53 protein-coding genes and 1 other annotated feature (1 of these 54 running past the window's edge) are annotated in these 57,671 nt (G+C 36.7%); of the genes, 38 read left to right on the forward strand and 15 right to left on the reverse strand.

Annotation, left to right across the window (positions count from 1 at the left end):
- Positions 1-158: 158 nt before the first annotated feature.
- Both ACY9Z2_RS10945 and ACY9Z2_RS10950 read right to left on the reverse strand, forming a co-directional pair.
- Entirely contained in the window at positions 159-323 is a 165-nt protein-coding gene (locus ACY9Z2_RS10945; protein ID WP_463609676.1) for a hypothetical protein, read from the reverse strand.
- 90 nt (positions 324-413) lie between these two features.
- Entirely contained in the window at positions 414-1,688 is a 1,275-nt protein-coding gene (locus ACY9Z2_RS10950; protein ID WP_463609677.1) for a BaiN/RdsA family NAD(P)/FAD-dependent oxidoreductase, read from the reverse strand.
- A 260-nt stretch (positions 1,689-1,948) separates the two neighbouring features.
- Between ACY9Z2_RS10950 and ACY9Z2_RS10955 the strand changes: the two genes are divergently transcribed.
- The gene (locus tag ACY9Z2_RS10955) at positions 1,949-3,565 is read left to right on the forward strand and encodes a putative polysaccharide biosynthesis protein (protein ID WP_463609678.1); all 1,617 of its coding nucleotides are present in this window, start codon (positions 1,949-1,951) and stop codon (positions 3,563-3,565) included.
- 18 nt (positions 3,566-3,583) lie between these two features.
- The gene (locus tag ACY9Z2_RS10960) at positions 3,584-4,288 is read left to right on the forward strand and encodes a pseudouridine synthase (RefSeq protein ID WP_463609679.1); all 705 of its coding nucleotides are present in this window, start codon (positions 3,584-3,586) and stop codon (positions 4,286-4,288) included.
- A 41-nt stretch (positions 4,289-4,329) separates the two neighbouring features.
- Here ACY9Z2_RS10960 and ACY9Z2_RS10965 read toward each other — a convergent pair whose 3' ends face one another.
- Complete coding sequence (locus ACY9Z2_RS10965) at positions 4,330-4,548, reverse strand: DeoR family transcriptional regulator (RefSeq protein WP_463609680.1); 219 nt, start codon at positions 4,546-4,548, stop codon at positions 4,330-4,332.
- A gap of 171 nt (positions 4,549-4,719) precedes the next feature.
- On the opposite strand from ACY9Z2_RS10965, the gene thpR reads away from it, so the two are divergent.
- The 3 genes from thpR to ACY9Z2_RS10980 all read left to right on the forward strand — a co-directional run bounded on the left by thpR (position 4,720) and on the right by ACY9Z2_RS10980 (position 7,412).
- A complete protein-coding gene (thpR, locus tag ACY9Z2_RS10970; RefSeq protein ID WP_463609681.1) occupies positions 4,720-5,307 on the forward strand; it encodes an RNA 2',3'-cyclic phosphodiesterase in 588 nt (195 codons plus the stop codon).
- On the forward strand, positions 5,300-6,199 hold the full coding sequence (locus ACY9Z2_RS10975) for an NERD domain-containing protein (RefSeq protein WP_463609682.1): 900 nt from the start codon (positions 5,300-5,302) through the stop codon (positions 6,197-6,199). The genes thpR and ACY9Z2_RS10975 overlap by 8 nt, the downstream gene beginning before the upstream one ends.
- Before the next feature lie 397 nt (positions 6,200-6,596).
- Complete coding sequence (locus ACY9Z2_RS10980; protein WP_463609683.1) at positions 6,597-7,412, forward strand: phosphotransferase family protein; 816 nt, start codon at positions 6,597-6,599, stop codon at positions 7,410-7,412.
- On the opposite strand, the gene ACY9Z2_RS10985 is transcribed toward ACY9Z2_RS10980, so the two are convergent.
- Positions 7,404-7,688, reverse strand: coding sequence for a YtzH-like family protein (locus tag ACY9Z2_RS10985; protein ID WP_463609684.1), 285 nt, complete (start codon positions 7,686-7,688; stop codon positions 7,404-7,406). The two genes, ACY9Z2_RS10980 and ACY9Z2_RS10985, sit on opposite strands and share 9 nt — an antisense overlap.
- Positions 7,689-7,788: 100 nt before the next feature.
- On the opposite strand from ACY9Z2_RS10985, the gene trmB reads away from it, so the two are divergent.
- Both trmB and ACY9Z2_RS10995 read left to right on the forward strand, forming a co-directional pair.
- Positions 7,789-8,424 carry a tRNA (guanosine(46)-N7)-methyltransferase TrmB gene (gene trmB / locus ACY9Z2_RS10990; RefSeq protein WP_463609685.1) on the forward strand — a complete coding sequence of 212 codons (636 nt, stop codon included), beginning with the start codon at positions 7,789-7,791 and terminating at the stop codon, positions 8,422-8,424.
- 190 nt (positions 8,425-8,614) lie between these two features.
- Positions 8,615-9,469: a YtnP family quorum-quenching lactonase gene (locus ACY9Z2_RS10995; protein WP_463609686.1), complete on the forward strand. Its 855-nt coding sequence runs from the start codon at positions 8,615-8,617 to the stop codon at positions 9,467-9,469.
- A 194-nt stretch (positions 9,470-9,663) separates the two neighbouring features.
- Here ACY9Z2_RS10995 and ku read toward each other — a convergent pair whose 3' ends face one another.
- A complete protein-coding gene (gene ku / locus ACY9Z2_RS11000; protein WP_463609687.1) occupies positions 9,664-10,503 on the reverse strand; it encodes a non-homologous end joining protein Ku in 840 nt (279 codons plus the stop codon).
- 728 nt (positions 10,504-11,231) lie between these two features.
- Here ku and ACY9Z2_RS11005 point away from each other — a divergent pair.
- The gene (locus tag ACY9Z2_RS11005) at positions 11,232-13,046 is read left to right on the forward strand and encodes a DNA ligase D (RefSeq protein ID WP_463609688.1); all 1,815 of its coding nucleotides are present in this window, start codon (positions 11,232-11,234) and stop codon (positions 13,044-13,046) included.
- A gap of 41 nt (positions 13,047-13,087) precedes the next feature.
- Here ACY9Z2_RS11005 and ACY9Z2_RS11010 read toward each other — a convergent pair whose 3' ends face one another.
- Positions 13,088-13,402 (reverse strand): PepSY domain-containing protein, encoded by a 315-nt coding sequence (locus ACY9Z2_RS11010; protein WP_463609689.1) that lies wholly within the window; start codon positions 13,400-13,402, stop codon positions 13,088-13,090.
- A 174-nt stretch (positions 13,403-13,576) separates the two neighbouring features.
- Between ACY9Z2_RS11010 and ACY9Z2_RS11015 the strand changes: the two genes are divergently transcribed.
- Positions 13,577-14,641, forward strand: coding sequence for a M42 family metallopeptidase (locus tag ACY9Z2_RS11015; RefSeq protein ID WP_463609690.1), 1,065 nt, complete (start codon positions 13,577-13,579; stop codon positions 14,639-14,641).
- A gap of 89 nt (positions 14,642-14,730) precedes the next feature.
- Entirely contained in the window at positions 14,731-15,240 is a 510-nt protein-coding gene (locus ACY9Z2_RS11020; protein ID WP_463609691.1) for a DUF84 family protein, read from the forward strand.
- 29 nt (positions 15,241-15,269) lie between these two features.
- Here the strand turns inward: ACY9Z2_RS11020 and ACY9Z2_RS11025 are convergent, their stop codons facing one another.
- Positions 15,270-15,710 (reverse strand): YtoQ family protein, encoded by a 441-nt coding sequence (locus ACY9Z2_RS11025; RefSeq protein WP_463609692.1) that lies wholly within the window; start codon positions 15,708-15,710, stop codon positions 15,270-15,272.
- Between the two features lie 167 nt (positions 15,711-15,877).
- Between ACY9Z2_RS11025 and ACY9Z2_RS11030 the strand changes: the two genes are divergently transcribed.
- From ACY9Z2_RS11030 to ACY9Z2_RS11070, 9 genes are all read left to right on the forward strand, one after another.
- Positions 15,878-16,420 (forward strand): hypothetical protein, encoded by a 543-nt coding sequence (locus ACY9Z2_RS11030; protein ID WP_463609693.1) that lies wholly within the window; start codon positions 15,878-15,880, stop codon positions 16,418-16,420.
- Positions 16,421-16,471: 51 nt separating this feature from the next.
- Positions 16,472-16,789 carry a thioredoxin family protein gene (locus tag ACY9Z2_RS11035; protein ID WP_463609694.1) on the forward strand — a complete coding sequence of 106 codons (318 nt, stop codon included), beginning with the start codon at positions 16,472-16,474 and terminating at the stop codon, positions 16,787-16,789.
- A 24-nt stretch (positions 16,790-16,813) separates the two neighbouring features.
- Entirely contained in the window at positions 16,814-17,617 is an 804-nt protein-coding gene (locus ACY9Z2_RS11040) for a DUF1444 domain-containing protein (protein WP_463609695.1), read from the forward strand.
- 18 nt (positions 17,618-17,635) lie between these two features.
- Positions 17,636-18,238 (forward strand): YtpR family tRNA-binding protein, encoded by a 603-nt coding sequence (gene ytpR, locus ACY9Z2_RS11045; RefSeq protein WP_463609696.1) that lies wholly within the window; start codon positions 17,636-17,638, stop codon positions 18,236-18,238.
- 1,085 nt (positions 18,239-19,323) lie between these two features.
- Positions 19,324-21,504 (forward strand): DNA translocase FtsK, encoded by a 2,181-nt coding sequence (locus ACY9Z2_RS11050; protein WP_463609697.1) that lies wholly within the window; start codon positions 19,324-19,326, stop codon positions 21,502-21,504.
- A gap of 103 nt (positions 21,505-21,607) precedes the next feature.
- Positions 21,608-22,726 (forward strand): nicotinate phosphoribosyltransferase, encoded by a 1,119-nt coding sequence (locus tag ACY9Z2_RS11055; RefSeq protein WP_463609698.1) that lies wholly within the window; start codon positions 21,608-21,610, stop codon positions 22,724-22,726.
- A gap of 310 nt (positions 22,727-23,036) precedes the next feature.
- Entirely contained in the window at positions 23,037-24,362 is a 1,326-nt protein-coding gene (gene murC / locus ACY9Z2_RS11060; RefSeq protein ID WP_463609699.1) for a UDP-N-acetylmuramate--L-alanine ligase, read from the forward strand.
- A gap of 301 nt (positions 24,363-24,663) precedes the next feature.
- Positions 24,664-25,068, forward strand: coding sequence for a DUF948 domain-containing protein (locus tag ACY9Z2_RS11065; RefSeq protein WP_463609700.1), 405 nt, complete (start codon positions 24,664-24,666; stop codon positions 25,066-25,068).
- 23 nt (positions 25,069-25,091) lie between these two features.
- On the forward strand, positions 25,092-25,514 hold the full coding sequence (locus ACY9Z2_RS11070) for a YtxH domain-containing protein (protein WP_463609701.1): 423 nt from the start codon (positions 25,092-25,094) through the stop codon (positions 25,512-25,514).
- An 82-nt stretch (positions 25,515-25,596) separates the two neighbouring features.
- Here the strand turns inward: ACY9Z2_RS11070 and ACY9Z2_RS11075 are convergent, their stop codons facing one another.
- Positions 25,597-27,720: a cell division protein FtsA gene (locus tag ACY9Z2_RS11075; RefSeq protein WP_463609702.1), complete on the reverse strand. Its 2,124-nt coding sequence runs from the start codon at positions 27,718-27,720 to the stop codon at positions 25,597-25,599.
- A 415-nt stretch (positions 27,721-28,135) separates the two neighbouring features.
- Between ACY9Z2_RS11075 and ACY9Z2_RS11080 the strand changes: the two genes are divergently transcribed.
- The 4 genes from ACY9Z2_RS11080 to motS all read left to right on the forward strand — a co-directional run bounded on the left by ACY9Z2_RS11080 (position 28,136) and on the right by motS (position 32,134).
- Positions 28,136-29,212, forward strand: coding sequence for a bifunctional 3-deoxy-7-phosphoheptulonate synthase/chorismate mutase (locus tag ACY9Z2_RS11080; RefSeq protein ID WP_463609802.1), 1,077 nt, complete (start codon positions 28,136-28,138; stop codon positions 29,210-29,212).
- A 189-nt stretch (positions 29,213-29,401) separates the two neighbouring features.
- Positions 29,402-30,397 (forward strand): catabolite control protein A, encoded by a 996-nt coding sequence (gene ccpA, locus ACY9Z2_RS11085; protein WP_463609703.1) that lies wholly within the window; start codon positions 29,402-29,404, stop codon positions 30,395-30,397.
- Between the two features lie 134 nt (positions 30,398-30,531).
- Positions 30,532-31,359, forward strand: coding sequence for a flagellar motor protein MotP (motP, locus tag ACY9Z2_RS11090; RefSeq protein WP_463609704.1), 828 nt, complete (start codon positions 30,532-30,534; stop codon positions 31,357-31,359).
- Positions 31,349-32,134, forward strand: a complete 786-nt coding sequence (gene motS / locus ACY9Z2_RS11095; RefSeq protein ID WP_463609705.1) for a flagellar motor protein MotS — start codon at positions 31,349-31,351, stop codon at positions 32,132-32,134. The genes motP and motS overlap by 11 nt, the downstream gene beginning before the upstream one ends.
- 22 nt (positions 32,135-32,156) lie before the next feature.
- Here the strand turns inward: motS and ACY9Z2_RS11100 are convergent, their stop codons facing one another.
- The 4 genes from ACY9Z2_RS11100 to ACY9Z2_RS11115 form a co-directional block, all read right to left on the reverse strand.
- A complete protein-coding gene (locus tag ACY9Z2_RS11100; RefSeq protein WP_463609706.1) occupies positions 32,157-33,317 on the reverse strand; it encodes an acetoin utilization protein AcuC in 1,161 nt (386 codons plus the stop codon).
- Positions 33,314-33,964, reverse strand: a complete 651-nt coding sequence (locus tag ACY9Z2_RS11105; RefSeq protein ID WP_463609707.1) for an acetoin utilization AcuB family protein — start codon at positions 33,962-33,964, stop codon at positions 33,314-33,316. Before ACY9Z2_RS11105 ends, ACY9Z2_RS11100 begins: the two co-directional genes overlap by 4 nt.
- A complete protein-coding gene (locus tag ACY9Z2_RS11110) occupies positions 33,965-34,618 on the reverse strand; it encodes a GNAT family N-acetyltransferase (protein ID WP_463609708.1) in 654 nt (217 codons plus the stop codon). It abuts the gene before it with no gap.
- Between the two features lie 143 nt (positions 34,619-34,761).
- Positions 34,762-37,731: a transglycosylase domain-containing protein gene (locus ACY9Z2_RS11115; RefSeq protein WP_463609709.1), complete on the reverse strand. Its 2,970-nt coding sequence runs from the start codon at positions 37,729-37,731 to the stop codon at positions 34,762-34,764.
- Between the two features lie 144 nt (positions 37,732-37,875).
- Here ACY9Z2_RS11115 and ACY9Z2_RS11120 point away from each other — a divergent pair, with 144 nt between their 5' ends.
- Together ACY9Z2_RS11120 and tyrS are read left to right on the forward strand one after the other, a co-directional pair.
- A complete protein-coding gene (locus tag ACY9Z2_RS11120; RefSeq protein ID WP_463609710.1) occupies positions 37,876-38,475 on the forward strand; it encodes a biotin transporter BioY in 600 nt (199 codons plus the stop codon).
- 11 nt (positions 38,476-38,486) lie between these two features.
- Positions 38,487-38,692, forward strand: a binding site (T-box leader).
- Positions 38,693-38,835: 143 nt separating this feature from the next.
- Positions 38,836-40,107: a tyrosine--tRNA ligase gene (gene tyrS / locus ACY9Z2_RS11125; RefSeq protein WP_463609711.1), complete on the forward strand. Its 1,272-nt coding sequence runs from the start codon at positions 38,836-38,838 to the stop codon at positions 40,105-40,107.
- Positions 40,108-40,337: 230 nt separating this feature from the next.
- Here the strand turns inward: tyrS and rpsD are convergent, their stop codons facing one another.
- Positions 40,338-40,940, reverse strand: coding sequence for a 30S ribosomal protein S4 (rpsD, locus tag ACY9Z2_RS11130; protein WP_463609712.1), 603 nt, complete (start codon positions 40,938-40,940; stop codon positions 40,338-40,340).
- A 375-nt stretch (positions 40,941-41,315) separates the two neighbouring features.
- Between rpsD and ACY9Z2_RS11135 the strand changes: the two genes are divergently transcribed.
- The gene (locus ACY9Z2_RS11135; RefSeq protein WP_463609713.1) at positions 41,316-43,154 is read left to right on the forward strand and encodes a sensor domain-containing diguanylate cyclase; all 1,839 of its coding nucleotides are present in this window, start codon (positions 41,316-41,318) and stop codon (positions 43,152-43,154) included.
- Between the two features lie 818 nt (positions 43,155-43,972).
- Here ACY9Z2_RS11135 and ACY9Z2_RS11140 read toward each other — a convergent pair.
- Positions 43,973-44,455 (reverse strand): GAF domain-containing protein, encoded by a 483-nt coding sequence (locus ACY9Z2_RS11140; RefSeq protein ID WP_463609714.1) that lies wholly within the window; start codon positions 44,453-44,455, stop codon positions 43,973-43,975.
- Positions 44,456-44,622: 167 nt separating this feature from the next.
- Between ACY9Z2_RS11140 and refZ the strand changes: the two genes are divergently transcribed.
- From refZ to ACY9Z2_RS11175, 7 genes are all read left to right on the forward strand, one after another.
- Positions 44,623-45,249, forward strand: a complete 627-nt coding sequence (refZ, locus tag ACY9Z2_RS11145) for a forespore capture DNA-binding protein RefZ (RefSeq protein ID WP_463609715.1) — start codon at positions 44,623-44,625, stop codon at positions 45,247-45,249.
- Positions 45,250-45,423: 174 nt separating this feature from the next.
- A complete protein-coding gene (gene ezrA, locus ACY9Z2_RS11150) occupies positions 45,424-47,115 on the forward strand; it encodes a septation ring formation regulator EzrA (protein ID WP_463609716.1) in 1,692 nt (563 codons plus the stop codon).
- Between the two features lies 1 nt (position 47,116).
- Positions 47,117-47,392 carry a hypothetical protein gene (locus ACY9Z2_RS11155; protein ID WP_463609717.1) on the forward strand — a complete coding sequence of 92 codons (276 nt, stop codon included), beginning with the start codon at positions 47,117-47,119 and terminating at the stop codon, positions 47,390-47,392.
- A 391-nt stretch (positions 47,393-47,783) separates the two neighbouring features.
- Complete coding sequence (locus ACY9Z2_RS11160) at positions 47,784-48,923, forward strand: cysteine desulfurase family protein (protein WP_463609718.1); 1,140 nt, start codon at positions 47,784-47,786, stop codon at positions 48,921-48,923.
- Positions 48,924-48,929: 6 nt separating this feature from the next.
- Positions 48,930-50,132, forward strand: coding sequence for a tRNA uracil 4-sulfurtransferase ThiI (gene thiI, locus ACY9Z2_RS11165; protein ID WP_463609719.1), 1,203 nt, complete (start codon positions 48,930-48,932; stop codon positions 50,130-50,132).
- Positions 50,133-50,238: 106 nt separating this feature from the next.
- On the forward strand, positions 50,239-50,433 hold the full coding sequence (locus ACY9Z2_RS11170; protein WP_463609720.1) for an alpha/beta-type small acid-soluble spore protein: 195 nt from the start codon (positions 50,239-50,241) through the stop codon (positions 50,431-50,433).
- Between the two features lie 124 nt (positions 50,434-50,557).
- Complete coding sequence (locus ACY9Z2_RS11175) at positions 50,558-52,159, forward strand: amidohydrolase (protein WP_463609721.1); 1,602 nt, start codon at positions 50,558-50,560, stop codon at positions 52,157-52,159.
- 602 nt (positions 52,160-52,761) lie between these two features.
- On the opposite strand, the gene ACY9Z2_RS11180 is transcribed toward ACY9Z2_RS11175, so the two are convergent.
- Positions 52,762-53,565 (reverse strand): NAD kinase, encoded by an 804-nt coding sequence (locus tag ACY9Z2_RS11180; protein ID WP_463609722.1) that lies wholly within the window; start codon positions 53,563-53,565, stop codon positions 52,762-52,764.
- Between the two features lie 149 nt (positions 53,566-53,714).
- Between ACY9Z2_RS11180 and ACY9Z2_RS11185 the strand changes: the two genes are divergently transcribed.
- From ACY9Z2_RS11185 to ACY9Z2_RS11205, 5 genes are all read left to right on the forward strand, one after another.
- Positions 53,715-54,317, forward strand: coding sequence for a DUF2953 domain-containing protein (locus tag ACY9Z2_RS11185; protein WP_463609803.1), 603 nt, complete (start codon positions 53,715-53,717; stop codon positions 54,315-54,317).
- A gap of 1 nt (position 54,318) precedes the next feature.
- Complete coding sequence (gene ytfJ, locus ACY9Z2_RS11190) at positions 54,319-54,855, forward strand: GerW family sporulation protein (RefSeq protein ID WP_463609723.1); 537 nt, start codon at positions 54,319-54,321, stop codon at positions 54,853-54,855.
- A 210-nt stretch (positions 54,856-55,065) separates the two neighbouring features.
- Positions 55,066-55,566 (forward strand): thiol peroxidase, encoded by a 501-nt coding sequence (gene tpx / locus ACY9Z2_RS11195; RefSeq protein ID WP_463609724.1) that lies wholly within the window; start codon positions 55,066-55,068, stop codon positions 55,564-55,566.
- 192 nt (positions 55,567-55,758) lie between these two features.
- The gene (locus ACY9Z2_RS11200) at positions 55,759-56,751 is read left to right on the forward strand and encodes a class I SAM-dependent methyltransferase (RefSeq protein ID WP_463609725.1); all 993 of its coding nucleotides are present in this window, start codon (positions 55,759-55,761) and stop codon (positions 56,749-56,751) included.
- 17 nt (positions 56,752-56,768) lie between these two features.
- Positions 56,769-57,671, forward strand: the 5' portion of a protein-coding gene (locus ACY9Z2_RS11205; RefSeq protein ID WP_463609726.1) for an acetate kinase. The gene runs 282 nt beyond the window's last position; the window shows 903 of its 1,185 coding nt (coding positions 1-903); its start codon is at positions 56,769-56,771; its stop codon lies off the right edge, out of view.

Below are 57,671 nucleotides of genomic sequence, written 5' to 3' on the forward strand. Positions count from 1 at the left end.
CCAGCGCCGATGGTAGTTGGGACTTTGTCCCTGCAAGAGTAGGACGCCGCCAGGCAAACATAAAGCGAAGATTCATTATAAATGGATCTTCGCTTTTTTATTTATACAAAAGGAAGGAGTCCCTAATATTGAGACTCCTTCTTTTCGTAGTATTCGTGTTAGCTCATTCCATATGGCCCGAGCGTTTGTTTATCTTTAGCACTTAGTTGTGTAACAAACGGAACCACTGATTGCATGGTTTGGCCAAGAGATTGGTTATTTTTTGTCATGGTGTAATACGTTGCTGCACCGACCCCAATTGATGCTAAAAGTGGTACCCACATATTGCTTCTGTCCATACAAATCTCAACCCTTCTATAATGTCATGAGACATTATTAGGTTTACTCGATGAATACAATTAATGCGCGGAAAGTCATTCCATTCGTGCTGTGTTTTTAGCTTCTATAGCGGCATTATTCCCTGCAAGCCTTCCGGTTACTAAAGCAGATGTTATGTTATATCCACCTGTATATCCGTGAATATCTAAGATTTCTCCACAAAAAAATAATCTATGCATGATTTTTGATTGCATTGTTTTTGGAATAATTTCTTTTATGGAAACTCCACCACCAGTGACAAATGCTTTCTCAAGCGGTAACGAACCATCAACATTGAATGTGAATTGTTTTATATCATTTACGATTGCTCGTACAACTTCTTTTGAAATTGATGCAGATTTTTGTTCCTCATTTATTTTATTTTTTACAAAAAGATAGGATAGTAATCGTTCAGGTATTAGTCCTTTAAAGCTATTCTTAATTGACTTTTTAGGGTTATCCTGCAAAATATCCCAAACGTCATCAATTAGAGAACTTTCATTTTTATGTGGTAGTACATCTAGTGTCATTGTTACCTCTGATCGGCCTTTCATAAGCTCTTTAACAACAAATTGGGAGCAACGTAATACTGCAGGTCCTGAAATGCCAAAATGAGTAAAAATCATATCCATTTGATGCGTAATGATAGGTTTGTTTTTTTTGTTTAAAACTGTAAGGGAAACGTCCCTAAGTGAGAGTCCTTGTAATTGTTTCTGTTTAATAAATGGTTCATTTGAGGTTAATGCTACCTCTGTTGGATAGAGTTCTGTAATTGTATGCCCAGCTTTTTTTGCCCATGCATACCCATCACCAGTTGATCCAGTATGCGGTACTGCCTTACCCCCGACAGCAATTACAACAGAGTTTGTTGTAACCTTTTCATTGTTAGCTAATATGATAGTGTGTTCGTGTTCAGCATAGTGAATTGCTTTTACTTCCGTTTGCATTCGAATGGTGACGTTTAACTCATTTAATTTATTTATAAGAGCATTTACGACTGTTTTTGCCGAGTTTGTAACAGGAAACATACGTCCATGGTCTTCTTCCTTTAACCTAACTCCCATTTCTTCAAAGAAATCAATAATGTCATAATTGTTGAATACAGAAAATGGGCTGTATAAAAACTTTCCATTACCAGGAATGTGTTTTATTACTTCATCTTCAGGGAGTCGATTAGTCACATTACATCGACCACCACCAGAAATGGCTAACTTTTTTCCTAGCTTCGTTCCTTTTTCGATTAAGAGGCATTTGGCACCATTTTCGGCAGCAGCAATCGATGCCATTAAACCAGAAGGGCCACCTCCAATTACGGTTACATCATATGTCAATTTGTTTCATTCCTTTCGCTAGTATCGTACCATTAATTTAAGCTAATTCCTATTTTTTAATTACGAAGGTAATGAATTGAAATGTGCACACGAATCGATTACTGAACACTGATAGAGCAAGTTTTTCGAAATAGAGAATAATGTATCAGGGGTTATTAACGTTCGTATATTTGACCTATTTTTATGTAATCTTTATCGTTGTACCTATCAGATATGATAAAATGAATTAAGTGTTATAAAAATGAGAATCAGGTGAATTTATGTCGAATATTGTCAAAGGTACCATGTTGCTTACAGGTGCCGCATTTTTATCGAAATTTTTAGGGATGATTTATGTTATCCCGTTTAACTATTTAGTAGGAGAAGAAGGTGGAACATTATTTACGTATGCCTATGTTCCTTATAATATATTAATCACAATATCAACTATTGGAGTACCGCTTGCGGTATCTAAATTCGTATCGAAATATAATGCCCTTGGGGATTATGAAACGGGTTTGAGAATATTTAAATCAGGTATTTCTTTAATGGCTGTAACTGGGTTTATGGCATTTTTAATTCTTTACTTTGGAGCTGAATACATAGCCGGCTTAACAACAAAAACAGAGGAAGGATTAGTCTCACTTGCTAACATTACAACCGTGATCAAAATGGTTAGTTTTGCACTTATTGTTATTCCGGCAATGAGTATAGTACGTGGTTTTTTCCAGGGATATCAGTCAATGGGGCCAACTGCAGTTTCGCAGGTAGTGGAACAGATAGTTCGAATAGTTTTCTTGCTAATTGCAGCATTTATTATTATTAAGGTACTTGGTGGTAGTAAAGCCACTGCCGTCGGGTTTGCAACATTTGCAGCATTTATTGGAGGGTTGGGTTCTTGTGTAGTGTTGTATCTTTACTGGCGGAGACGAAAGTCGTTTATATACCAAAACATTGAAAAACAAAGGATACGAAGTACTGTTCCAACTATGGAATTATTTAAGGAACTATTTCAGTACGCTGGACCATTTGTATTAGTCGGAATTGCTACACCACTTTATCAAGTAATTGACCAGTTTACATTTGATAGAGCGATGACTGCTATCGGTTTAAAAGACCTTGCAAAAGTAGCTTTAGGCGCAATCAATTTATACGGACATAAGTTAGTAATTATTCCTGTTACATTAGCAACGGGATTATCCCTAGCAATTTTACCTGCTCTTACAAAATCATTTAATGAAAAAAATAAGACACTTTTATTTAAACAAATCAATCAGGCCTTGCAAATCGTTATTGTACTGACTGTTCCAGCGGTAGTTGGACTTTCTATGCTTTCCGACGTAGCTTATGGATCATTGTATGGAATGTATCGTATTGATCTTACAGGATCGTTACTGGGCTGGTATGCACCGGTAGGTTTATTATTTGGGCTGTTTTTAGTATCAGCGTCTATACTACAAGGAATTAACCAACAACGTTTTGCACTAATTAGCTTGTCTGGTGGATTATTAATCAAAATTCTGTTCAACATACAGTTAATTCATATGTTTGGTGCAAAAGGTGCCATTTTTGGTACTGCGCTTGCTGTTACAACTGCGGTTGCACTCAACTTATGGCGAATTCATACAGCAATTAATTTTTCATTTAAGCAATTGTTTAAACGAACTTTATTAGTGTGTATCTTTTGTTTATTTATGGTTGTTGCTTTATGGTTATCTAAATTAGTATTAGGAACTTTTATTCCTTTCGAGGAAGACAGATGGGCAGCAATTATAATGCTTGTTGTTGGTGTTATATTTGGTGGCGGTGTTTACTTATGGTTAGGTTACCACTCTACATTGTTAGAACGTACATTGGGAAATAAGGTACGTGTGTTAGACCGTATATTTGGGCGTTAAAAGGAGGAGTTCCATCGTATGCGTCTTGATAAGTTACTTGCGAATATGGGATATGGAAGTCGTAAGGATGTTAAACAACTTTTGAAACAAAAAGTGGTTTCCATAAATGATAAGATTGTAAAAGATGGTAGTGTCCATGTCGATCCATCTACTGATACAATTCAAGTTGGCGATGAAACGGTTCATTATCAAAAACATATTTATGTAATGATGAATAAACCACCGGGAGTAATATCGGCCACTGTGGATGATAAGGAGAAAACAGTGGTTGATCTTTTATCCAATACGCTTCAACATTTTCAACCTTTTCCTGTTGGACGATTAGATAAAGATACGGAAGGTTTACTACTTTTAACGAACAATGGTGAGTTAGCACACAGGCTCACCTCACCAAAAAAGGATATATATAAAGTTTATTATGCAAAAATCGATGGTCAAGTTACACAGGAGGATATTGAGCGATTTTCAGAAGGTGTGACACTTGAAGACGGATATCATACAAAACCATCGAAGTTAACTATTTTATCAGCTAGCACTTCCTCGGAAATAGAAATAGCAATTACAGAAGGAAAATATCATCAAGTTAAACGGATGTTTGAAGCTATTGGGAAAAAAGTAACATATTTAAAAAGATTAAAGATGGGACCACTTATATTAGACCCTGCATTGGGATTAGGGGAGTATAGAGAGTTAACAGAAAAAGAACTAAATCTCATTGTATAAAAATAGCTGACGAGCAAGTCGTCAGCCTTATTATATCTATATTATGAGTTAACTACTTTTTTATCTGTGATTTTCCATTTGCCTCTAGTTGGGCTACTAACAAGACCATTATACACTAATACATGTAAATCTCGTTGTATCGTCCGGTTAGTCGTATCAAACTCTTCCGCTAACTCAAGTGTCGTTACCATTCCGCTTTCTTTAATGTAGAAATAAACGGCCTTCACTCTTGTTAGCTTTCGGGATGTTGAATAATCCAAATAACCACTCCTTAATGAAATCATTAAACATGTGGTGCAATGAATCTACGACGTTACTTATATTTTAAATGTTTTTCGTTTATTTTAAAAGCTATATTTCTAAAACTTTGGGAAAAATATATATAAAATTTCCTTATTTCATACGATGAAAGAAGAAAGAGGTATGTCTTTATGTCGAAAAACCCACATTATTTTATAGGAATTTCACTTCCGATGGAGTTAAAAGAAAAATTAGTCCAGTGGCAAATGATTTTGAAAAACAACCTTTCTTATAAACAATGGACACATAAAAAAGATTTTCATATTACCTTAAAGTTTCTAGGTCCAGTTTCAACTGACGAGATCATGAAATTGAAGAGATTGCTACATAAAACAGAAAAGCTCTCAGCCTTTTCACTTACAATAGATGGTATACATTATTTTGGAAACCCAGTTTCACCTCGTGTTTTATTTTCGTATGTTGAATCGTCAGACCAATTAAGCAAACTGGCGGAATTGGTAGATTCTTGCGCGTTTTCGAGTGGCTTTGATAAAGAAAATCGACCATTTCGTCCTCATATTACATTAGCAAAGAAATGGAAAGACGTTTCTCAAAAAGTTGATCTTTCAACTATTATAACCGAGTTTAAGCATGAAAAATTTACTATTACGGTCGACCGCATTAATCTTTTTCAAATCCATCCGATGAGTAGCCCGAAATATGAGACGGTTGAAACGTATATGTTAAAAGAAGGTGACGAAAATCGCACAATTGATTAAATTACAAGATTATATTTCACGTTATGAATGGAACGCATATCGTTATCCAAGTCAGTACATTCGTTTAAAACAGGAAAACTGGCAAAAGCTTTTTGATTTGTGGCGTACACCTCAGGAAGAAATTTATGAGCTAGAGTCAAATGAAAAGGAAACATTGTACTCGAGATGGAAATCCTTTATTAAAAGGGACCCTACACAAGAAGAAAACGAAGACCTTGAGGATGCTCTACCAAAAACCGAGGAACAGCTAAAGCAATATTTTTTAGATAAATTGTTTCCATTTCAGTTAAAGTGGGCCACGTCGACTGTGACGGATGTTTCATTTATCAATCAAATGTATGAAACTGATCATGTATTGAAGTATTTTTTGCAACGGTTTCCTGACACGTATTTAATCATGTACTATCCGATTTTTTCGATAAAAAATGCTCCAGTGGATGGAGAATTAATCATGATTAGCCCAATCGGGATGGAAATAATTTACCTGATTGAGGAGTCGCCTGATGTTAAAATCCATTCTGGAGACGACCGTACGTGGATAAAAGAGGTAAATGGAGTTCAATCGAATATTCTTAGTCCATTGATCGCCTTAAAGCGTACTGAAAAGATTATCAAGCGGATTCTAGCCACTGAACAAGTTGATTTTCCAATTAAGAAAATCGTGTTATCCAAAGAAAATCAAATTGTTTTCCATACGGAGCCATATAATACAAAAATTATAGGGAAAATGGAATATGAACAATGGTTTAATGAAAAAAGAAAACTAGTATCCCCGTTAAAAAACAGACAGCTAAAAGTAATCGATACCTTACTAAAGCATTGCCAAACAACATCGGTTAAACGTCCTGAATGGGAAGAAGAGACGTCATTTACCATGGATGAAGATAAGTAAGATGTATATTTTCATCGTAAACCCCTGTGCAGGAAATGGACGAGTGAAAAAGCTTTTCCCTATAGAGAAAAGTAGACTGTATCATGATATAGAAACAAAATACTTCTTTACGGAATATCCTGGACATGGTGAAAAAAGCTAGCGAACATAAGAGTTCTAGCCTTATTTTTAACGGTCTTTACTGGAAAACATATTCACTTTAAAGAAGTGGAGATATACACAATCGAAAAGCCCTATGATTTATCAAATCGATGGTCAAACAGGCACGTGTGTAAACTGTAAACGATCTAAGCAATAAAACTCGGTTGTTTTAGTGAAACCTAAAAAATAGGTGGTTGTATTTTTAACAAAATCAATTTAAAATTAATGATTGGACTAAATAATTCAGATTTGAGGTATGAATGTGAATTGGCTTAATGCTGTTTTAGGAAAAGAATGGGATATTAAATCTGCCGGGGGACTAACTGGTGAAGCTTATATTGCTAAAAAAGATGATCGAAAGCTTTTTTTAAAACGTAATTCTTCACCCTTTTTAGCAGTTTTATCTGCTGAGGGTATTGTACCCAAACTAGTTTGGACCAAGCGATTAGAAAATGGAGATGTGATTACAGCACAAGAATGGGTGGAGGGTCGTGAACTTAAAGCCGTTGAAATGCAGCATTACCATGTTGCTTCATTGCTAAAAAAGATTCATAACTCATCGGAACTACTTCACATGCTCATGCGTATGGGTAAAAAGCCATTCACACCAAAAGAAAGCTTGTTAAATATAAAAAAACAAATTATACAAAATAAATTAAGCGATTTGGATGAAGAAGTAGCATCTGCAATCTATTTCTTAGAGGTTCTTTTACCGTTGACAGAAAATCAAAAGCAAACAGTATGTCATGGTGATTTAAACCATAACAATCTTTTATTAACGAAGGATAGTCAGTTGTATTTAATCGATTGGGATAATGCATTGATTGCAGATCCAATTATTGATATTGGTCTTGTATTAAAATGGTACATTCCTCATGAAGAGTGGGATGAGTGGCTAGCGCATTACGGAATCGCTAGCAATCATCATTTAATAAAACGAATGTATTGGTATCTAATACTCGATGCTTTGTATTATTTGAACTGGCATAACCAGAGAAACGAATTTACAAAAAGGGATGAACGCTTAAAAGATATTCATGTATTAAACCTTCACGTTCGTGATTTACTCTAATGTAGAATGGTTTATATGCGAAGTCCAAGTATCAATGTTATCCTTGTTTGTTGTTATATGCTCTTCTAAGTTTTGAGCTTGCTCTCCTTGTATTCCATAATTATATATTTCTGGTAGCAAGGACAATAACTGTTCATCCGTTATACTGTCATTAGCCATTAATGTTTGGATGATCCGTTTAATTTGTTTATATTCATTAATATCAGCACAGCATTCCTCGGACTGCTCTGTTAATATATCATGTAAAACCATAAGTTGGTCATTAACCGTTAACATGTGCTCATTTCACCTCACTTATTAGCTTAACCAAGATTCGTATATAGTATACTTAACAAAAATGATTAAAATTATGTATTAACTGGAGGAACTAAGCATCATGCGACAACGTAATAAACCATGGGCTGATGATTTTCTGAGAGAACATTCAGGAATTGTCATCGCAGAGCCTAGAAAGAATAAAGGTACTTGGAAAGAATTTTTCGGAAACACAAATCCAATCCATGTTGAAATTGGAACTGGTAAAGGTCAATTCATCGTTGGAATGGCAAAGCAATTTCCAGACATTAATTTTATTGGTATTGAAATAGCTAAAAGCGTTATTGTTGCTGCTACACAAAAAGTGGTTGATTCAAGCCAGAAAAATATAGTACTACTCAATGTGGATGCGAATAATTTACTAGAATTTTTTGCTGAAGATGAGGTTTCAACAATATACTTAAATTTTTCCGATCCTTGGCCGAAAAATCGTCATGAAAAAAGACGGCTCACGTTTCATACGTTTTTATCTCAGTATGAAAAATTGTTAGCTGAAGACAGCGAATTAATCATGAAAACGGATAATCGAGGGTTATTTGAGTATTCACTCGTTAGCTTTTCCAAATATGGACTACAGCTTGAAGAGGTGAATCTTGATTTACACCAAATAGATGACCCAACGAACGTCATGACCGAGTATGAAGAAAAGTTCTCCAAAAAAGGTCAACAAATTTATCGATGTAAAGCAAGGCATTAGCCATACAAATGGTTAATACCTTTTTGGTTCCAACCGTATAGATTTTTGTTCAAAAACACATTCATTTTTAAAAGCAGCCTTTTTTAGAAGTAACAATTAAAATAAATCATACAATATCTGCGGGTGAGTTTTTCTAATTGCAGGTATCTTGTAATTTCGCTAGACTTACTATAAAGGGAGGCTGAATACAATGGAAACATTAGAAATAGGACGAGCAAAACTCACATGGTTAAATGGAGGCGTAAATTTTTTAGACGGTGGTGCCATGTTTGGTGTAGTCCCGAAAGCTTTATGGAGTAAAAAGTATCCTGTTAATGATAGAAACCAAGTCGAACTAAGAACGGATCCTATATTACTGCAATTGGATGGAAAAAATTATTTAATTGATTCCGGCATGGGAAACGGGAAACTGACAGATAAACAGCTTCGTAATTTTGGTGTATTAGAAGAATCTTCCATAGAACAATCACTAGCAGATTTAGGGTTAAGTCCAAATGATATCGATGCAATGCTAATGACTCATTTGCATTTTGACCATGCGTGTGGACTTACAAAGCCAGCAGGGGATAGTTTTATTCCAGTTTTTGAAGATGCCATGATATATACCTCTTCTGTGGAATGGAACGAAATGCGTAATCCGAATATTCGTTCGGTTAATACATATTGGGAAATGAATTGGAAACCGGTTCAAGAGCAGGTTAAAACCTTTGAAAATGAAATTCAGATTGCTGATGGATTAAAAATGTTTCATACAGGCGGGCATAGTGATGGGCACAGCATTATTGTTTTTGAAGATGATGAAGATATGTTTATTCATATGGCTGATATCATGCCAACACATGGACATCAAAATAAATTGTGGGCGTTAGCCTATGACGACTATCCTGTTACGTCTGTTCATCAAAAAGAAAAATGGATGAATATCGGCTATGAAAAAAAAGCATGGTATACGTTTTATCATGATGCATATTATCGTGCACTTAAGTTTGATCAAGAAGGTAAAAAAATTGATGCAGTGGAACGTGTGCGACACGAATATAAATAGATGCAAAAAAAGCTATCCCAATTGAACTGCCTCATGTTAAGTAGACATAGGACAGTGTAACTTGGGTAGCTTTTTTTGTATCGTCAGGAAGTATAAATTATGGTAGACCTTATAAGAAAAACTTCGCCATTCGAATGAAGAAGTTTTCTACTTAAATTAAATGATGCGTCATATTCATTAATGATTGTTTAGTTTTACTTTGCAACTTTCTTTTTCGTCGTAGCAGTTTTTGGTTTAGCGGGCTTCGGTTTAGGTTTGTTTTTCTTCGCTTTTTCAAGGGATGCTTGAAGCGCGTCCATTAGATTTGTCACATTATCTGGTTTTTGTTTCGTTTCCCCAATGACAACTTCCTCATTGTTCTTCTTCGCTTCGATTAATTCCAATAATGCTGTACGGTAATCATCCGTATATTTTTCTGGTTCAAAGGTTGATGTAAGTTGCTCGATAAGCATCTTAGCGGTATCAAGTTCTTGTTGGACGGTTTTTGACTCCTCGGGAACATTCGGTACATCCTTCACCTGACGAACTTCATCAGGATAGTGAATGGTTTCCACGACTAATGTATTTTCATAAACCCGAATAACTGCCAATTGCTCTTTTGAACGAATCATCATTTTCGCAATACCAATTTTCGATGTATCCTTCAGGGCTGAACGTAACAAACCATATGCTTTGCTACCGCCTTCGTTTGGTGATAAGTAATAGCTTTTCTCAAAGTAAATGGGATCAATCTCTTCTAGCTTAACAAAATCTACAATTTCTACAGCTTTGTCTGCTTGCTCTTTCCGCAGAGCTTCTAATTCTTCATTGTCTAAAATTACAAATTTGTCTTTTGCATATTCGTAAGCTTTCACGATTTCTTCTGAAGTAACTTCTTTGTCACAATTGGGACAAGTTTTTTCATACTTAATTGGAGTTTGGCATTCTTTATGCAACTGACGTAACTTGATATCTTTATTCTCTGTGGCAGCATGCATTTTTACAGGTATATTTACAAGGCCAAAGCTGATGGTCCCTTTCCACATCGTATGCATGGAAAAACCTCCTTTTATTTTAGCGGGTAAGAAAGTATAAATCTTATCTTACTGCATAAGTGCAACTAAGGATTTCGCCATAATGGCTTGGCGACAAGCCTAGTTTTCTAAAGAGCAAAGAAAGTATAAACGAAAAGCTGTCTAGCTCCAGCGCCCAGCAACTAGCAAACTTCACACACCTCCACTGCGATAAGTCAACATCGGCTCGTACCTCACCGTGTTTCCTTTATCTCATTTCGGAGTGCTCCAGTTTGTACGTTGCTAAACGGGCGCTTGCGCTTTTCTTATAGTTTGTGAAGAAAAGCTTTTTTTATGACGTCAGAAAATATAAATTATGATAGAACTTATAAAAAAAGATCGGCATTCGCTATTTAGGACGGGGTGAATGCAGAACTTTTTAAAAAGCGAAGAAAGTATAAACGAGAAGCTGTCTAGCTCCAGCGCCCAGCAACTAGCAGATGTTTTGGTGGGGCGAGCATTTAGCGCAGCCCCAAACTTCACACACCTCCACTGCGATAAGTCAACATCGGCTCACTACGAAGGAAGGTCGACTAAAAACGGGCTTGCCGCCCAACGTCGACATACCCCTTTTGCAGGGGCATGTTTCCTTTATCTCATTTCGGAGTGCTCCAGTTTGTACGTTGCTAAACGGGCGCTTGCGCTTTTTTAATCCTCCCTGATAACTTTCTGCAAAATGAGCAATTTAAGTAGTAGGGGGGATGAGTGGAATGAAATTAATGCAACCGATTGTTCAGACAAGTATTCCAACAGGTGATGAATGGATCTACGAGGTAAAATATGACGGCTTCCGGTGTATGCTACATTGGGAGGGGCAGAAGGTTCGCTTAGTGAGTCGTAAAAATGTTGATCTAACAGATAAGTTTCCAGAAATTATTCGATTTTGTAGAGAAAAACAAGCACAGATTACCGATTTCCTGCCACTAAAATTGGACGGCGAATTGGTTATCGTTAATCACTCTTTTCAAACAAATTTTTCAGCTCTTCAAATTCGCGGACGTCTGAACAAAAAAGAAACCATTCAACAAGCGTCACTACAAAGACCAGCATCTTTTCTTGCATTTGATATGTTGCAACAGCGATCTGAAGATTTAACCAATAACCCGTTACATCTACGAAAAAAAAAGCTTGAAGCTTTTTTCAAAAAAGGAAATTTAAATTGCAAAATTTCTAATCGGAATCCTGTAGGTTTTGTACATTCTCATTCAATTCCAGAGGTGTTATGGAATGATGTTTTCAATGGCAAAGGAGAAGGCATTATTGCGAAAAAAAATGATAGCTACTATAGTGCAGGGAAACATCATAATGATTGGTTTAAAATAAAAAACTGGCGAAAAATCAATGGAATACTTGATTTCTATGATACAAACAATGAGTATTTCACGGTAAATGTTTATGAAAATGATCAGTTAATAGAAATAGGGAAATGTAAGCATGGAGTAAACAGCAAGGAGCTAGAAACGTTACACGAGCTCTTTGCATCACAGGGGGAGAAACAAGCTAGTGGTTATAAGCTTCCGCCGGCAATTTGTGCTGAAATCAATACACTTGATTTTGTAAAACACGAGCTTAGGGAGCCATCAATCAATCAGTTACTGGTGAATGTAAATGCGATGGAATGTACAAATGAAAAAATGAGGGTAGATATGGCCATGATACCAAGGGAGGTAGAACCGAGTAAGGTTGGGAAGGTTTTTTGGCCAAAAGTAAATGTCACCAAGGGAGACTTACTTGTATATATGCGAGAAATTTCTCCGTATATGCTCCCTTATTTAAAGGACCGGATTCTTACTGTCATTCGTTGTCCCGACGGTGTAAATGAAGAATTTTTCTTTCAAAAACATTTACCAGATTATGCGCCATCATTCATAAGAACCTATCCTGTAAATGATGAAAATTTCTTCATTTGCGATAAGTTGGAATCGCTATTATGGTTTGCGAACCATGGTGCATTGGAATATCATACCCCTTTTCAAACGATTAAAAGCGAGAAACCAAACGAAATTGTATTTGATCTTGATCCACCGGACCGGAAGCGTTTTCCGTTAGCTATTCAAGCGGCAACGATTTTAAAGGGATTGCTTGACGACTTAAACCTCGTTTCGTTTGTTAAAACATCAGGTAGTAAAGGATTGCAGGTCCACATTCCAATTCCAGCAGATAGTCTATCATACGAAGAGACTGGGGTTTTTACACAGGCTATTGCTTGGACAATTGAGCAAGAGTATCCAACATTTTTCACAACAGAGCGAATGAAAAAGAATCGAAAAGAGCGACTGTATTTGGACTATGTACAGCATGGAAAAGATAAAACAATCGTTACTCCCTATTCACCTCGAAAGAATGAATTTGCTACGGTGTCTACTCCATTGTTTTGGGATGAAGTAACAGAGGAATTGGAGCCAGAGATGTTTACTGTAAATAATGTAGTAAAACGGGTGCAATTGAACGGTTGCCCCTTTGCTGACTACTTTGAAATTGGAGAGCAACAAAAAATGGATAAACTATTTCAATTATTACAGTAAAAAATAGTGCAAGCCACTGGATGGCGTTGCACTATTTGTTCCTATGCTGTTTGGACAGATTCGATTACTGCACCTGTTTCCACATCCACATAGAATTCATATTGTTTATTTTCACCATCAATATTTCGTGTTACACCACCGCGGTAGGCTGTATAAAGAAGTCCGTTTTTTTCAACTTCCTCTGGTTTCATGTAAATCCATGATCCACTTATTGGACCTTGTTTTTTAAATGTTTCCTTCGCTTGATTTAACGCTTTTTCAGGAGTGACTTTTTGGTAATTATCAATTTGTTGTTTCGCTAGATAACCGACTGCCACACCGATGCCAGCTGCCAGCGCTGCTTTTTTTACACTCATTCTTTATCACCTCATATATATGTTTGAATTAGCCAAGTTTTCTAATTAAAATTAGTATAACGTAAATACATTCAAATAGAAAATATTACGTCGAGAGAGTTGTATGGTGGAAAGTCTATATTGTTTTCCGTTATACTGTAACCTGTACATAGTATATCGAATGGGGGAAATTATATGAAGCAAGCTACATTGGAACTATTTAAAACGCTTACAGAACTACAAGGGGCACCTGGGAATGAACATTTAGTTCGTAAATTTATGAAAGGTGAATTGGAAAAATATGCCGATGAAATTATCCAAGATAATCTTGGCGGAGTATTTGGGGTGAAAAAAGGTAATGGTCCACGTGTCATGGTAGCAGGACATATGGATGAAGTTGGATTTATGGTTACAAAAATTACGGAAAACGGTATGCTACGCTTCCAAACACTTGGAGGTTGGTGGAATCAAGTCATGCTTGCACAACGTGTCCAAGTCATGACAGAAAATGGTCCAATTGTTGGTGTAATTGGTTCCATTCCTCCGCATAATTTAACTCCAGAACAACGGAAAAAGCCAATGGAAATGAAAAATATGCTTATTGATATTGGAGCAGACGATAAAGAGGACGCAATAAAGATTGGTGTAAAACCAGGACAGGCAATCGTACCAATTTGTCCGTTTACACCAATGGCAAACGATAAAAAAATTCTAGCAAAAGCTTGGGATAACCGGTACGGATGTGGCCTTGCAGTTGAGCTATTGAAAGAGTTGCAAGGGGAAACATTACCTAATGAATTGTATTCAGGTGCAACGGTTCAAGAAGAAGTTGGTTTAAGGGGAGCACAGGTCGCTGCACATATGATTAAACCAGATATCTTTTACGCACTAGATGCATCACCTGCAAATGATATGTCAGGTGACAAGAGTGAATTCGGTCAGTTAGGTAAAGGCGCATTGCTGCGAATATTTGACCGTTCGATGATAACACACCAAGGAATGAAGGATTTTATTTTAGATACTGCCGAATCAAATAATATTCCATATCAATATTTCATCTCACAGGGAGGAACAGATGCAGGTCGTGTTCATCTTTCTAATGATGGAGTCCCTTCCGCAGTAGTCGGAATTTGTTCTCGTTACATTCATACTTCTGCATCAATGATCCATGTAGATGATTATGCAGCAGCAAAAGAATTGATTGTTAAATTAGTCAAAACAACTGATCAGAACACAGTAGAGCAAATTAGGAGCAAATAGCAAATAGACATATGAGTAAAACTGCCACTTCATATTCATGTTGTGGCAGTTTTACTAAAGGATGTTGTTCAAAAAGGGGATGAAAGTTAATGAAGCTCGTAGTTGGATCAAAAAATAAAACCAAAATTGCTGCAGTTACCGACGTGTTTCCATCAGCGCAAGTAATTAGTTATGCCGCGGAATCATCTGTTTCAGCACAACCATTCTCAGATGAAGAAACAAGGCTAGGGGCTATCAATCGTGCGAAGGCTTGTTTAGCAACAGATACAAGTGCAATGGGAATCGGACTCGAAGGCGGTGTAATGGATATAGATGGACAACTCTTTTTATGTAATTGGGGAGCGATGGTTGACCAAAATAATAACGTACATACTGCAAGTGGAGCGCGGATTTTACTTCCAAAAGAAATAAGTGAACCGTTAAGAAATGGAACTGAATTAGGTGATGTGATGGACGCTTTTGTCAGAAAAAAAGGAGTTCGACACAAGGAAGGAGCTATTGGGATATTCACCAATAATTTGGTATCTAGAAAAAATATGTTTTTACATGTCGTCACATTGCTTCGGGGCCAATGGGAATATTGGAATGAGCACAAATGAAAAAGCAGCGAATAGTCGCTGCTTAATGCTTATTCATAAACGTAAGCTAATACTTCTAACGCTTGATCAACGGTTTCAACGGTAACATTTGCTTTATTGGATAACTCTTTTAAAGGATGAATTAATGATTCCGGACGAATGATAATAGTAGGTTTGTTAAGCGCTAGTGCTGCACTCGCATCCATTGCCGTATTCCACTGTTTATATTTTTCACCAAATAAAGCAATGACAACATCCGATTTTTGCAATAATACTTCCGTACGAAAATTGTTAATGCTAGAAGCGGCATCATCTTTATAAACGCTTCCGGGCTGCTTACCTAATATATCTTCTCCAACATTATCGGAACGGTCATGATTCGTTTGCGGTCCAACAAATGTTAAGGAAAGGTCTCTCTCCTTCGCTTTTTTCTTTAAATCCTCACGCCAATCATCGTGAATTTGTCCGGCAAGATATACAGTAAGATTCATATATGTCCCTCCAACAATTTATTTGTTACATCTATAATAAATGTTTTATTGGACAATGAAAAATGGTTTGATTAGTTAATTTGGAAAATATTTTCTTTGTCAATTTTTTATTTCGTAGTATGATACGTAATAGGGTAAAAAGTACTAGATATCAGGAGGAAGAAAACGTGCGAATGAAAAAAAATCGTCTAACTATTATATTACTTTTAATTATTGTATTGCTTTCGGGTTGTAGCATGAAGTCAGAAAAAGAAGCTATTCAAGAAGCTGAAGAGGTGGCTAAAAAGGCATTTACAGCTGAGGAAGAAGTGATTGCGAATAAAACGCTTGAGAACTTTTCGTTATATCTTCCTGATGACTTAGAAGTAAAAGAAGCTTCCGTAAGTAATGTCATTTTAAAAAATGGAGATCAAACATATATTGTTTTCTACAATAAATTTGAATCAGCTGATAGTAAACTAAATTATCGGTCTGCAAAACGTGATAAATCACTATTACTGGAAACATTTGAAGACAATAATATGTTCGGATACATACGAATTCTAGATAGCAAAGAGGATAAGTATGAGCTACAGGTAGGTATAGGTGGTGTGAAAATCACTACGTACACAGAAAAAGGTAAAATGGAAGATGATGCGAAAAATCTAATTAAGATTGCACGCTCGATAGTAGAAACGGATAAGAATGAGAGCTCAGAAAATGCCTCTTAATTGAATAGAACAAAAAACAAGGCTATGATAGTTACGGAGGTTGATTTAACTATGAAAACGTTACAAACGGAAGAGCAATTATATGAATTAATAAAGAACGAAAATGTGATAGCATTATTTTCTGCAGATTGGTGCCCAGACTGCCGAGTAATTGAGCCAGTATTACCGGAAATTGAACAAGCCTATCCAACGTATACATTCGTATTAATCGACCGTGATCAATTTATTGATGTTTGCCAAAAATACGAGGTATTTGGTATCCCAAGCTTTATTGCGTTTGCGGACGGGGAAGAAGCTGGGAGATTTGTAAGTAAGGAAAGAAAAACAAAAGAAGAAATAATGGAGTTTATCGAAGGTTTAACCAAATAAAACCTTTGTGAAGGAGGCGATTATATGAAAATGACTAGCCTGAAAATGAAGAAAATATTAGAAGAACGCTTAACAAATGATGACTATAGAACCTCGTATAATCGTGACAAAGATACATTTCGAGTAGAGTGGAAATCAACAAAAAAAGGGATGTCAATTACGCTTCCAAATGTAGTTGCTAAGTATAATGAACACGGTGAAAAGGCAATTGACGAATTGGTAGATCATGTCACAGAAGCGTTGCGCATTATGAATGAAGAACATCAATTATCCGGGATGGAAAAAAACATTTATCCTGTTATCCGAGCGACATCTTTTCCTACTGAAACAAAGGCAGGAAGTAAGCTTATTACAAAAGAACATACTGCTGAAACAAGAATTTATTACGCGCTAGATCTTGGAAAATCTTATCGCCTTATTGATGAAACATTGTTGGAAAAAGAAGGATTTTCAGCGGAACGCCTGAATGAAATAGCAACATTTAATATACGTTCATTAAAGATTGACATGAAAAAAGACCGTGTTGCTGAAAATGATTTTTATTTTGTAGCACATCAGGATGGATATGATGCGAGCAGAATATTAAACGAAGCATTTTTAGAAGAGATGAAGGCAAATGCTAAAGGTGAATTAGCATTAGCAGTTCCTCACCAAGATGTATTAATCGTTGCTGACATTCAGAATAAAACAGGGTATGATATATTAGCACAAATGACAATGAAGTTTTTCGCAGAAGGTAGAATACCAATCACGTCATTGTCCTTTATTTATGATGAAAAGAAACTCGATCCGGTATTTATTCTTGCAAAAAACAGACCAGAAAAATAGTAAGGAAGGATGTTTGACATGGATGTATTTTACAATCCAACTGGAATTGGCGATGTTTTGATCATTCCTTTTGAGGATGGCGATCGCTACGAAATTACCAATGAAGCATACGGTGACGTAATTAAAATTACGGATAGAAAGGGTACTATACTTGGCTATAATATTTTTCAGGCATCAAGACACTTTAATCTTGAGGGAACAGGTAAGATTACTTTAACGAAAGAAATGCATCAGGTTATTGAAAATCTATTTAGAGAAAATAATCTAGATGATCCAATGGATTGGGATTTAAGTCCAACGTTTGTTGTTGGCTATGTGAAAGATAAAAAACCACACGAAGACGCGGATAAATTAAATGTTTGTCAAGTCGACATTGGTGATGAAACTGTACAGATTGTGTGCGGAGCACCAAATGTAGATGTTAATCAAAAAGTTGTTGTAGCTAAAGTAGGAGCGATTATGCCAAGTGGTTTAAAAATACGACCGACAAAATTACGCGGGGTGCCATCGAACGGTATGATATGCTCACAAAAAGAATTAGGACTTCCCAACGCACCTGCTAAAAAAGGTATCTATGTACTAGACGAATCGTACACAACGGGTGAAGCATTTAATTTTTAACAAAAGAGCAACCTAAGTCACATTGTGCTGGCAAGGGTTGTTTTATTTTTTGGCTCTTTTCCTTTAGTAAGCTTTATGCTATTCCACTCGTAATTGAAGTATATTGCGTACTAATGAAAATACATGCTTATGGTAACAGTAACGCTGATTACCGCTGCGGGTAAAGCTAGTGAAGGAACATTTTCAAGCGTACTGGAATGATTGCGTGCAGGATGTCAGTTAACGGACACACGATTCCTTATTTGTGAAAAATAAGGGTAAATGCGGTTGTTATCGGACTCAGGATGCCTTATTTGGGTAAAACCAGTTAAAATTAATGTTTTTTAGCTGAATAAGGCATCGTGTGTCCGTTAACCCTCAAAATTAAAGGTAAATAAGGTAAATAAGGCATCCTCAGTCCGATATCAAGTAGTGTTCTTGGCGTACTATTCGTTCAGAATGTTTAGTTCACAGTTGAAGTTAACTGCGAACTAGTGAAAATTTAAGTCTATGGTAACAGAAACGTTGATTTCCGCTGCGGACAGTCGCTTTCCGCGGGCACGGCTTTAGCCTCCTTGCCCCGGCAAGGGGTATACCGACGTTGTCCGCAAAGGACGGTTTTAGTCGGCCTTCACTATTACAACTCTGCGGGGTCTTCAGCTCGCGCTGTTCCCGCAGGAGTCGACTGCCCGCAGCGAAGATCAACTGCCAAAATAGAATGTTTTTTCCATCAAGGGTTAATAATAATGTGTTATGCAGCACAAATCTAGCGGAGGAAAAACGCGGAGACTCCTCGAAAAAGAAAAGCGCTTTTTCTTCGTGCGATGCCTATTCGGGGCAGCTTTCCTTGTCCTGTGGGAGCAGAAGCCTAGATGAGACTCCGCAGAGCGTAAGCTCGAGGAGGCTCATCAGCTGCCCACGGAAAGCGCATTGTTTTTCCGTAGCGGTCGATGCTGCTTGAATTTTCACTAGTTCGCAGTTTACGGATACAGTACTAAAAACAACAATCTTTTAGAATACGGTCTATTTTTTGTGAAGCTACTAAAAAAAACAATCAAAAACTGATAGAATAGAAATAATACTGAGTTTAGAAATGAGTGAACGTTATGTGGGGCCAATGGAAAGAAAAAATACTGGACCTTTTTACTGTAGTAGAAGAAGATGACGATGAAGAAGTTCAACCGAGTAACAATTCGAAAACTAGAATACGATCAAATGATAATATAGACACAAAGATTGCATATCAATATCCTGAAAATAAATCATTCCGTTTCCCGGTCATACCTGATAAGGTGGAACATCCCAAAACAATGGATACACCAGCATTTCAACGACGCGAAAGTAATGATTTTAAACGGGAAAAAAATAGGGACAATCAAGATCTTGAGCGAAAACAAAGACCATCTATCCAACAGGATCGAGGTCCGTTTAAACCAACACAGGTTGCTTCACCTATTTACGGTTATCAGCAACGTAAAAAAAGTAAAGAGGTAGAGGAAGTACCAGCGTTTATCCGTAAGCAGGAACAACAAGAAATGCAAACTAGTGTTGAAGTTGAAAAAGAACCACCACGTGTGGAATCAACACCTGAACAACCGATTGCAATGGAGCAAACAGAGCAAAATGAAAAGAAAAAAGTAGAATCGACACAAGAACAAGTGGTTAAATCTGATAATCCTACTACAACGTCTAGGAAAGAATTTAAAAAACGAAATCCGATTTCAAAGGATGCGAGAAAATCAGGAGCACTTCCGTTTAATGTAATGATGTCTGCTAATGATAAACGAAAGCAAGAAATACGCGAAAGAAATAAATCTACAAGTCAACCAATACGTGAAAGTAATAAACCAACAAACCAGCCAATACGAGAACAATCGAATCAATCGTCTGAGATACCAAAATATTTGTTAAATGATCCATCTCCCAAGGATAACCAAGATCAGTTTTGGGTACAGGAACAACAAAAACTGTTGGAAAAAACATTGAAGTATTTCAATGTTCGCGCGCAAGTTGTAAATGCAACCCAGGGACCTGCTGTTACACGATTTGAGGTGCAACCAGAAATTGGGGTGAAAGTAAGTAAAATAAAAAATCTAAGCGATGATTTGAAGCTTAATATGGCAGCAAGAGATATTCGAATCGAAGCTCCAATTCCAGGGAAAAATACGATTGGTATTGAGATTCCGAATCGTTCACCACAAATGGTTGGACTACAGGAAATCTTTGAAACATCAGCTTTCCAACAAAGTAGCTCTCCATTGACGGTTGGACTTGGTTTGAATATCGAAGGAACTCCAATGATTACAAATATACAAAAGATGCCTCATGGATTGATTGCTGGAGCAACTGGATCAGGAAAAAGTGTATGTATCAATACAATCTTAATTAGTCTGCTCTACAAAGCTAGCCATGAGGATGTTAAATTTTTATTGATTGACCCAAAAATGGTTGAGCTTGCACCTTTCAATGAAATTCCACATCTTGTTTCACCTGTTATTACGGATGTGAAAGCCGCAACAATGGCGCTAAAGTGGGCAGTTAGTGAGATGGAAGAACGGTATGAAAAGTTTGTTCGAGAGGGTGTACGAGATGTAGAGCGGTTCAATCAAAAAATGGTTAAACAAGGACGCTCAGAAGAAAAATTACCATTTCTCGTTATCGTAATTGATGAGTTGGCAGACTTAATGATGGTTGCACCGCAAGATGTGGAGGATTCCATTTGTCGAATTGCTCAAAAAGCTCGTGCATGTGGAATGCACTTATTAGTTGCTACACAACGCCCGTCTGTCGATGTTATTACTGGTCTTATTAAAGCTAATATTCCGACCAGAATTGCATTCAGTGTTTCATCTCAAGTGGACTCTCGTACAATTATTGATACGAATGGCGCAGAAAAGCTACTTGGTAAAGGTGATATGTTGTTTGTAGAAAATGGTTCCGGGAAAAGTGTACGACTTCAGGGAGCTTTTGTATCTGATGATGAGATTGAACGTGTAACAAAACACATTCGTTCCGTTGCACCACCAAATTATTTGTTCGAACAAGAACAGCTTCTCGATCAGGTAATGCTGGACGAAGACGATGAAGATGATCTATTAACTGATGCAATCCAATTTGTAGTAAAACAAAACGGAGCAAGTACGTCTTTACTGCAACGTCATTTCAAAATAGGTTATAATCGTGCTGCAAGGTTAATGGATACGATGGAGATGAAAGGTATCATATCTGAACAAAACGGTAGTAAGCCACGTGAGATTTTGATTTCAGCACAACAACTTAATGATTAATCCTACGGTATGCAAAAACGCTGAAATATGCGTTTTTGCTTGTGGATTTCGGCTATGTTTACTATGATAAATATAAATGAGCGCTTCTTAAGGAGAAAACGTAATGAAAGAAATTGAACAAAAATTAAAAGGGAAAATCAATCGTCTAACAAATAAAACATTCAAATTTGATAAGCGTATCAAAGAAGGTTGGTTTTCTGCTGTTTATTTTTTGAAAACGAAAGAAATGGTTGAAAAGAAATTACCAAATAATTATGTTACTATGCAATTTTTTCAAAAAGATGATGCCGTATTGTGTGGTAGTGACGAGGCAATTGCTCTAATACATACATTTGCTAATAATCCGGCAGAATTAGAAATACACTCGTTAAAAGACGGAGATAAAATTAGTCCGTACGAAACAGTTTTGACAATAGCTGGACCATATCAGGATTTTGGATTTCTAGAAGGTATTGTGGATGGTATTTTGGCCAGAAGAACATCCGTAGCTACGAATGTATATAATGTCGTAAAAGCAGCAAGAACTTCTGGAAAACAAAAACCAATCATTTTTATGGGAGACCGAGATGATCATTTTACCCAGCAGGCCGGAGATGGATATGCAGCATTTATTGGAGGCTCAACAGCTCAAGCAACACATGCCATGAATGAATGGTGGGGTAAAAAAGGTATGGGGACGATGCCTCATGCGATGATTCAAATGTTCCGAGGTGATGTAGTAGCGGCATCACAGGCTTATCATGAAATGTATCCAGAAGACGACCTTGTAGCATTAGTAGATTATAATAATGATGTAATTACTGACGCATTAAAGGTGGCCCGTGTTTTTGGTAAGGATTTAAAAGGTGTACGCGTTGATACATCAAGAACACTTGTTGATAAATATTTTCTTAGAAACCACCATTTAATGGGTACTTTTGATCCTAGAGGCGTAAGTCCTGAGTTAATTATTGCACTGCGAAAAGCTTTAGATGAAGAAGGATATCCACACGTTAATATAGTAGTTAGTGGCGGTTTCACGGAGAAACGGATTGAGCATTTTGAAAAACTAGGTGTACCAGTTGATATGTACGGTGTCGGTGGTAGCCTATTGAAAATTAATATTGGATTTACTGGTGATAATGTATTACTTAATGGTACTCCGGCAGCAAAAGAAGGTAGAAGGTACCGACCTAACCCACGTTTAGAACGAGTAGATTATAGTGAACAAGGAAACGAGTAATAAGAGATAAATTCAAACATATTATTTTATTCCTATTCATGTTTTGCTATAATAATGAAATAATTAAATTTACACTGATACTATAAGTTCTAAGGATATCAGTATCCGTGAAACGAAGGCTTCACCAATAAAGCTTGGCGATAAGCCAAGTTTTCTAACATTTAATTTATCGTTTTTAATTATTTAGCTTAAGCGCACAAAAATCCTTAAAGCTTATAAGTAAAACACTTTTGGTAGGTCCCCTAAGCTTTAACGGGGCTGATTAAGGCGTAAATGCTTTTCCTATATATTTATTTGGAGGTTCTTTTTTATGACAACTTACCATTTTATTGGTATTAAAGGAACGGGAATGAGTGCGTTGGCACAGATCCTTAGTGATTCAGGTGAGGACGTACAAGGATCTGATGTGGAAAAACGTTTCTATACGCAGGAGGCACTTGAAGATAAAAATATTCCTATACTTCCTTTTTCAGAAGATAACATCAAAGATGATTTAACGATTATTGCTGGGAATGCTTTTTCCGACGACCATCCGGAGATAAAAGCTGCAAGAGAAAGTGGCCTTACTTTTTATAGATATCATGAATTTTTAGGTGAATGGTTAAAAAAATATACTAGTATTGCTATTGCTGGGGCTCATGGGAAAACATCTACCACTGGATTGCTTGCTCATGTACTAGGGAATACGTATCCGATATCCTATTTGATTGGCGACGGTACAGGTATGGGGCACATGGATAGTGAATATTTTGTCTTTGAAGCGTGCGAATATCGACGTCATTTTTTGAAGTATGAACCCGATTATGCAGTAATGACAAATATAGATTTTGATCACCCGGACTATTTCACTAGTATAGATGATGTATTTGAGGCATTTCAGTCAATGGCTGACCGAGTTAAAAAAGGAATTATTGCTTGTGGCGATGATGAACAACTACAGGAAATTCAGGCGAAGGTACCTGTTGTTTATTATGGATTTGCTAATACAAATGACTTCCAAGCCCAAAACATGGTAGAAACGGAAGCTGGTACAGAGTTCGACGTATTTGTTCGAAATACATTATATGATACGTTTTTCATACCAATGCATGGAGATCATAACATATTGAACGCACTTTCGGTTATTGCAATTTGCCATTACGAAGGGATGAAGGCTGAATCCATTAAAGCACTTAGCACGTTTGGTGGAGTTAAACGTCGGTTTACAGAGAAACAGTCTGGTAATCAGGTGCTTATCGATGATTACGCACATCATCCGCGTGAAATCACAGCGACAATTGACTCCGCTAGAAAGAAATACCCTAACAAATCAGTAGTGGCAATTTTTCAGCCACATACTTTTACTCGTACCAAAACATTTTTGCAAGAATTTGCTGATAGCTTAAATTTAGCCGATCATGTTTATCTATGTGATATATTTGGTTCGGCACGTGAGGATTCTGGAAAACTTACCATTAACGATTTGCAAAAATTAGTCGATAATAGTAAAACACTGGATATCGAGCATACAGAAGTATTAGTCGAACACGATGATAGTGTATTGATCTTCATGGGAGCAGGGGACATTCAAAAATTCCAACAAGCCTATGAACAGTATGTAGAAACAAACATACAAACAATTGAAAGAAATGCATAACAGTAGAGCCTGCTTCCATGTAGGCTCTTTTTTTAATGTATATAATCTCTTTTCGCTTGTTGGCTTAGAAATCGCCTCCTTCTTCGCACTGCTGGGTCTAGGCGAATTGAATTAATCGGACACAAGTTTTCTATAAAAGTTGTACAAGCACTTGCTAATAGTAGAGATTAGACCATGCATTATGATAAAATTGTCATAATACAGGCATGTTTATGCACACGAAAGAAGGGTATTACTATTATAACTACGTTTTTCGTGTCTGAACATGGGAAAATACATAAAAAAGGAGTTGAACTAGTAGATGGAGAATTTGTTGTATATTGCCGCAATCATCGTTGCAATTGCATTCGCAGTACTTGTCATTTATTTAGCAATGACTTTAAAGGCTACACAACGAACGTTAAATAATGTTGCGGACACCGTTGATGATTTAGAAAAACAATTACAAGGAATTACAACAGAAACAACCGCATTATTAAATAAAACGAATCGCTTAGCCGAAGACGTTAATCAAAAATCTTCTAAGCTAAATGGTCTTTTTGAAGGTGTAAAAGGAATCGGAGAAACAGTAAAGGATTTTAATCAATCACTTAAACGAATATCGACAAAGGTTTCAAGCGCTGCAGAGCAAAACCAAGAAAAAGCATCTCAAGCAGTTAAATGGGGAACAGCTGTATTGGACATTTGGAATAAGAAGAAAAAATAAATAGTAAATTAGGAGGAATCAGAATGGGAAAACAAGAAAACCAAGAGAGTCAGAATATTAATAGCAAAGATTTTATGATCGGGACTTTAATCGGAGGTATGGTTGGTGCATCAGTTGCACTATTATTTGCACCCAAATCAGGTAAGGAATTACGTGGGGACCTTAATCAAGGAGCTGGCGATGTACGTGGTCGTGCTAGCGAATGGAAGAGTGTCGCTTATGAAAAAGGTTCTGATTGGAAAGACAGAGCTTATGTGAAAGGATCTGAGCTTAAAAGCAAGGCTGTTGATTCAACTAAAAACTTGTCACAGAAGACACAGGACATAAAAAATTCGGTCCAAGACAAAATTCAACAGAAACGAAATAAAGAAGATGAGGCGCTAGAAGCGGCTGAAGATGTAGCAGAAGCAATTGAAGAGGCTGCTGAAGAATTGGAAAAGAAATAAACGATGAGCTTAATTTAAATGAAGTTGTTCGAAAAGGATATCTAATAAGAAAGCCTAAATCGCTAATGATTTAGGCTTTCGTTTATTCAATTACTAGTTCATCACCATCTTTAATAATTTCATCGAATGAAGTAATTTCGTTGTTTTTATACAATTTAAAATTACTAGTTATTTTTGTTAGATCAATGTCTATATAGCGAAAGATATCCTGAAAAATAAATGGTTCAGTTGTTTGTGGCTTTATTTTTAATTCGTCACTAGATTGAAGTATCGTTTCTTCATTAACTTCTTGGTTATCTCGAGTTATTTTTAATCGGTGCTGTTCTAAAACAATAGGACTACCATTAAACGTGATGGTTATTACTTCTTTCACTTTTTCTTCTTGTTGTGCTAATAAATCACTTACTGTTGGCTCGCTTGCACTTGAAATCGTTAGGGAATCTCCATTTTTTAATTGGTGTGAAAGCGGTGCTTTTTCTTCATTTACGTAAATTTGCGTCTCCCCAACTTCTACGGAGTAAGGTTTTTGGTTAATGTAGACCGTAAATGGTTTAACCATTTGTAGCTTTTCTGTACTTGCATAGGTAAGAAAATCTTGTACAGTACGTATGTAGGTAACATGTAATTTATCGTTATCCTCTAATATATACTGTTTATTTTTCTTGTTATTATTAACATGATAGATTGGCTCCAATTGCATTGGTTGACCATTAAAGTGAATGGTAATTTCTGGGACATCACTGAGCACTTGCTCTATCGTAGCTTGAGGTGCTACACCATCTTTTCCTTTTTCAATAATTATATAATCGTCATTTTGAATGACGGTATCCACAGTAGATGGTTTTTTGTTTAGAAAAATTTTTGGAGGTTCTCCAAAACCACCTGGCAAAGTAATTTGCTTTCCGTTAATCGAAATAATCGAAGCGATGCCTGGTTTACCGTAGTATTTATTTAACTCGATACCAGCTTGAATAAGACTGTCCCCAATTGTTAGCTCTTTCATTTCAAACATGCGTACACTTCGGTCGTTTACAGTAACACTAATATAATGTACCGGGTTTTCCCTAGCGGCGATTGCGATGCCGATTGGTGTAATATAATCTGGCCCAGATGGTAAAATATCAGTATTAGCTAGCTTTTGAATAGCATCGATCCCACGAACGGCTACGCGATTTTCAGGTAACTGTAATTTGTTTGCTAATGCCGAAGTAATAGTAGGCGTTAAACTGCCTCCTCCAATTAGCATAACAGCCTTTGTTGGTTTCGAATTTAATTCAATAATTTCATTTGTAATGGATTGAGCAAGGTTATCAATGGATTCCTTTATATCTTCAGTTAATGTGTCATATGTAATGGTAGTTTCAAAACCTAGAATATCTTGTACCACAGCTTCACCGTTGATTACAATATCTCGTTTTGTTTGTTCCGCAACAGGGAAATCTAGTAAATATTTCTCACTTATTGACTCTGTAATTTCATCACCAGCAATCGGGACCATTCCATATGCAGCAACGGTACCTTTATCGGTTATTGCAATGTCACTTGTTCCAGCGCCAATATCGACTAAGGCTATATTTAATTTTCGCATTGATTCTGGAATAAGAACATGGATAGCTGCAATCGGTTCAAGCGTCAATGCATTCATTTCTAGATCAGCACGTGACAAGGCTGCAAGTAATGATTCAACCACTACTTTTGGTAAAAAAGTAGCTATAATTTCTACACTTGCTTCCTCGCCATTTTGATCGATTAATGATCCTATGAGTTCGCCATCTAGCTTGTAATGGAGAACAGAGTAACCAACACAGTAGTAATTGGTATATTTACCATTTTCCTTTTCGTCAACTAGCTTTTGTTGTGCTGCTTGGACAGCTGAAAGTTCAAGATGCTTAATGATTTCCTCGCTGAGGATAGGTTGTTGATTAATTTTAACTTTAGCGTCAGTTTGGATTGTTTTTAGCGAACGTCCTGCAGCAGCTACGCTAACAGAAGATAGTGTGCCATGTTTTTCTTCTAAATGTTCCTTGACTTGACGTATAATGTTGGATACAGCAAGAACATTATGAATCTGTCCGTCGTGCATCGAACGTTCGGTGTGTTCAATGGTATAATAATCTATGATACTAAACGAATCATTATCTTTTTCTAATAGGATACCTGTTACTGACCTTGTACCTATATCTAGCGCAAATAACTTTTCATTCATATTAGGTTCCTCGCGATCTTTTTTACTGCAAAAACGAATTCAATTAAGATAAACTGTATAGGAATACTTTATAAATTCTCTTATAGAGGTTGTTCAAAAAGTCCGGTAAAAATGACACATTAGATAGGACCTTCTACTAAAACCGCCCACGTCCTGTGGGCAACGTAGAAGTCACCACATCCTGTGGAAGCTCGTTAGCTTGCTTTTCCGCTCCTTGGAAAAGAAAAACGCTTTTCCTGCGTGTTAGAGCGTTTCCTCACGTATTAAAAGCATACGTTCCGGTACTCAAAGCTAAGCTGCCTCGAACTTCTTGGTCCTTTTTATCCTCCTTTTTGAACACGCACTTATATTACTACAAAATGTACCATACTTTCTATTAATAATAAACTGCAAATTAGGGGTGTATGTATTGAAAATGAATCAAATGGAAGTACTCCGTCAACAAATGAATGAGGTAAATTTAGAACTCTTAACATTAATTAATAAGCGTGCCGAATTGGTGCAAGAGATAGGTCAAATTAAGCATAAACAAGGAATGAAACGATTTGATCCTGTACGTGAGAGAGAAATGATTAACCAAATTACGTCCCATAACAATGGACCATTTATAAATTCAACAATAGAACATATTTTCAAAGAAATTTTTAAGGCGAGTCTTGAATTACAAGAGGATGATCACCGGAAAGAATTGCTTGTTTCTAGAAAAAATAAGCCAGATGATACAATCATCGATATAAATGGTAGGCAAATCGGTGATGGAAAAATTCACTCCATTATGGGTCCTTGCTCGGTTGAATCATATGAGCAAGTATCAAAGGTTGCTGAAGCGGTAAAAAATAATGGGATAAAGCTATTACGCGGAGGTGCGTTTAAGCCTAGAACATCACCATATGACTTTCAGGGACTAGGGTTTGAAGGACTAAAGATATTAAAACAGGTTGCTGATGAACATGGATTAGCGGTAGTAAGCGAAATTGTAAATCCAGAACATGTTGAAGAAGCGCTTGATTATGTAGATGTTATTCAAATTGGTGCACGAAACATGCAAAATTTTGAACTGTTGAAAGCAGCTGGAGATGTCGATAAACCTGTACTGTTAAAGCGCGGACTATCAGCTACTATATCTGAGTTTATCAATGCTGCTGAATACATTATCTCTAGGGGAAATGGAAACATTATTTTGTGTGAACGGGGAATTCGGACGTACGAAAAAGCAACCCGAAATACACTTGATATTTCAGCAGTACCAATTTTAAAGCAAGAAACCCACTTGCCAGTAATGGTGGATGTAACGCACTCCACAGGAAGAAGGGACTTGCTTTTACCTACTGCAAAAGCGGCAATAGCTATTGGAGCTGATGGAATTATGGCTGAAGTTCATCCAGACCCTGCAGTAGCACTCTCTGATTCTGCACAACAGATGGATATCGAAACGTTCCATCATTTTATGAAAGAACTGGATAGTTTCGCGCTATCAACTGGAAGAATATAAGCTATTTATATTGCACTGTATAAACGTATAGATTTTATGGATTAAAGTATTAGAAAAACTTTGGTACCAAGTGTTCCATATGACTGGTCCTCCGTAGGATCGGTCATAATTATTTTTGTATTTTATGTGTTGGTAGAGTATGATAGATGAAAAAGAGGGCGAAGTTTTTAACTAGGAGGCAAATGAATAATGAACATAACAATTTATGACGTCGCAAGGGAAGCAAATGTTTCAATGGCAACCGTTTCACGTGTTGTAAACGGTAATCCAAATGTTAAACCAACAACCAGAAAAAAAGTACTGGCAACAATCGAGCGTTTAGGCTATCGACCGAATGCGGTTGCCCGTGGACTTGCTAGTAAAAAAACGACCACGGTTGGAGCAATCATTCCAGACATTTCAAGTATATTTTTTGCTGAACTTGCTCGAGGCATTGAAGACATAGCAACGATGTATAAATACAATATTATTTTAAGTAATTCTGATCAAAATAAAGATAAGGAATTACAATTGATTAATACAATGCTTGAGAAACAAGTAGATGGAATTCTGTTTATGGGCGGATCAATTACTGATGAGCATGTGGAACAATTCTCAAAAGCGTCTGTTCCAGTTGTACTTGCTGCCACGTATGATGAATCAGCTACTATTCCGTCGGTGAATATCGATTATGAACAAGCTGCATTTGAAGCAACAAGCTTTTTAATCGAAAAGGGAAATAAGCAAATTGCTTTTATCCGTGGTGAAGATGATACGATTATAAATAAACAGAAATATGCTGGCTATAAAAGGGCCCTGCAAGAGTCCTCAATTGAGGTTAGAGAAGACTTAGTTGCCAATGGTGACTATACGTATGATTCTGGAATAGAAGTGGTTGAACATTTCTTAACGTTGGAAAACAAGCCGACTGCTATTTTTGTATCATCCGATGAAATGGCTCTTGGAGTCATCCATGGTGCGCAGGATAAAGGGTTAAATGTTCCTGGTGATCTGGAGGTCTTTGGATTTGATAATACGAGACTTGCATCGATGGTGCGTCCAACATTGTCAACGATCGTCCAGCCTATGTATGACATTGGTGCTGTAGCTATGCGCCTATTGACAAAATACATGAATAAAGAAGAAGTCTCCGAAAAAAAAGTTGTTTTGCCGCATAGAATTGTGGAAAGAAACTCAACAAAATAGAAAAAATGTCGATATAAGTAGTAAATCACAATTCATTTTTTCAAATTAAGTGAAGAAAAACCTCAAAATTCTCCTAGTGCAAAGGCGAAGGACAGGTTTTTCTGATGATTTACATAGCGTTAGGGGAGAGTAATATGCGTAAACGAGATATTTTAACTCCAATCGGCATTACACTTGGATTTATCATGATTATGATGGCAATTCTTTCAAGCGGTGGAACAGAAGGGGTAATGTCCTTTTTAGATATCGCTTCTATTTTCATCGTAATTGGGGGACTTATTGCGTCACTTTTAATTAATTTTAAGATGGATCAAATTAAATTAACATTTAAAGTAATGAAGGAAGCGTTTGTTCAAAGTGACCAACGACTTCCAGAGTTGATTCAACTTTTTATTAGGCTTTCAGAACGAGCAAGACGAGAGGGAATTCTAGCATTGGAAAATGAACTAGAAGATGTTGATGAACCTTTTATTAAAAAGGGAATTTTGCTAGCGGTGGATGGTATAGAACCGGAAGTAATCAGTGATATAATGAATGCGGAAATTACCGCTATGGAAGATAGACATTATAAAGGAAGAACCATATTAGATAAAGCTGGAGAATATGCGCCAGCTTGGGGGATGATAGGTACACTTATCGGACTCGTTCTCATGTTAAATAGCTTACAGGATCCAAGCACTTTAGGACCAAGTATGGCTGTTGCGTTATTAACAACGTTGTATGGGACAGTTCTAGCAAATCTAGTTTTTGTACCAATGACAAACAAATTAGAAGCAAAAACAGAAGAGGAAGTATTTATCAAACAGGTTATCATTGAGGGCGTAATTGGGGTTCAATCAGGTCAAAACCCACGTATTTTAGAGGAGAAACTAAGTGCTTTTTTATCAAATGATATAAAAAAGAAAGAAGATAGCAACGAAGAGGAATCCTCATTTGTAGGGGAGAGCGTAAATGAAGCGTAGACCTACACGTCGTAATAAAACGACTGGAGCACCAAAATGGATGGTTACATACTCTGATATGGTAACGTTGATTCTAGTATTTTTTATATTATTATTTTCTATGTCACAAATAGATTTAGTGAAATTTGAGGCTATATCAGAATCATTTAAAAATCGAATGATATTTGATTTTTATCCTTCACCAGTCCCGATGGAAAACCCAACAGAAAATACTAGCGATTTAGAAAGCGGGAAAACATCAAATGAATTTCAAACACCGACACAGCTCAAAAATGTGACTGATCGAGATGATGAAGCAGAGAAAGAAGACTCGTTAAACGAATTGATGACAGATGTTGAGCAATATTTAGATGCAAATGAATTAAACAATGTTATTTCAGCTAGTCGAAACGAACGTGGAGTTGTATTGGTTTTACAGGAACTGATATTATTTGATCCTGGTGAAGCTGAGATTTTGGAATCCGGACAACCATTTCTTAACAAAATCGGTTCACTACTTTCTAAAATACCAAATGAAATCAAAGTTGAAGGCCATACTGATAGCAAACCGATGTCAAGTTTCAGATATCCGTCTAACTGGGAGCTTTCAGGAGCGAGAGCAAGTAGCGTTGTGCGTTATTTAGTGGATAAAAATAATTTCGACGAATCGCGCTTTACGATTGTTGGCTATAGTGATACAAAGCCACTTGTGCCAAACGATAGTCCAGAAAATATGAGCAAGAATCGTCGGGTTGAAATTGTTATTTTAGAAAATTCTACCCAGAATAATCGATAAAAACGAGAGGATAATTATCAAATTACCCTCTCGTTTTTTTCGTATATTTTAAAGCACTCTGTAATACTTTGCGATTTTTTTCATTTATTTCATCTTTTCTCGGTATGGTCGGAACGATGCTGTCGTCATCCTGCCAGCTGATTGGTAATTCAACAGGAGCTTCAGATTGCCATTTAGTAAGCCACTCTCCTGGAATGTTGCCTGATCGATGGTTACCGGTGGTCATTACGTTCCACACTTGTGCCCATGCACGTGGCACGACACGCCAGGTATCATAACCTCCGCCACCTAAGGCGATCCATTTACCTTCACAGTATTGGTGAGCTAATTCATGTGCTAATTTAGGAATTTCCTCATAAATAGCCATGGTTGCGCATAAATGGGTTAGAGGGTCGAAACAGTGTGCATCTGCACCATTTTGCGTAATGATTACATCAGGCTGAAAATAATCCGCTATTTCCCTAAAAGCTGTTTCATACAGATGTAAAAAAGAATCGTCTTCAGTAAATGCATCAATTGGTAAATTAAACGAATAACCATGGCCATTTTTAATGCCACGTTCATTAATGTTACCTGTGCCAGGAAAAAGGTATCGCCCTGTTTCATGGATTGAAAATGTACATACATTTGGGTCTTCATAAAACGCCCACTGAACACCGTCTCCGTGATGAGCATCCGTATCGACGTACAACACTTTTAAGTCGTATTTCTCACGAATATATTTTATTGCTACAGCAGCATCATTATAAATGCAAAATCCTGCAGCACGACGCTTAAACCCATGATGCAAACCGCCACCTAAGTTTAAGGCATGATCAACTTTTTTCGTAAGAACTGCATCAACTGCTTCCAACGTTCCTCCTACAAGGTAACACGAGGCGTCATGCATGTTAGCAAAAATAGGAGTATCCTCTGTACCTATACCAAAAGCCAAACCTTCCTCTTCATTTAATAATCCGTTACTAGCTTTTTGAATTGCCTGTATGTATCCGCGATCATGAAACAATGCCAGTTCTTCTTCGGTAGCTTTACGTGGCGCAATAATTTGTTGGTCGGTTAATGTTTTTGTTGCCATTAACAAATCCTTTGTGAGAACAACCCTTTTTTGGTTAAATGGATGATTTGCATGAAAATGATAACCAAGCATAGCATCCGAAAAAACAAAAGAAGCATTACACGTCATGACCTTGGCCCCACTATATTATTTGGCCACATTAATTCATAGCCAGCCTCGCGTAAGTCTTCAATAACAGGCATAGGATTCATGGTTTGGATACGAAAGACAAGGATTTTATAGTTTGGATCATTGTTATATGGATAAACTAACACGGATGTTATGTTCGTTTTTCGCTTTCCAAAAACGGACGCTACCTCGGGTAAAATACCCGGTTTATGTGGGACCTTAACTTCAATATGTGAACTCTGTACGTGTGTTCCAGTTAATTGAATTAAGGTATAAAGCATATCCTTTTCCGTTACCATTCCTACTAGCTTGTTATCACGTACAACTGGTACACAAGCAAACTCTTCATCATAAAATATACCAGCAACTTCCTCCACAAAATCAAGTGGGTGTACAGTTACAACAGGATGGCTCATAATGGTTTGAATTTCATGCTGAAGTACATTTTCTTTTGCTTGCTCTTGAAGAATAGATGGACTAGCATCCCGAACATCTCGATCTGAAACAATACCGATAACATACAAATTTTCGTCAACAATTGGAATATGTCTAATTTTATTTTCCTGCAAAAGCCTAAGCGCTTCAGCAATAGTTGCACTAGGTGATAAAGTAATTACATTTCTATTCATAATTTCTTCAACTAACACCTATAAGCCCTCCCTCATAGATCGATATTGATGTCGTTGTAAAAATCGTAACTTATCAAATTCCTCTATTGATTCATCTGGTACATTTTGTCCAATACGAACCATTAGACAGTTAGCAGGATGTGAAATGATTTCTGGATCATCTGTTGGTGCAGGAATAAGTCCTCCAGCAGCCATCATTTTTTCCATCACTTTTCGGTAATCCCAAATACTTAGTTTTGTTCCATCTAAATCCCAATGCCAATAATACTCTGTTGAGATTACAATATAATTTTCCATGTAATCATCCATCATGGACACTTTTAATAATCCAGAAGCAACTCTAGAACCTCTGTACTGAGGAATAACCTCAATGGCCCCAAGTTCTATCAAATCTTCCATATTAAACTCGGACCAACGTTCCAGTGGATCAGGGTGCAAGTAAGTAACATAACCGATAATGGTATCTGATGTACGTGCAACGATAATCCGACCCTCTGGAAAGTCTGCGATGTTCATTATTGCTTCAAACTGCTTCGGTGCCTTACGAAATGCTGTTAAATGTTCATGAAAATGATATTTTTTCAATTCTGATGAAGGAAGTGGCCCTTCGATGACAATATCCCCATAAGTAGTATCGTGAGTTAATGATTGATGAGACTTCACATGCTTCATATTTTCACCGCCTACTTCTAAATGTAAATTTCTTGTTTTTTATTATACAGGATATTTGACTTGATTTTTAGTGATAAGTTGAATATGACTTTTTCTTAGTACATAAAAAACCTATAGGGTATGCCCCTATAGGTTTAATAGAATTATTCTGGATTGTCATCGGTTTCTGGTTTAGGATCGTCGTCATCTTGTGCAGGCGGTTCAGTCGGTGGTGGAGTTGGGCCATCACCACTGTTAGGTTTATCTGGCGGATTATCGCCATCCCCTGGATCATCTGGTTTTTCAGGTTTATCCGGCTTTTTAGGCTCTGGCGGCTCTGGCTTCGGTTCCGGCTTTGAAAAGTCACCAACCACGACTGCTTTAGATGGACTTGATTCTATTCCAAAGTAGTCAACAGCTTCTACTCGATAAACCGCTTTGCCACCTCCGACGTTAAACCCAGTCGACGTCGTGTTTCCAATTAATTTAAACGAACCGTCTGGATTTGACGCCTGGTAAATTCGATAGCCTACAACATCTTTACTACTTGAATCAGACCAAGTAAGTGTACTTCCTGATTTTTTGATTGATGATGGCGCAGCAGGTGCTTTTCCGTCATCCTCGATAGCAGAACCAACATCACCACTTGGAACGCCGATTTTTTCCCACTTAGCTCGATCTCTAGATGGGAATAATTTTGTCAAGTCACTCAGACGATCATAATTATGTTTCTGAATAAATTCTGGATTAAACGTTAATCCATCACCATTTACGAATTCTTCTGGTGTATTTGGTCCAGCTATAACTGCTTTGCCATCGACCAATACATACGCTCCAGTTGTCAGACTGTTATCTGTCTTGTTTGGTACGTATTTTGCATTATAAATATCGGAATATACCAGACCTGCTTTACTACATAAGTCTGACGGTGCATTCCCTGAAATAGCACAGTAACTGCGTGATACGATTCCATCTGGTCGCTCAAAGTTTTTTGATGGAGCCATTAACTCTGGGTTGATTTCAATCGCTTTGTTCATAAGTTTAGACCAGAGTAAAAGATTTCGCTCGTTGTATCGCATACAGTTAGGGTCACATGCATTTAAACTAGACGGTGTATCATATCCTATCCATGTGCCAAAAGTTACGTTAGGATTGTATCCAACAAACCACGAATCTTTCCACTCCTGCGAAGTTCCAGATTTGCCGGCCCAATCTATTGACATATCAATATGCGATTGTAAGAAAGTAGCTGTACCATAATCTAAAACGTCTCTTAAGATATCTGTTGTTAAGTATGCAGTTTGTGGCGAGAATACTTTTACTGGCTTGGATTCGTGTTCATAGATAGTTTTGCCATCTTTGGTAGTAATTTTTTCAATCATATAAGCATCTACAAATTTACCGCCATTTGCAAAAGTTCCATAAGCATTTATATTTTCTTCAATAGTTGTACCATAGGTTGTTGCTCCAATACCAAGTACCAGGTTACTATATTCCTTTTCGCCAATGGTAGTAATGCCCATTTTTTCTATATACTTTTGACCAATTCCTCTATTCATTAGCATGTTATACACTTGAATAGCAGGGACGTTAAAGGATTCGGCAAGTGCTTTTCTAGCCGTCACAAGTCCATGGTAATTAGTTGTATAGTTATCAGGTGAATACGAGCCATATGTTGTAGGAATGTCATCTAAAACACTAGCTGGCTGTAATAAACCTTCTTCAAAAGCAGGTGCATAATCAAGTAATGGTTTCATTGTACTACCATTTGATCGAATTGCTTCTGTCGCATAGTTTAATTGATTTTCTTGTGAGTAGCCGCGTCCACCGACAAAGCTAATAATTCTACCTGTTGCATTTTCTATTAGCATTCCAGCGGTTTGAACAGGCTCCACGATATGATATCGTTTTCCTGTTTTCGGATCCGTCCAATACCAGTCACTTTTCGGTCCATAGTAATCATAGTTCTTTACAATTTCTTGAAAAGCAACATACGTTTTTTTATCAATTGTCGTATGGATTTTATATCCGTTTTGGCGTAAAGCACGATCTGCACGAATCATGTATTCTTCTTTTAGCTTTTCATCTTTTTCAAGTTGTTCGACAGTATACCCGTCTTCTTTCGCGATTTTCTCTGCTAAAATGTTCTTTGCTCGTGCTTCCGCTTCAAACATCAAATACGGATACTTTTCCATCGGTGTATTTGATTTCGTAATAAAATCTTTCGTGATATCATAATTTAAAGCCTTTTCGTATTCTTTTTTCGTAATATATTCAGCCTCATACATTCTGTCTAACACTGTTTTCATTCGATCAATGCCAGGTTGTAATGCTGCTGGTTCTTTTAATCCACCACTATTTTTATATGGCGTGTAATAGGACGGGCTCTGTGGAAGCCCAGCAAGATAGGCTGATTGCGGTAAATTCAAATCTGCAGCGTCTACACCAAAAATTCCTTGTGCTGCTGTTTGAATTCCTGCAATGTTTCGTCCAGATGCTTCTCTACCATATGGAACTATATTAAGATATGCTTCTAAAATCTCATCTTTTTTAAAGAATCTTTCTAAACGTAAGGCTAGTAAAATCTCTTTTGCTTTACGTTCAAAAGAAACTTCGTTCGTAAGAATCTGATTTTTAATTAATTGTTGCGTTAAAGTACTACCGCCTGTTTTCACAGCGGCATTTGTTGCTTCTTGAACAACTGCACGTAAGATCGCTTTTGGAACAACACCTTCATGTTCTTTAAAATTTCGATCTTCAGTAGCGATGACTGCGTTAATTAATGTATCAGAAACATTTTCGAGTTTTACCTCTTCACGCATGATATCTGATCGAATATCTCCAAAATATTTATTTTCTGCAAAATATATTGTCGACGTTTCTTCGTAGTTATAGATATCCTTTTTCATGCTTTCATAGCTTCGTATAGGTTCATCTTTTACTAAAGAAGCAAAGTAACCAGCTCCAACTCCGCCAGCAAAAAATAATCCAATAACACCAATAATGATAAAGAATAAGATAATATTCCAAGTGACATCATATGTAACCCTTGAGGTGCGTTGAATTTTTCCTTGCTCCCAGAGAGATTTGACTTTTTTATACGATTTATCTAATACTTTTTTAATTTCATCCATATTAGACCTCCTAAATATTCACCCCATATTATACCATACTAGTTATCTAGTAAAAATAATAACTTTTGAAGAAATGATTCCAAAACTAGTTCTTTTATGTTAACTTATTTTCTATTAGGTTTACATAAAAGGAGGAGTACAATAATGAAGTACAATTCGAAAGTAAAAAATTTAGTCATTTGTGCTATGTTTGCTGCAATTACAGCAGTTATGGCTCAGATAGAAGTTCCGCTTCCGCTTGTACCAATAAGTGGTCAAACGCTGGCAGTTGGAATAACGGCGACAATCATTGGAAGTAGACTTGGTGCTATTGCGATGATTTGTTATGCAGCAGTCGGGGCGGTTGGAGCACCAGTATTTGCGGGTTTTAGTGGTGGAGCACATGTATTGATCGGTCCGACAGGAGGGTATATTTTTGGATTTATTTTAGCTGCTTATGCTACAGGTTTCATTTTGGAAAAAAGCAAATTTACGATAACAATGGCAATGATTGCTAACACAGTGGGGATGATTATCACACTTATAATGGGAACTATCCAGTTGAAATTTGTGCTAGACTTAACCTGGTCTCAAGCACTTGCATCAGGGGTATATCCATTTATCGTGGTCGGGTTAATTAAAGCATTTTTAGCAAGCTGGATTGGAGTTACTGTAAGAAAAAGACTTGTGCAAGCAAATTTGTTATTCCCACTAAAAAGCATAAGGTTATTGCAATTATTTTATAAGTATGGTAAAAATATATAATAATTAAATCATTACATGCATTGAAGGATCGAAGTAGTGAGCAAATCCCTATTATAGAGAGTTAGCGGGTGGTGGAAGCTGACATATATTTGTAAACGAATTACAATCTGGAGCTTTTTCTTGAATAAGAAAACGGTGAAACCCCATCGTTAACAAACCCAAAGTGGCATTTCTATGCAACAAGGGTGGTACCGCGAAGTCAACTCTCGTCCCTTTCTACAATGTAGGGGACGGGAGTTTTTTATTTCAACGTCAGAAAGTACAAAATGTGGTTGACCTTATAAGAAAAACTTCGGCATTCGCTATTAAGGGCGAGGCGAATGCCGAGTTTTTTAACACTAAAATAGGAGTGTGGTAACAATGTCAGTATTAAAAGAGCTAGAAAGACGTGGATTGTTGCATCAAACAACCGATTACGAAGGACTTGAAAAACATTTAAACGAGAACCAGGTTACCGTTTACTGTGGATTTGACCCAACTGGTGATAGTCTGCACATTGGTCATCTTGTTCCAGTGTATATGTTAAAACGATTTCAACGCGCGGGGCATAAGCCTATCGGTTTGATTGGTGGAGGAACTGGAATGATCGGCGATCCGAGTGGTCGCTCATCCGAACGTTCGTTAAATAGTGATGATGTGGTAAAAGGATATAGTGAAAAAATTAAGCAGCAGTTGGCTCATTTACTCGAATTTGATAAAGGTGAAAATGCGGCAGTTGCTAGAAACAATCATGATTGGTTAGCCAGCATGACTGTTATTGATTTTTTACGTGATGCAGGAAAGCATTTTGGCATTAACTATATGCTTGCAAAAGAATCAGTGTCTGCTCGAATTGAACAAGGAATTTCGTTTACTGAATTCAGCTACATGATTCTTCAATCGTTAGACTTTCTCAAACTTTACGAGCAAGAAAATTGCACCTTGCAAATCGGTGGCAGTGACCAGTGGGGGAATATTACTGCTGGAATGGAATTAATCCGTCGTTCCCGTGAAAATATGGATGAGGAAGTTAATGTGTTTGGATTGACTGTTCCGTTAATTACTAAAGCTGATGGCACTAAGTTTGGAAAAACTGCAGGTGGTGCTGTATGGCTGGATCCTGAAAAAACAACGCCATATGAATTTTATCAATTTTGGTTTAATACAGATGACCGCGATGTGATTAAATTTATTCAATACTTTACGTTCCTGGATCAAGATGAAGTGGATCAACTAACAAAAGCAGTTGATGAGAAACCAGAAGAACGCTTAGCGCAAAAACGATTAGCTGAAGAAGTTACGAAAGTAGTACATGGTCAAGAAGCTGTAGAACAGGCACAAAAAATCTCTGCTTCCTTGTTTAGTGGTGATTTAAAAGCTTTAACTGGGAAAGAGATTGAGCAAGGGTTTAAAGATGTCCCAACACACAATAGACAAAAAGAAAATATTGGATTAATCGATTTGCTCGTCGAAGCGAAAATTTCTTCATCCAAACGTCAAGCGAGGGAAGATATTCAAAATGGAGCGATCTACATCAACGGTGAACGAAATCAGGATTTACAGCACACGATAACTGCTGAGGATCAAATTGAAGATACGTTTACGATAATTCGTCGGGGAAAGAAGAAATACTTTTTAGTTCGCTTTCAATAAGTAAAAACACGATCTGTGACAGGATCGTGTTTTTTAGGTTCTTTCGATTTTCTTTTTCGAAGAAGTGTTATTCCGCGGAGACTGAGTGCGATGTCTCGATCGGTTATTTTCTGTCAAAATAGTTCTTAGTCTATTGATTTTATATCAAAAACAACAAACCTGAGATCTTAGACGCAAAATAAAAAACCTAGAATCCGTATAAACACGGTTTCTAGGTTTTTCGTTATAACTTAACGAGAGTAGAATTCTACGATAAGCGCTTCATTAATTTCAGCAGGAAGTTCAGTACGCTCTGGGTAGCGAGAGTAGCTTCCTTCCAGTTTATCCGCATCGAAAGTTAGATAATCAGGAACAAAGTTGTTCACTTCGATTGCTTCTTTAACGATATCTAGTTTTTGTGATTTTTCACGTAAACCAAATACTTGACCTGGCTTCATACGGTATGATGGAATATCAACGCGTTTACCATCTACTGTTACGTGACCGTGGTTTACTAGCTGACGAGCTTGTCTGCGTGTACGAGCAAGACCTGCACGATAAACAAGGTTATCAAGACGAGATTCAAGAAGAATCATGAAGTTTTCACCATGAATACCTTTTTGTTTACCAGCTTGATCGAACAAGTTACGGAATTGACGTTCGTTCAATCCATACATGAAGCGTAGTTTTTGCTTCTCTTGTTGTTGCAAACCGTATTCAGAGATTTTCTTTCTTTGGTTCGGTCCATGTTGACCAGGAGCGTAAGGGCGTTTATCTAGTTCCTTACCAGTTCCAGTTAATGAAATGCCAAGACGACGTGATTTCTTCCATACTGATCCAGTATAACGTGACATAAGACATTTCCTCCTTTTTATGTTATTTGCATAAAATAAGAGACCGTGTTCCTATCCGATGCTCATTATGTTTTCATGTACCATCGCTCCAGCAGCAGAGAGTTACACGATACACCTCAAATCTTGAGGAACAAAATGATGACAAGCGGCGGCTCACAAAGGCTACCTTTTTATTTTACACAACGAACAGTATATCTGTTTCCTGCTTAGAAGTCAATGATTTTATTATATCCACGAATAAAAGAAAAATATATTTTGAGAAGATTTTATAGGAAAAATCTCCTATTTGCTATATAATGTATCTATAATATTCAAAAATTTATCGGGACATTAACTATAAATGTATAAAATATATATGATGATAGGTGATCATAGATGGTAGACTACAATCAACTAAAAGGAGAAATAAGAAATATCTGCTATGAAATCTTATTAAAGCTGGAAAATTACTCCTATAGAAAAGTACTTAAAACTATCTCTATACGAATTCAGAATTTGTTAGAAATACCTATTGTTGCTACATATTCTTATAATCATTGGAAACAGATGTATGAGAAAATTACAGATCATAACGAATTGGTTCCAGAAATTGATCAAATTACACATTCCACTGAATTGCTAGTTAAGACGAAAAGTGAATTAACAGCTCGCATTTTACCATTCGATATAGAAGTTGAGCCACATGTTATCGTATTACTAGCGCACCAACTGGAAGATGAACGATTTACCAACGAATTATTACGTATTATAAAAGATGAAATTGAAAATGTTTTAAACATCGTAAATAATTACAATTTAAACAAGGAAAATGAAAAAAGAAATGCTTTCTTGTTTGATTTAACGACAAAGTTTTATGAAGTTATTACGAAAAAAAATATATTGACCGAATTAACAAAAGCAATGAATACGTTATATCCCCAATTTGATTACAATATCTTGCTCTCACAAGATTACGAGGAAGAAGAATCGTCAAACTTACCAATTAAAACCATAGAGTATAGTGATGATGCAACAAAAAGGGTAAGCACACAAGCGTTTATCACTGGTGAAATTCAGCTTGAAGATCGTCTAAAGGAAAAAATAACTTGTTTATATGCTCCTTTACGCGGTAAACAAGGTGTTTATGGCGTTCTCCAATTGTTAACAGAAAGCGCAGTGGATTTTCCGCAAAAAGAAATCGAATTTACTGCAAAACTAGCAAGTATTGCTGGGAAGGCGATTGAGAGTGCTATTCTATATGAAAATTCTAAGCATTTGGTTGAAGATTTAAAACTAATTAATGACGCCACTCATGCATTAAATTCAAATTTAAATATTGTTGAAATAACCACCATCATACGGAACAAAATTATAGAAGCAAGTGGCGCTTCACAGGTCGGCTTTGTATACACAGGTGAAACACAAAACCATCTAGTTAATGTGTTGTCAGGAAGTACGAACTATTTCTTTACTAACGATGGAGCAGAACATGCTGACTTTATATTCAACCAAGTAATGAGTAAAAAAGAAGCAATCTTTAGTGGAAATTACACAATTGAACTATCAGACTTTGCTTTTTCTTCTGTGATGGCAATTCCTATGCTTCACGCTGGTACGATTCACGGTGTAATCATTATTACACATGAAAACAAATATGCTTTTTCGTTTGATCACTTTAAACTCATGCAATCACTCGTACAGCATTTTACGTTAGCGCTCACAAATTCTATACTAAATGATAAGCTGAAGGCTGTTGCAATAACCGACTATTTAACGAAATTGTATTCACGTAATCATTTAGAAGAACAAATAGAAACAGATTTAGTGAAGGATGAACGAGGTACATTAATTATCCTTGATATTGATGATTTTAAGAGAATTAATGATACGTATGGCCACCACATTGGTGACGAGGTCATTATTCAAGTGGCTTCCATTATTAAAGCACATACGGGAGAAAATGATATCCCTGCCAGATGGGGAGGAGAAGAGTTAGCGATCTATTTATCCAATGCAACTGTCGATGAAGGGGTGCATATTGCTACTCAAATTAGAAAGCAGGCTGAGAACTTTACTGATCCCAAAGTTACATTATCCTGTGGGGTTGCGACGTGGGATAAGACGACGAAAGTTGATGTAAAGGATTTATTTGTGCGAGCTGACAAAGCGTTATATAAAGCCAAGAATACAGGTAAAAATTGTGTTGTAAAAGACATGGAAGAAATGAAGACATGATAAAAGCTTGTTGTTTTTGTAACAATACCTGTAAAGTGCGAACTAATTTAGGGGGCTAGCGACTGCTTGGTATCGGACTGAGGATTCCTTATTTACCTTTTTTAGCTTTATTTTGAGCGTTAACGGACACACGATTCCTTATGCAGCTGAAAAACATGATTTTCAACTGTTTTTACCTAAATAAGGAATCCTGAGTCCGATAACAACCACATTTACCCTTATTTCTCACAAATAAGGAATCATGTGTCCGCTAGCTGCCATCCTGCATGCAATCTTTCCAGTACGGTCGAAAATGTTACTTCACTAGCTTTGCCGGCAGCGGAAGTCAGCGTTGCTGTTACCATTAACATTAATTTTCACTAATTCACAATTTTCTTCAACTGTAAACTAAACATTCTGAAGAACGAATAGTACGTCAAGGACACTAATTGGTATCGGACTGAGGATGCCTTATTTACCTTTTTTCCCTTTATTTTGAGGGGTAACGGACATACGATTCCTTATTCGGATAAAAAACATGATTTTCAACTGTTTTTACCCAAATAAGGTATCCTGAGTCCGATAACAACCGCATCTGCCCTTATTTTAAACAAATAAGGAATCGTGTGTCCGCTAGCTGCCCTCCTGCATGCAATCATTCCAGTAAGCTCGAAAAAATGTTATTTCACTAGCCTTGCTCGAAGCGGAAATCAACAATGTAGTTACTATAAACATGAATTTTTATCAGGTGCACAGCTTACATCAAATACGAAAGTTAAGTAGCAACAATGTTTACGAAAAAACCTTCCAAAACTAGTTACTGTTTTGGAAGGTTTTCTTTAACGTAAAGCTGACTGTACAATTTCGGCAAATTTTTCGATATACTCTTTGTCAATCTCATCGAATCTGTTTATACTTGGGCTATCAATATCTAGTACTCCATAAATTTCATTATTTACTACGAGTGGTACAACAATTTCTGATTGACTTGCACTATCGCATGCAATATGACCTGGAAAAGCGTTAACATCCTCAACTAGCTGTGTTTCTTTTGTTTCTACTGCTGTGCCGCAAACACCCTTACCGTATGGGATACGTATACAAGCTGGAAGGCCTTGAAATGGTCCCAAAACTAACTCGTTTTCTTTCCATATATAAAAACCAACCCAATTCACATTTTCAAGAAATTGATTTAAAATTGCTGAAGCATTAGATAAATTAGCGATTACGTCAGGTTCTCCATCTAGTAAAGCTTTCGTTTGTTGCAACAATAACTGATAATCCTTTACACGGTCTCCTGTATAGTTGCTAGCTTGAAACATAAACATTTTCCTTCCGTTTGATAAATTTCGACCTTGACTTGCGTTAATTGTCGAGAAGAAATTGCAGGATTAAAGCTTACTCTGTCGTAAAATAACAATAAGAGGTTGTTCAAAAAATCGGGTAATAATTACCTGTTTGAACACTCACTATAAGGAGTTGAATTTCGATGAAAAAAAATCCAACTAAGCAAAAGGTTATAGATGCAGCTTCATCATTATTTTTTCAGAAGGGATTTCACGGCACTTCCGTACGTGATATTGCTGATAAGGCTTCCGTCAATGTCTCATTAATCAGCTACTATTTTAATAGTAAACAAGGACTGTTAGAACATGCTGTAACGAATTATTATGAAACATATTTGGCTACGATGGAAGAAGTTCTTGAAACAACTGAAACCGACACCCCTTTATCGAGATTGAAGCTCTTAATTGATGCTATTATACAGTATAAACAAAATAATCATCAATTCTCTTGTTTTATCCATCGGGAACTCTCACTTGACTCTATTTTTGTTCGTGAAATGACAGTTACTTACTTGGCAAAGGAAAACTACATGATCAGCAATACATTTTTTGCAAGCTTACCTAAAAATCATAAAAACGGAACAGAGCATCAATTTTTGTTAATGCAGCTAAAGGGAATGCTCATGACACCATATGTATTACAAAATGAATGGAAAAATCAGGTCGCAGGTAAAACCTCACATCAACTATTTGCACAAAATTATACAAAAGTTATCCACAAATGGTTGGATTTTCTAACTTCGGAAACTGCTCAACTTGCTAATCATTAAAAAATATGTAAAATCCGCAATTTATTTGTAATTTTTTAGCCAAAAATGCTATTTACATGGTATCATTAGTATAATAATCTCAGAATTAGCGTTTTGCAATTATTAATTACTGATACTTGTTCTTGGATGGAAGAACATCCTCTTATATTGGGAAATGTTGTTAGGAGGCTTTAAATGGCATATATCATAGGAATTATACTCGTTATCATTGCATTAGTTATTGTAGGTCTTATTTTACGAAAAAGGATATATGATGTGGTTGATCGACAGGAAAGTTGGAAGATGGATATTATGAATCGTAATATTGCATCACAGCTTGCTCGTATAAAAAGCTTAAACCTGTCAGGTGAAACACAGGACAAATTCGAGTCCTGGAAATCACATTGGGAATACATAGTAACAAAACAGCTTCCTGATATTGAAGAGTACTTATTTGATGCGGAAGAAGCGGCAGATCGTTATCGCTTTCCTACAGCTAAAAAAACGTTGCGTAAAGTTGAACAGACGCTTCAATCTATTGAAAAAGACATTGATAAGATGTTGCTCGAATTAGAAGAACTAATCAAATCGGAAGAAACTAGTCGTAAAGAAATTGAAGGACTCGAACCTGAAATAAAAGCGTTACGTAAAAAATTATCTCAAACACGTTATTTATATGGTAAAGCCGAAGCAAGGTTTGACGTGGAGTTAGACGAAGTGGAAGAGATGTTACAGAAATATCATGATCTAACTTCTTCAGGTGATTACTTTGAAGCGAAACAGACTGTTGAACAATTAAAAGTACAACTGGAAGCAATCCAAGTAGAAATGGATGAATTTCCAGAATTATATAAGGCATGTAAAGAAAATCTACCTTCACAACTGGACGACTTAATAACAGGAATTAAAGAGATGAAGGACGAGGGCTATCGGATAGGACACCTTGGTCTTGAAAAGGAAATTAGCGGTTATCAACAGCGTTTATTAGACTGTGTAAGCTCAGTTGAAAAGGGTAAAGTAACAATTGCTAAGGAAACAATAGTAGAAGTTGAAGAGCGTATTAAAGATATGTATCAACTACTAGAAAATGAAGCAATCGCTAAAAACTATTTAGAAACCAAAGTGCCACTGTATCGCCAAAAAATTGATGATCTTGATACAACTTTTCTTAGAACAAAAGAAGAAGTGGAAGTACTTAAACAAACATATTATTTTGAAGACACTGATATGGAAAAATATTTGGTACTTGATAAAACAATTACTCATCTTAAAAAGCAGCTTGTTGAACTTAGCGAAAGTTTGGAAGACAGTAAAGTTTCACATATGCAGATTCGTGGTAATTTAGAGGCTAATTTGGAACAGGTTGATTCGTTAGTTGAAGAACATGAGGAATTCTTAAAGTTCATCCATAATTTACGCAAAGATGAATTAGAAGCAAAAGAAAAATTAAACGAAATGAAAAATCAAGTTTACCATACGATTCGAAGGCTGAAAAAAAGCAATATACCTGGAGTACCTAATTTTATTTGGGATTTACTTGAGACAACCAGTCAAAAAAATGATCGGGTACTGAAGGCGCTTGAGGAAAAGCCACTTGATATGGCTGCCGTTCAGCAAGCGTTAAATGATGCTAACAAGAGTGTGGACCATGTTATTGAACAAACTGATTTTATATTAGATCAAGCATACTTAACAGAACAAGTTATCCAGTACGCGAATAGATACCGTAGTCGCTACCCGCTTTTAGCAGCAAAGCTCGCTGAAGCTGAAAGATTATTTAGATCGTATGAGTACGAACTATCACTTGAACACGCAGCTAAAGCTGTCGAAGAGGTAGAACCTGGTGCTTTGAAGCGTATTGAGGAGTATCAAGAGGTTACTGTTTAGCATGACTGTTTATCAAAAAGAGACAGTTGCATCTCTTGGTTTAATTACTGTTGCAATTTGGGGTATTGCAGTCTTCTTATTATTTTCAGAAGAAAAGCAAATACCGAGTAATAACCATGAAACACGTCAAGTACAGTATGAAAACAAGCAAGTGTTCATGTACAAAAAGGATGAAACGGTAACTGTTGAGAAAAGCGTAAACCTAACAAAGGTAAAATCAAACGCTAAAGATAATCGTATTTCCATCGATGTACTTTTAGCAGAAATAAACAATTAGAATAATTCAGGCTGTCTTTTGATGCGGGTTACAACCTTATTCTTAAGCCAGCCTTCACTTTTGTACGAATACCAATAGAGAAATTGAAATAAGCGGACTCCAGAGCCGTTATCCGAGCAAAACTGGAGCAAATATGTCTGTTCGCGGACACAGAATGCTCTATTTAGTTAGTGAAAAAAAACCTAGTTTCAACCTGTTTTTATCTAAATAACGCATCCTGAGTCCTTTTAACCTATAAAGTAGGTGTAAAAAGTAAAAATAACGGCTTCTGTGTCCGCTACTAGATAGTCTCCGGTGCTGAGTATTCTGGTTGGATTACGTCACAGTGTTTTCTTATATTTGATAACTAGGTTTTTCTAACGAGTAAATAAAGGAATGGGAGATAGACCAAATGATTTATTTAGACAATTCAGCGACGACCAAACCCCATCCATCGGTATTACAAAGTTATGAGCAGGTTTCGCAAAAATTTTTTGCAAACCCGTCATCCATCCATCAGTTGGGTGGTGAATCAGAAAATCTACTGAAAACGGCCAAAGTGCAAGCAGCTCAGATTTTTCATGTGTCACCAGAAGAAATCATATTTACCTCAGGTGGAACAGAAGGAAATAATATGGCTATCAAAGGAATAGCTTTGCAACATCAACAGAGAGGAAAGCACATTATAACATCTCAAATTGAACATCCTTCCGTATACGAAGCATGTCAATCACTCGAAGCGTTAGGATTTACTATCACATATTTACCAGTTGATCGGGATGGAAGCGTGTCAGTTGAAGATGTGGCAGAGGCGATTACACCTGAAACTATATTGATATCAATTATGCATGTGAATAATGAAATTGGTTCTATCCAACCTATCCAAGAGATTGGAGAACTTGCCAAAAAATATCCAAAGTTATTCTTTCATGTTGACCACGTACAAGGCTTAGGAAAAGTTCCGCTGCAACTAACTGAAAGTGGTATCGATCTATGTACAATGTCTGGTCATAAAATTCATGGTTTGAAGGGAACAGGGATATTATATGTATCGAACAGGGCTAAGTTATTTCCGTTGTTTCATGGAGGGAGCCAAGAAAGGTCTATTCGATCTGGAACCGAAAACTTAGCTGGTGCAGTATCTATGGTAAAAGCTGTACGGCTCATAATGGAAAAGTATAGTAATGATGTTGAGACTCTTTTTGACTTACGTACTGAGCTGGTCAAAAACTTAACTGAAATCGATGGATTAAAAATGAACACTACTAAAAATGCAGCGCCACACATTATTAACTTTTCTGTTCTTGGGTTAAAGCCTGAGATAATTATTCATGCACTTGGGGAATCAGGGATATTTATCTCGACAAAATCTGCTTGCTCATCTAAGCTAAATGATGAAAGTAGAATCCTAGCGGCATTAGGTTTTGATGAGAAGAGAACCACGACTGGTTTACGTGTAAGTTTGTCATATGACACAACAAAAGATGAGATAGAAATATTTATTAATGAATTGAAAAAAGCGATAAAACAGTTGAAAACAATATTGGAGTAGATATAAATGGAATTTGATCATATTTTAATACGTTATGGTGAAATGGCGTTAAAAGGAAAAAATAGAAAGAAGTTTTATAGTAAGCTTCAGGATAATTTACGGTATACGTTAACGGAATTTCCTGGGGTAAAGGTAAAACGAACACAAGGACGAATGTTTGTTCATTTAAACGGACAGGACCCATCACCAGTTATGGAAAAGTGTAAGGAAGTTTTTGGCATTCAGAGTTTAAGTTTGGCTATAAAGATTCCAAATGAGGAACAACAAATAAAAGATGCTGCATTGTTTGCACTAAAGAATAGTGAAGATGTAAAGACATTTAAAGTAAGTGTAAAACGTATTAACAAAAACTTTCCGATTCGATCACAGGTGTTCAATCGTGAAGTTGGGGCACATTTATTAATCAATACTGACGGATATAAAGTAGATGTTCATCAACCAGATTTAGATTTAAAAATAGAAGTTCGTACAGAAGCTACTTATATTACGTGTGGAGTAGTTAAAGGTGCAGGTGGTTTTCCAATCGGAACATCAGGTAAATCATTGTTATTATTATCAGGTGGAATCGATAGCCCGGTTGCAGGTTATTTAGCAATGAAGCGTGGTGTGGCAATTGAAGCTATACATTTTCACTCACCACCTTTTACAAGTGAGCGCGCGAAACAAAAAGTAGTGGATTTAGCAGGGCAGTTAGCAAACTACGGCACTTCGATTAAATTGCATATTGTTCCATTCACCAAGCTACAACAATATGTATTTCAACATGTGCCTGATGGATATGCAATGACAATTATGCGAAGAATGATGCTTAGGATTAGTGAAGCCATTTGTCAAAAAGAGTCAATTTTATCCATGACGACTGGTGAAAGTCTTGGCCAAGTCGCAAGTCAGACAATGGAAAGCATGAATACAATAAATGAAGTAACGAACTTTCCGATTATTAGACCACTGATTACTATGGATAAATTGGATATAATCGCTATTTCTCAAATGATAAATACGTATGATATATCAATTAGACCATACGAAGATTGCTGTACTATTTTTGTTCCAAAAGCCCCAAAGACAAAGCCAAAACGTGACAAGGCAAATCATTTTGAATCAAAACTTGACTTTGAAACCCTTATTCTAGAAGCGGTGGAAGGAACTGAAGTAGTTAAAGTGACAAAAGATAATAAAGAAAACGAACAGTTTCAAGGTTTGTTTTAGGAATCCAATTTTATCCCGAAAACTTAACAACATCTACCAGCTAAAAAAATGAATGGATTCACTCCTTCTGACACATTATAAAATTATCAGGAGGAGGTGAATTGACATGGCAAATAACAATTCAAATCAATTAGTAGTACCTGGTGTACAACAAGCTCTTGATCAAATGAAATATGAGATCGCACAAGAATTTGGTGTGAAGCTTGGACCAGACAACACTTCTCGTTCAAACGGTTCTGTTGGTGGAGAAATCACTAAGCGTCTTGTACAAATGGCAGAACAACAATTTGGTGGTAAGTAATTAAAATTTAATAACATTGGCTTCAAGGGCTGCCTCTAAAAAAGAGGTAGCCCTTTTGTATTTCCTGTAGTACCTAATTGTGTTAACTTTAAATATAATAATGTCAATGAAAGGGGAAGGGAAAATGGGTGATTTATGGTTTGGTGGGAATATATACACGATGCAACACGAAGGAGAGGCCGTTGAGGCGGTTTATACCGAAGAAGATAAAATAATTGCTGTCGGGACTTATGAAAAACTGTATCATACTTATTTCTCAAAAATAAAAAACGAAATTAACTTACAAGGAAAAACTATGTTACCAGGCTTTGTTGATAGTCATCTACATATTTTAATGCATGGGGAAAAATTGTTGCGACTGGACTTATCTCAATTGAAATCGGCCGATGAGGTAAAGGAAGCTTTGCGAAATAGAACTGCGAACCTTTCTGAGGGTGAGTGGTTAATAGGTGAAGGATGGAATGAAAATCTATGGGAAGAGCCAGTTATCATTCATAGGTCTGAGTTAGATGAAATTTGTCCAAACAATCCATTAATGCTAACGAGAGTTTGTCGCCACGCTTTGCTTGCAAATACGCATGCGATCAATTTATCTAATGTAAAGCAAGAAACACCTGACCCACAAGGTGGAATTGTTGTTCGTGATGAAAATAATGACATAACAGGATATTTTTTAGATACAGCACAAGATTTAATAAAAAAATCGCTCCCAACCGTTTCAAAAGACTATTTGCAAAAGGTAATTGAAATAGCGGTAGCCGATTTAGTATCAAAAGGGTTAGTTGGTGGACATAGTGAAGATTTAAGTTATTACGGTAGCTTTGATCGAACCTTCCAAGCATTCATTGATGGTATTGATGGTAAAGAAACAAGATTTAAAGCTCATTTATTAGTACATCATGAAGTGCTCCAAGATATGTTTGACCAAAAACTGGGCTGGCTTGATGGAAATGAGTATGTAGAGTTGGGTGCTGTCAAAATATTTGCGGATGGGGCAATAGGTGGGCGTACTGCTTGGTTAACTGACGACTATAGTGATGACCCAGGAAATAAGGGAGTAGCTATCCATAGCATCGAAACACTTGAAAAGATTATACTTAAAGCGCGAAGCCATGATTTACCTGTTGCTGTTCATGCAATTGGTGACCGTGCCGCGTTAGAAGTTTTGAAGCTTCTTAAAGCACATCCTCTGAAAAACGGGCGTAGAGACCGACTAATCCATGGTCAAATATTAAATAAAGAAGCACTAAAGTTATTAAAAGAACTTCCTGTAGCGGTAGATATCCAACCTTTGTTCGTTACTTCTGATTTTCCTTGGGCAATTGATCGACTAGGAGAAGAACGATTAAAGCTTGCATATGCTTGGAAAACAATGATTGACCATCAGGTGCATTGTGCGGGAAGCTCTGATGCACCAATAGAAGAAGTAAGTCCTCTACTTGGGATACAAGCAGCCATAATGCGAAAAGCCTCTTATGATGGAAAAGTGTATGATCCAGAAGAAGCTCTATCCGTTTATGAAGCTATCCGAATTTATACAAACGGCAGTGCTTATGCAATCAATCAAGAATCATCAAGAGGTATGCTAATGGATGGTTTTGCTGCAGACTTTACTATACTAGAAGAGAATATTTTCCAAGTAGAACCTGAAAACATACATGAAATTGACATCGCTATGACGGTAATTGATGGAGAAATTGTATACGAGAAAAAACCTTACTACTAAAGCCTGTAGTAAGGTTTTTTCTGTGTTATATTTCTTATTTATAACGTCACGTGGTTAATAATGAAGGCAGATTAAAACCGTCCTTTGCGGACAACGTCGGCATACCTCTTGCCGGGGCAAGGAGGCTTAAGTTGTGCCCTAGGGTGCGCGACTGTCCACAGTGGAAATCAACGTTGCTGTTACATAATCATAAATTTTCACTACTTCGCTTTTTACTTCAACTGTAAACTAAACATTCTGAACGAATAGTACGCCAAGGACAGTGCTTGGTATTGGACTGAGGATGCCTTATTTACCTTTTTTCCCTTTATTTTGAGGGGTAACGGACATACGATTCCTTATTCGGATAAAAAACATGATTTTCAACTGTTTTTACCCAAATAAGGTATCCTGAGTCCGATAACAACCGCATCTGCCCTTATTTTAAACAAATAAGGAATCGTGTGTCCGCTAGCTGACATCCTGCATGCAATCTTTCCATACGCTCGAAAATGTAACTTCACTAGACTTGCCCGCTACGGAAATCAACATTGTTGTTACAATAAGAAATATTCACTAGTTCGCAATTCCCTTCAACTATGAAATAAAATTGAAATTTAATCTTACAAAAATGTCCGTTTCACGCGATCCCAGTAAGAGTTGTTTTTTAGCTTAACTGTTTTGATAACCCTGTCACTCAAAGTAACAGTAATGTTCTTCACTTGGCGAATAGGATGTGCTTCGTTATCCATTCCAACAACTGGATAATTATTACCGTCTTGAACAATATCTAATGAAAGCTTTCGATCTTTATCTAAAACAAACGATGAACCAAGCGTTCGATATCGATTGTTATTTAGTGAAGCAAGTTCTGTTACTTGAAAACAAGGAATTCTTGGATCAATTACAGAGCCACTCGTAGATTTATTATATCCTGTACTACCAGTTGGGGTTGCTACAATTAAGCCGTCTCCTCGAAAGGTTTCAAAGTGCTGATCATCAATTTTTACATCTATAACAATGGTTTTAATAATTGTTGATCGAATACTAACCTCATTAAGGCAATTAAATACCGTTTCCCCATTATTCATGTCTACTTTAATAACAGGAAATCGGCGGACTTCCATTTCATCATGTACCATCGAGTGCAACATTTCGCTAAAATTGTCCATATTAAAATCACAATATAAACCTGCCTCGTTTGAACGAGTAATGCCAGTATATAAGCAATCCTGTCTGAAACCTGTTTTTCGAACCGCTTGCAAAAAAGCTCCATCGCCACCAATACTAACGATAATATTGGCGTCAGCTGGATCTTTTTTTATTGTGAAATCATTTTCTTTTGCTAAATGGAATAATGGTTCCAATTTTTCTTCTATATCCCTTTTATGGTCGTAATGGAAAAAAATATTTCTACGATTAGACATGTCTCAACCTCCTTGTAGCAAATAATTACTATCATTTTATCATTTCTAATTCATTATTCCCATTGATTGTGGTTACTGTATAAAAATGGATAACACGAACATACTAACATTGTTCGTTCGTTTACTAGGGGGTGTAGCAGTTGGTCGGGATGATTAGTATAGTCATTATTGTTATCGTTTTATTTCTCTTTGTATTGTTCTCAAAGATCACTATCTCAATCAAAATATCCTATCTTGAAAATCAACAAAACGGTTCCGTTCATATTATGTTTTTAAAAATTCCTATTTATAAGATGAAAATAAAACCTGAAAATGATAAAAAACAATCAACTCTTGACTTCCTAACTAATCGGCAACTGCTCACGAAACTATTTCACGATATACAGTTTTTCTTTAAGACTGTAAAACAAACAAGTCCACAGGTTTACTGGATACTTCAAAAAATGACAATACATAAATTTCAGTGGCATACAAATTTTGGTGCTGGAGAAGCTAGTAGTACTGGAATGTTGACTGGAGGCGTATGGTCCATCAAAGGTATAGTGCTAGCCTTTCTAAGGGAAACGTGTCATGCCGTCAATTCCCTACATGTAAATGTAAGTCCATATTTTCAACAAGCACTATTCCAAACACAACTCGACGTAAAAGTTACGATTCGATTTGTTTATGCAATTTCTGGTGGATGGAAATTACTACGATCTATGTCAAGTCACAACGAACAAATTACTAAATTGCGTGAAAGGAAGATTTAACATGAGTGAACATCCAATTCAAGGCTTAATGACCACAGCTATGGAAAATATAAAAGATATGGTTGAAGTCAATACGATTATCGGTGATCCAGTTGAATCGCCAGACGGTAGTATCATTATCCCAGTATCTAAGGTAGGCTTTGGATTTGCTGCAGGAGGTAGTGAGTTCCAAACAAAATCGTCTGGGGGAGACCAGAGTGATTCAGAAATGGAACTACCTTTTGGTGGAGGTAGTGGTGGAGGTGTTTCAATCACACCAGTGGCATTTCTTATCGTGAGTAAACAAGGAATAAAAATGGTTCATCTAGATGAGAATGCTCATATTTTTGAAAAAATGATTAATTTTGCACCCCAAGTCGTAGATAAGGTTCAACAGCTTATTAAAGAATCGAAACAAGGAAACAAACCAAAACAGCAGAAAGATCAAAATCAACAAAGTCGTCAACGCAACCAAAACCAAAACGATAATCAACAACAGGACGGAGGAGATGACCAACAGCAAAATAGTAACCAGTCAGATTCCAATTATTCCATATAAAGTGAAACTTCATTCAGCGGGGGTTTTTTTCCTTCCCTGCTGAATGGTATTGAACAAAATCGGACCTTTACGGGCAGTTTAGCCAGTCTTATTGTACTGCCCGTTAAGGCGGGATAAATCTCTTCTCTAATTAATGGTAAATATTGGACATGTCATCCAATTTTATTCATAATGAAATATGAGTAAAACTATTGAGGAGGAATGATCGTTATGGTAAATGTTACATTCCAAAATAATCCTGTAACACTGTTAGGCTCAGAAATGAAAGTTGGTGACACTGCACCCAACTTCACCGTTTTATCGAATAATCTAAAAGATGTTACCCTAAACGATTATGAGGGTAAGGTAAAACTAATAAGTGTCGTTCCATCAATTGACACGGGAGTTTGCTCGGAGCAAACGAAACGATTCAATGATGAAGCGAATGAGGTCGCTAATGCAAAAGTATTAACTATAAGTATGGATCTCCCGTTTGCTCAAGCTCGTTTTCGTGAGGTAAATAAAGTTCAGGATCTTGATATCCTATCTGATCATCGATCAGCAGACTTTGGGGAAAAATATGGTGTACTTGTTCAAGAATTACGATTACTTGCTAGAGCGATTTTTGTTGTTGATTCGTCAAATAAAGTAACCTATGTAGAGTATGTTAAAGAAATAAGTAATCATCCCGATTATGAAAAAGCACTTGAAGCAGCTCGCGAGGCTAAATAAGTTAAAGGCACCTGTTTTTTGTAAAAAAATTACGGGTGCCTTTATTATTTTGCACGTATAAAAAAGATGATTATTATAGATATGAAGTGTAATAAGGCTGTCGCTAATATATGGGATTTATCTTAATGTACATTCCCCCCTTCGTTCTGATACAATAAGGGCGCTTATTAGGCCGAAATGGAGGAAGTTTGGATGACTAAAACAAATATTGAATCATTATTCGAATGGTTAGATAATACGACGGAAATAATAGAAAAACATAAAAATGAACCCTATTTAGAATGCTTAACATTGACCTTAGAATGCTTATTAGAGCAAGAGTTTGCCGATGCAAACGATACATTGTTAACAAAATCAATTCAAGAACAACTAAAAAAAGTCGATGTATCTTCTTATAAAAAAGAGGATTTACAAAAAGCAATACAACTAGCTGTATTAAAAGGGATGAAAGGCTCTACACAGCAACAACATATGATGACTCCCGATTCGATTGCTCTTATTGTCGGGTATCTCGCTAGTAAAGTTCTAGATACGAGCAAAAATGTTCGGGTATTTGATCCGGCAAGTGGTACAGGGAATTTATTAACAACGGTTATCAATCATCTTGGCAAAGACACTGCTGGATTTGGTAGTGAAATTGACCCGACTTTGTTACAGTTATCTGTTTTATGCGCCAACTTACAAGAGCTATCAATTGAGTTTTTCCATCAGGATAGTTTACGCCCGTTTTTACTTGATCCGGTCGATCTTGTCGTATCTGATTTACCAGTAGGATATTATCCAGATGACGTGAACGCCAGTGAATATCGTTTACAAGCAGAAAAAGGCCATTCTTACTCACACCATTTATTTATTGAACAGGGACTCAACTATGTTCAAGCTGGTGGTTACTTGATACTTCTCATACCTGAATTTCTTTTTGAAAGTGATCAAGCAGATCAGCTTCGTGCTTTTCTATATGACAACGCGCATATTGTTGGCGTTCTTCATTTACCTGAAACAACATTTAAATCAAAAAACAATGCAAAAAGTATTCTAATGCTACAGAAAAAAGGAGAAAAAACAGAAGCTCCAAAACAGCCATTATTGGTCAAGCTTCCTTCATTAAAAAACACAAAAGCGATGGAAGATATTTTGGCACAAATGAACACGTGGTTTGCTTCCTATAATGATGGTAAAAAGTAAGAAGGAGGTTGTCTAGGATGCAGGTGATTTTAGCAATTAATGCTGGTAGTTCCTCGTTGAAATTTCAGTTGATCCAAATGCCCAAAGAAACAATTATTACAAAGGGATTAGTCGAAAGAATTGGTTTGAAAGAATCAATATTTACGATAGAAATAGATGGGGAAAAAGATAAGTCAGTAGTCGATATTCCAGACCATGAAGACGCAGTGAAGCGTTTAATGGACAAGCTAACAACAACTGGAATAATCGATTCGTTTGATGATATTCATGCGATTGGACATCGTGTAGTTCATGGAGGGGAAAAATTTACTGACTCTGTGGTGATTTCAGAGGAAGTGTTAAAGGAAATAGAAGAAGTTTCAGAACTAGCACCTTTGCATAATCCTGCTAATCTAACAGGAATTCGAGCATTCCAAGAAATTTTACCGTATGTTCCTATGGTTGCTGTTTTTGATACAGCATTTCATCAAACAATGCCAGAAAAATCTTATCTTTACAGTTTGCCTTATGAATATTATGAAAAATATGGAATTCGTAAATACGGGTTCCATGGCGCATCACATAAATATGTTTCAGAACGTGCATCTGAAATGTTAGGAATTCCGTTGAAACAGCTGCGATTAATTTCTTGTCATTTAGGAAATGGAGCAAGTATAGCTGCGATTGAACATGGGAAATCAATTGATACATCTATGGGATTTACGCCTCTTGCTGGTGTTACAATGGGAACAAGATCTGGAAATATTGACCCTGCTTTAATACCGTATATAATGGAAAAAACTGGACAAACAGCCGATGAAGTATTAAACGTACTGAACAAAAAAAGCGGTATGCTTGCATTATCCGGCTTCTCTAGTGACTTACGTGATATTGAACAACAGGCAGAAACAAATAAGCGTGCAGAGCTCGCTTTAGAAGTA

Source organism: Virgibacillus sp. GM2-2, from assembly GCF_055329585.1.

Bases quoted from the DNA above. Each gene is read 5' to 3' on its own strand.
- ACY9Z2_RS10945 (WP_463609676.1), bottom strand. From the start codon at position 323: ATGTGGGTACCACTTTTAGCATCAATTGGGGTCGGTGCAGCAACGTAT.
- ACY9Z2_RS10955 (WP_463609678.1), top strand. From the start codon at position 1,949: ATGTCGAATATTGTCAAAGGTACCATGTTGCTTACAGGTGCCGCATTT.
- ACY9Z2_RS10960 (WP_463609679.1), top strand. From the start codon at position 3,584: ATGCGTCTTGATAAGTTACTTGCGAATATGGGATATGGAAGTCGTAAG.
- thpR (WP_463609681.1), top strand. From the start codon at position 4,720: ATGTCGAAAAACCCACATTATTTTATAGGAATTTCACTTCCGATGGAG.
- ACY9Z2_RS10980 (WP_463609683.1), top strand. From the start codon at position 6,597: ATGAATGTGAATTGGCTTAATGCTGTTTTAGGAAAAGAATGGGATATT.
- ACY9Z2_RS10985 (WP_463609684.1), bottom strand. From the start codon at position 7,688: ATGTTAACGGTTAATGACCAACTTATGGTTTTACATGATATATTAACA.
- trmB (WP_463609685.1), top strand. From the start codon at position 7,789: ATGCGACAACGTAATAAACCATGGGCTGATGATTTTCTGAGAGAACAT.
- ACY9Z2_RS10995 (WP_463609686.1), top strand. From the start codon at position 8,615: ATGGAAACATTAGAAATAGGACGAGCAAAACTCACATGGTTAAATGGA.
- ku (WP_463609687.1), bottom strand. From the start codon at position 10,503: ATGCATACGATGTGGAAAGGGACCATCAGCTTTGGCCTTGTAAATATA.
- ACY9Z2_RS11005 (WP_463609688.1), top strand. From the start codon at position 11,232: ATGAAATTAATGCAACCGATTGTTCAGACAAGTATTCCAACAGGTGAT.
- ACY9Z2_RS11010 (WP_463609689.1), bottom strand. From the start codon at position 13,402: ATGAGTGTAAAAAAAGCAGCGCTGGCAGCTGGCATCGGTGTGGCAGTC.
- ACY9Z2_RS11015 (WP_463609690.1), top strand. From the start codon at position 13,577: ATGAAGCAAGCTACATTGGAACTATTTAAAACGCTTACAGAACTACAA.
- ACY9Z2_RS11020 (WP_463609691.1), top strand. From the start codon at position 14,731: ATGAAGCTCGTAGTTGGATCAAAAAATAAAACCAAAATTGCTGCAGTT.
- ACY9Z2_RS11025 (WP_463609692.1), bottom strand. From the start codon at position 15,710: ATGAATCTTACTGTATATCTTGCCGGACAAATTCACGATGATTGGCGT.
- ACY9Z2_RS11035 (WP_463609694.1), top strand. From the start codon at position 16,472: ATGAAAACGTTACAAACGGAAGAGCAATTATATGAATTAATAAAGAAC.
- ACY9Z2_RS11040 (WP_463609695.1), top strand. From the start codon at position 16,814: ATGAAAATGACTAGCCTGAAAATGAAGAAAATATTAGAAGAACGCTTA.
- ytpR (WP_463609696.1), top strand. From the start codon at position 17,636: ATGGATGTATTTTACAATCCAACTGGAATTGGCGATGTTTTGATCATT.
- ACY9Z2_RS11050 (WP_463609697.1), top strand. From the start codon at position 19,324: ATGTGGGGCCAATGGAAAGAAAAAATACTGGACCTTTTTACTGTAGTA.
- ACY9Z2_RS11055 (WP_463609698.1), top strand. From the start codon at position 21,608: ATGAAAGAAATTGAACAAAAATTAAAAGGGAAAATCAATCGTCTAACA.
- murC (WP_463609699.1), top strand. From the start codon at position 23,037: ATGACAACTTACCATTTTATTGGTATTAAAGGAACGGGAATGAGTGCG.
- ACY9Z2_RS11065 (WP_463609700.1), top strand. From the start codon at position 24,664: ATGGAGAATTTGTTGTATATTGCCGCAATCATCGTTGCAATTGCATTC.
- ACY9Z2_RS11070 (WP_463609701.1), top strand. From the start codon at position 25,092: ATGGGAAAACAAGAAAACCAAGAGAGTCAGAATATTAATAGCAAAGAT.
- ACY9Z2_RS11075 (WP_463609702.1), bottom strand. From the start codon at position 27,720: ATGAATGAAAAGTTATTTGCGCTAGATATAGGTACAAGGTCAGTAACA.
- ACY9Z2_RS11080 (WP_463609802.1), top strand. From the start codon at position 28,136: ATGAATCAAATGGAAGTACTCCGTCAACAAATGAATGAGGTAAATTTA.
- ccpA (WP_463609703.1), top strand. From the start codon at position 29,402: ATGAACATAACAATTTATGACGTCGCAAGGGAAGCAAATGTTTCAATG.
- motP (WP_463609704.1), top strand. From the start codon at position 30,532: ATGCGTAAACGAGATATTTTAACTCCAATCGGCATTACACTTGGATTT.
- motS (WP_463609705.1), top strand. From the start codon at position 31,349: ATGAAGCGTAGACCTACACGTCGTAATAAAACGACTGGAGCACCAAAA.
- ACY9Z2_RS11100 (WP_463609706.1), bottom strand. From the start codon at position 33,317: ATGACGTGTAATGCTTCTTTTGTTTTTTCGGATGCTATGCTTGGTTAT.
- ACY9Z2_RS11110 (WP_463609708.1), bottom strand. From the start codon at position 34,618: ATGAAGCATGTGAAGTCTCATCAATCATTAACTCACGATACTACTTAT.
- ACY9Z2_RS11115 (WP_463609709.1), bottom strand. From the start codon at position 37,731: ATGGATGAAATTAAAAAAGTATTAGATAAATCGTATAAAAAAGTCAAA.
- ACY9Z2_RS11120 (WP_463609710.1), top strand. From the start codon at position 37,876: ATGAAGTACAATTCGAAAGTAAAAAATTTAGTCATTTGTGCTATGTTT.
- tyrS (WP_463609711.1), top strand. From the start codon at position 38,836: ATGTCAGTATTAAAAGAGCTAGAAAGACGTGGATTGTTGCATCAAACA.
- rpsD (WP_463609712.1), bottom strand. From the start codon at position 40,940: ATGTCACGTTATACTGGATCAGTATGGAAGAAATCACGTCGTCTTGGC.
- ACY9Z2_RS11135 (WP_463609713.1), top strand. From the start codon at position 41,316: ATGGTAGACTACAATCAACTAAAAGGAGAAATAAGAAATATCTGCTAT.
- ACY9Z2_RS11140 (WP_463609714.1), bottom strand. From the start codon at position 44,455: ATGTTTCAAGCTAGCAACTATACAGGAGACCGTGTAAAGGATTATCAG.
- refZ (WP_463609715.1), top strand. From the start codon at position 44,623: ATGAAAAAAAATCCAACTAAGCAAAAGGTTATAGATGCAGCTTCATCA.
- ezrA (WP_463609716.1), top strand. From the start codon at position 45,424: ATGGCATATATCATAGGAATTATACTCGTTATCATTGCATTAGTTATT.
- ACY9Z2_RS11155 (WP_463609717.1), top strand. From the start codon at position 47,117: ATGACTGTTTATCAAAAAGAGACAGTTGCATCTCTTGGTTTAATTACT.
- ACY9Z2_RS11160 (WP_463609718.1), top strand. From the start codon at position 47,784: ATGATTTATTTAGACAATTCAGCGACGACCAAACCCCATCCATCGGTA.
- thiI (WP_463609719.1), top strand. From the start codon at position 48,930: ATGGAATTTGATCATATTTTAATACGTTATGGTGAAATGGCGTTAAAA.
- ACY9Z2_RS11170 (WP_463609720.1), top strand. From the start codon at position 50,239: ATGGCAAATAACAATTCAAATCAATTAGTAGTACCTGGTGTACAACAA.
- ACY9Z2_RS11175 (WP_463609721.1), top strand. From the start codon at position 50,558: ATGGGTGATTTATGGTTTGGTGGGAATATATACACGATGCAACACGAA.
- ACY9Z2_RS11180 (WP_463609722.1), bottom strand. From the start codon at position 53,565: ATGTCTAATCGTAGAAATATTTTTTTCCATTACGACCATAAAAGGGAT.
- ACY9Z2_RS11185 (WP_463609803.1), top strand. From the start codon at position 53,715: ATGATTAGTATAGTCATTATTGTTATCGTTTTATTTCTCTTTGTATTG.
- ytfJ (WP_463609723.1), top strand. From the start codon at position 54,319: ATGAGTGAACATCCAATTCAAGGCTTAATGACCACAGCTATGGAAAAT.
- tpx (WP_463609724.1), top strand. From the start codon at position 55,066: ATGGTAAATGTTACATTCCAAAATAATCCTGTAACACTGTTAGGCTCA.
- ACY9Z2_RS11200 (WP_463609725.1), top strand. From the start codon at position 55,759: ATGACTAAAACAAATATTGAATCATTATTCGAATGGTTAGATAATACG.